The 56,822-nt window shown below is 64.6% G+C and carries 50 protein-coding genes (2 of these 50 only partly in view); 28 read left to right on the top strand and 22 right to left on the bottom strand.

Going from position 1 to position 56,822, the window contains the following annotated elements; all coding sequences use genetic code 11:
- From lysM to THIMADRAFT_RS15575, 10 genes are all read left to right on the top strand, one after another.
- On the top strand, positions 1-246 hold the 3' portion of the coding sequence (lysM, locus tag THIMADRAFT_RS15615; RefSeq protein ID WP_007194040.1) for a peptidoglycan-binding protein LysM. 192 nt of this gene lie to the left of the window's left edge; only the last 246 of its 438 coding nucleotides appear in the window; its start codon lies off the left edge, out of view; the stop codon is at positions 244-246.
- Between the two features lie 101 nt (positions 247-347).
- Positions 348-3,920 (top strand): choice-of-anchor Q domain-containing protein, encoded by a 3,573-nt coding sequence (locus THIMADRAFT_RS15610; protein ID WP_007194039.1) that lies wholly within the window; start codon positions 348-350, stop codon positions 3,918-3,920.
- Between the two features lie 461 nt (positions 3,921-4,381).
- Complete coding sequence (locus THIMADRAFT_RS15605) at positions 4,382-4,624, top strand: hypothetical protein (protein WP_007194038.1); 243 nt, start codon at positions 4,382-4,384, stop codon at positions 4,622-4,624.
- Between the two features lie 247 nt (positions 4,625-4,871).
- Complete coding sequence (locus THIMADRAFT_RS15600; protein WP_007194037.1) at positions 4,872-5,180, top strand: hypothetical protein; 309 nt, start codon at positions 4,872-4,874, stop codon at positions 5,178-5,180.
- A gap of 244 nt (positions 5,181-5,424) precedes the next feature.
- A complete protein-coding gene (locus THIMADRAFT_RS15595) occupies positions 5,425-5,748 on the top strand; it encodes a hypothetical protein (protein ID WP_040731737.1) in 324 nt (107 codons plus the stop codon).
- 346 nt (positions 5,749-6,094) lie between these two features.
- Complete coding sequence (locus THIMADRAFT_RS15590; RefSeq protein WP_139052857.1) at positions 6,095-6,466, top strand: SH3 domain-containing protein; 372 nt, start codon at positions 6,095-6,097, stop codon at positions 6,464-6,466.
- Between the two features lie 242 nt (positions 6,467-6,708).
- Entirely contained in the window at positions 6,709-6,963 is a 255-nt protein-coding gene (locus THIMADRAFT_RS15585; RefSeq protein ID WP_007194034.1) for a GlsB/YeaQ/YmgE family stress response membrane protein, read from the top strand.
- A gap of 110 nt (positions 6,964-7,073) precedes the next feature.
- Positions 7,074-7,403, top strand: coding sequence for a lysozyme inhibitor LprI family protein (locus THIMADRAFT_RS15580; protein ID WP_007194033.1), 330 nt, complete (start codon positions 7,074-7,076; stop codon positions 7,401-7,403).
- Between the two features lie 143 nt (positions 7,404-7,546).
- Positions 7,547-7,669 (top strand): hypothetical protein, encoded by a 123-nt coding sequence (locus THIMADRAFT_RS28255; RefSeq protein WP_007194032.1) that lies wholly within the window; start codon positions 7,547-7,549, stop codon positions 7,667-7,669.
- Positions 7,670-7,882: 213 nt separating this feature from the next.
- Positions 7,883-8,965, top strand: coding sequence for a L,D-transpeptidase (locus THIMADRAFT_RS15575; RefSeq protein WP_139052856.1), 1,083 nt, complete (start codon positions 7,883-7,885; stop codon positions 8,963-8,965).
- Between the two features lie 194 nt (positions 8,966-9,159).
- On the opposite strand, the gene THIMADRAFT_RS15570 is transcribed toward THIMADRAFT_RS15575, so the two are convergent.
- The 9 genes from THIMADRAFT_RS15570 to THIMADRAFT_RS15530 all read right to left on the bottom strand — a co-directional run bounded on the left by THIMADRAFT_RS15570 (position 9,160) and on the right by THIMADRAFT_RS15530 (position 21,904).
- Positions 9,160-11,163, bottom strand: a complete 2,004-nt coding sequence (locus tag THIMADRAFT_RS15570; RefSeq protein ID WP_007194029.1) for a BCCT family transporter — start codon at positions 11,161-11,163, stop codon at positions 9,160-9,162.
- 100 nt (positions 11,164-11,263) lie between these two features.
- Complete coding sequence (locus THIMADRAFT_RS15565; RefSeq protein WP_007194028.1) at positions 11,264-12,106, bottom strand: SAM-dependent methyltransferase; 843 nt, start codon at positions 12,104-12,106, stop codon at positions 11,264-11,266.
- Positions 12,103-12,921 carry a glycine/sarcosine N-methyltransferase gene (locus tag THIMADRAFT_RS15560; protein ID WP_007194027.1) on the bottom strand — a complete coding sequence of 273 codons (819 nt, stop codon included), beginning with the start codon at positions 12,919-12,921 and terminating at the stop codon, positions 12,103-12,105. Before THIMADRAFT_RS15560 ends, THIMADRAFT_RS15565 begins: the two co-directional genes overlap by 4 nt.
- A 129-nt stretch (positions 12,922-13,050) precedes the next feature.
- Entirely contained in the window at positions 13,051-14,556 is a 1,506-nt protein-coding gene (locus THIMADRAFT_RS15555) for a hypothetical protein (protein ID WP_139052855.1), read from the bottom strand.
- 13 nt (positions 14,557-14,569) lie between these two features.
- Complete coding sequence (locus THIMADRAFT_RS15550) at positions 14,570-15,430, bottom strand: glycine betaine ABC transporter substrate-binding protein (protein WP_007194025.1); 861 nt, start codon at positions 15,428-15,430, stop codon at positions 14,570-14,572.
- Positions 15,431-15,462: 32 nt separating this feature from the next.
- Positions 15,463-16,311, bottom strand: coding sequence for an ABC transporter permease (locus tag THIMADRAFT_RS15545; RefSeq protein WP_007194024.1), 849 nt, complete (start codon positions 16,309-16,311; stop codon positions 15,463-15,465).
- On the bottom strand, positions 16,308-17,564 hold the full coding sequence (locus tag THIMADRAFT_RS15540; RefSeq protein ID WP_007194023.1) for a quaternary amine ABC transporter ATP-binding protein: 1,257 nt from the start codon (positions 17,562-17,564) through the stop codon (positions 16,308-16,310). Before THIMADRAFT_RS15540 ends, THIMADRAFT_RS15545 begins: the two co-directional genes overlap by 4 nt.
- Positions 17,565-17,864: 300 nt before the next feature.
- A complete protein-coding gene (locus THIMADRAFT_RS24860; RefSeq protein WP_007194022.1) occupies positions 17,865-21,035 on the bottom strand; it encodes a bifunctional diguanylate cyclase/phosphodiesterase in 3,171 nt (1,056 codons plus the stop codon).
- Positions 21,032-21,904, bottom strand: a complete 873-nt coding sequence (locus THIMADRAFT_RS15530) for a phosphate/phosphite/phosphonate ABC transporter substrate-binding protein (RefSeq protein ID WP_007194021.1) — start codon at positions 21,902-21,904, stop codon at positions 21,032-21,034. The genes THIMADRAFT_RS24860 and THIMADRAFT_RS15530 overlap by 4 nt, the downstream gene beginning before the upstream one ends.
- A 213-nt stretch (positions 21,905-22,117) precedes the next feature.
- Between THIMADRAFT_RS15530 and THIMADRAFT_RS15525 the strand changes: the two genes are divergently transcribed.
- The 3 genes from THIMADRAFT_RS15525 (at position 22,118) to THIMADRAFT_RS15515 (ending at position 28,097) form a co-directional block, all read left to right on the top strand.
- Positions 22,118-26,728, top strand: a complete 4,611-nt coding sequence (locus tag THIMADRAFT_RS15525) for a DNA glycosylase AlkZ-like family protein (RefSeq protein WP_007194020.1) — start codon at positions 22,118-22,120, stop codon at positions 26,726-26,728.
- A 543-nt stretch (positions 26,729-27,271) separates the two neighbouring features.
- Positions 27,272-27,658, top strand: a complete 387-nt coding sequence (locus THIMADRAFT_RS15520; RefSeq protein ID WP_007194019.1) for a VOC family protein — start codon at positions 27,272-27,274, stop codon at positions 27,656-27,658.
- 58 nt (positions 27,659-27,716) lie between these two features.
- The gene (locus THIMADRAFT_RS15515) at positions 27,717-28,097 is read left to right on the top strand and encodes a VOC family protein (RefSeq protein ID WP_007194018.1); all 381 of its coding nucleotides are present in this window, start codon (positions 27,717-27,719) and stop codon (positions 28,095-28,097) included.
- Between the two features lie 1,113 nt (positions 28,098-29,210).
- On the opposite strand, the gene THIMADRAFT_RS25790 is transcribed toward THIMADRAFT_RS15515, so the two are convergent.
- Together THIMADRAFT_RS25790 and THIMADRAFT_RS15510 are read right to left on the bottom strand one after the other, a co-directional pair.
- Entirely contained in the window at positions 29,211-29,960 is a 750-nt protein-coding gene (locus THIMADRAFT_RS25790) for a sulfurtransferase TusA family protein (RefSeq protein ID WP_007194017.1), read from the bottom strand.
- A gap of 263 nt (positions 29,961-30,223) precedes the next feature.
- The gene (locus THIMADRAFT_RS15510) at positions 30,224-30,544 is read right to left on the bottom strand and encodes a YdhR family protein (protein ID WP_007194016.1); all 321 of its coding nucleotides are present in this window, start codon (positions 30,542-30,544) and stop codon (positions 30,224-30,226) included.
- 87 nt (positions 30,545-30,631) lie between these two features.
- On the opposite strand from THIMADRAFT_RS15510, the gene THIMADRAFT_RS15505 reads away from it, so the two are divergent.
- The 3 genes from THIMADRAFT_RS15505 to THIMADRAFT_RS15495 all read left to right on the top strand — a co-directional run bounded on the left by THIMADRAFT_RS15505 (position 30,632) and on the right by THIMADRAFT_RS15495 (position 32,560).
- Positions 30,632-30,994: a winged helix-turn-helix transcriptional regulator gene (locus THIMADRAFT_RS15505; RefSeq protein ID WP_007194015.1), complete on the top strand. Its 363-nt coding sequence runs from the start codon at positions 30,632-30,634 to the stop codon at positions 30,992-30,994.
- 871 nt (positions 30,995-31,865) lie between these two features.
- The gene (locus tag THIMADRAFT_RS15500; RefSeq protein ID WP_040731734.1) at positions 31,866-32,075 is read left to right on the top strand and encodes a wHTH domain-containing protein; all 210 of its coding nucleotides are present in this window, start codon (positions 31,866-31,868) and stop codon (positions 32,073-32,075) included.
- Between the two features lie 8 nt (positions 32,076-32,083).
- The gene (locus THIMADRAFT_RS15495) at positions 32,084-32,560 is read left to right on the top strand and encodes a hypothetical protein (RefSeq protein ID WP_007194013.1); all 477 of its coding nucleotides are present in this window, start codon (positions 32,084-32,086) and stop codon (positions 32,558-32,560) included.
- 95 nt (positions 32,561-32,655) lie between these two features.
- Here THIMADRAFT_RS15495 and nifA read toward each other — a convergent pair whose 3' ends face one another.
- Positions 32,656-34,236 (bottom strand): nif-specific transcriptional activator NifA, encoded by a 1,581-nt coding sequence (nifA, locus tag THIMADRAFT_RS15490; protein ID WP_007194012.1) that lies wholly within the window; start codon positions 34,234-34,236, stop codon positions 32,656-32,658.
- A gap of 16 nt (positions 34,237-34,252) precedes the next feature.
- A complete protein-coding gene (gene nifL / locus THIMADRAFT_RS15485) occupies positions 34,253-35,893 on the bottom strand; it encodes a nitrogen fixation negative regulator NifL (RefSeq protein WP_007194011.1) in 1,641 nt (546 codons plus the stop codon).
- Positions 35,894-36,479: 586 nt separating this feature from the next.
- Between nifL and rsxA the strand changes: the two genes are divergently transcribed.
- The 8 genes from rsxA (at position 36,480) to THIMADRAFT_RS15440 (ending at position 43,233) form a co-directional block, all read left to right on the top strand.
- Positions 36,480-37,055 (top strand): electron transport complex subunit RsxA, encoded by a 576-nt coding sequence (gene rsxA, locus THIMADRAFT_RS15480; RefSeq protein WP_040731729.1) that lies wholly within the window; start codon positions 36,480-36,482, stop codon positions 37,053-37,055.
- A 256-nt stretch (positions 37,056-37,311) separates the two neighbouring features.
- A complete protein-coding gene (rsxB, locus tag THIMADRAFT_RS15470) occupies positions 37,312-37,845 on the top strand; it encodes an electron transport complex subunit RsxB (RefSeq protein WP_007194008.1) in 534 nt (177 codons plus the stop codon).
- A gap of 225 nt (positions 37,846-38,070) precedes the next feature.
- Positions 38,071-39,597 carry an electron transport complex subunit RsxC gene (rsxC, locus tag THIMADRAFT_RS15465; RefSeq protein ID WP_007194007.1) on the top strand — a complete coding sequence of 509 codons (1,527 nt, stop codon included), beginning with the start codon at positions 38,071-38,073 and terminating at the stop codon, positions 39,595-39,597.
- A gap of 1 nt (position 39,598) precedes the next feature.
- Positions 39,599-40,690: an RnfABCDGE type electron transport complex subunit D gene (locus tag THIMADRAFT_RS15460; RefSeq protein ID WP_007194006.1), complete on the top strand. Its 1,092-nt coding sequence runs from the start codon at positions 39,599-39,601 to the stop codon at positions 40,688-40,690.
- Positions 40,687-41,367 carry an RnfABCDGE type electron transport complex subunit G gene (locus THIMADRAFT_RS15455; protein ID WP_007194005.1) on the top strand — a complete coding sequence of 227 codons (681 nt, stop codon included), beginning with the start codon at positions 40,687-40,689 and terminating at the stop codon, positions 41,365-41,367. Before THIMADRAFT_RS15460 ends, THIMADRAFT_RS15455 begins: the two co-directional genes overlap by 4 nt.
- Positions 41,368-41,418: 51 nt before the next feature.
- The gene (locus tag THIMADRAFT_RS15450) at positions 41,419-42,144 is read left to right on the top strand and encodes an electron transport complex subunit E (RefSeq protein ID WP_007194004.1); all 726 of its coding nucleotides are present in this window, start codon (positions 41,419-41,421) and stop codon (positions 42,142-42,144) included.
- A 42-nt stretch (positions 42,145-42,186) separates the two neighbouring features.
- A complete protein-coding gene (locus THIMADRAFT_RS15445) occupies positions 42,187-42,471 on the top strand; it encodes an RnfH family protein (RefSeq protein ID WP_007194003.1) in 285 nt (94 codons plus the stop codon).
- Between the two features lie 138 nt (positions 42,472-42,609).
- The gene (locus tag THIMADRAFT_RS15440) at positions 42,610-43,233 is read left to right on the top strand and encodes an NUDIX hydrolase (RefSeq protein WP_007194002.1); all 624 of its coding nucleotides are present in this window, start codon (positions 42,610-42,612) and stop codon (positions 43,231-43,233) included.
- A gap of 51 nt (positions 43,234-43,284) precedes the next feature.
- Here the strand turns inward: THIMADRAFT_RS15440 and THIMADRAFT_RS15435 are convergent, their stop codons facing one another.
- From THIMADRAFT_RS15435 to THIMADRAFT_RS27970, 4 genes are all read right to left on the bottom strand, one after another.
- Positions 43,285-44,358 carry a glycosyltransferase gene (locus tag THIMADRAFT_RS15435; RefSeq protein WP_007194001.1) on the bottom strand — a complete coding sequence of 358 codons (1,074 nt, stop codon included), beginning with the start codon at positions 44,356-44,358 and terminating at the stop codon, positions 43,285-43,287.
- Positions 44,359-44,541: 183 nt separating this feature from the next.
- Positions 44,542-45,645: a glycosyltransferase gene (locus THIMADRAFT_RS15430; protein WP_007194000.1), complete on the bottom strand. Its 1,104-nt coding sequence runs from the start codon at positions 45,643-45,645 to the stop codon at positions 44,542-44,544.
- Complete coding sequence (locus tag THIMADRAFT_RS15425; RefSeq protein WP_007193999.1) at positions 45,642-46,679, bottom strand: glycosyltransferase family 9 protein; 1,038 nt, start codon at positions 46,677-46,679, stop codon at positions 45,642-45,644. The genes THIMADRAFT_RS15430 and THIMADRAFT_RS15425 overlap by 4 nt, the downstream gene beginning before the upstream one ends.
- Positions 46,676-48,022 (bottom strand): O-antigen ligase family protein, encoded by a 1,347-nt coding sequence (locus THIMADRAFT_RS27970; RefSeq protein WP_007193998.1) that lies wholly within the window; start codon positions 48,020-48,022, stop codon positions 46,676-46,678. The genes THIMADRAFT_RS15425 and THIMADRAFT_RS27970 overlap by 4 nt, the downstream gene beginning before the upstream one ends.
- Positions 48,023-48,176: 154 nt before the next feature.
- Between THIMADRAFT_RS27970 and THIMADRAFT_RS15415 the strand changes: the two genes are divergently transcribed.
- Positions 48,177-49,337: a glycosyltransferase gene (locus THIMADRAFT_RS15415; RefSeq protein ID WP_007193997.1), complete on the top strand. Its 1,161-nt coding sequence runs from the start codon at positions 48,177-48,179 to the stop codon at positions 49,335-49,337.
- A 232-nt stretch (positions 49,338-49,569) separates the two neighbouring features.
- On the opposite strand, the gene THIMADRAFT_RS15405 is transcribed toward THIMADRAFT_RS15415, so the two are convergent.
- Both THIMADRAFT_RS15405 and THIMADRAFT_RS15400 read right to left on the bottom strand, forming a co-directional pair.
- Complete coding sequence (locus tag THIMADRAFT_RS15405; protein ID WP_007193995.1) at positions 49,570-49,944, bottom strand: type II toxin-antitoxin system VapC family toxin; 375 nt, start codon at positions 49,942-49,944, stop codon at positions 49,570-49,572.
- Complete coding sequence (locus THIMADRAFT_RS15400; protein WP_007193994.1) at positions 49,941-50,177, bottom strand: type II toxin-antitoxin system Phd/YefM family antitoxin; 237 nt, start codon at positions 50,175-50,177, stop codon at positions 49,941-49,943. Before THIMADRAFT_RS15400 ends, THIMADRAFT_RS15405 begins: the two co-directional genes overlap by 4 nt.
- A gap of 285 nt (positions 50,178-50,462) precedes the next feature.
- Here THIMADRAFT_RS15400 and THIMADRAFT_RS15395 point away from each other — a divergent pair, with 285 nt between their 5' ends.
- Positions 50,463-51,032, top strand: coding sequence for a DUF29 domain-containing protein (locus THIMADRAFT_RS15395; protein WP_007193993.1), 570 nt, complete (start codon positions 50,463-50,465; stop codon positions 51,030-51,032).
- 52 nt (positions 51,033-51,084) lie between these two features.
- On the opposite strand, the gene THIMADRAFT_RS15390 is transcribed toward THIMADRAFT_RS15395, so the two are convergent.
- On the bottom strand, positions 51,085-52,206 hold the full coding sequence (locus tag THIMADRAFT_RS15390; RefSeq protein WP_040731726.1) for a glycosyltransferase: 1,122 nt from the start codon (positions 52,204-52,206) through the stop codon (positions 51,085-51,087).
- A 2-nt stretch (positions 52,207-52,208) separates the two neighbouring features.
- Positions 52,209-54,038: an asparagine synthase (glutamine-hydrolyzing) gene (gene asnB / locus THIMADRAFT_RS15385; protein ID WP_007193991.1), complete on the bottom strand. Its 1,830-nt coding sequence runs from the start codon at positions 54,036-54,038 to the stop codon at positions 52,209-52,211.
- A 253-nt stretch (positions 54,039-54,291) separates the two neighbouring features.
- On the opposite strand from asnB, the gene THIMADRAFT_RS15380 reads away from it, so the two are divergent.
- The gene (locus tag THIMADRAFT_RS15380; protein WP_007193990.1) at positions 54,292-55,167 is read left to right on the top strand and encodes a CPBP family intramembrane glutamic endopeptidase; all 876 of its coding nucleotides are present in this window, start codon (positions 54,292-54,294) and stop codon (positions 55,165-55,167) included.
- A 43-nt stretch (positions 55,168-55,210) separates the two neighbouring features.
- On the opposite strand, the gene THIMADRAFT_RS15375 is transcribed toward THIMADRAFT_RS15380, so the two are convergent.
- Entirely contained in the window at positions 55,211-55,621 is a 411-nt protein-coding gene (locus tag THIMADRAFT_RS15375) for a LytR/AlgR family response regulator transcription factor (protein WP_007193989.1), read from the bottom strand.
- A 282-nt stretch (positions 55,622-55,903) separates the two neighbouring features.
- On the opposite strand from THIMADRAFT_RS15375, the gene argH reads away from it, so the two are divergent.
- Positions 55,904-56,822, top strand: partial view of an argininosuccinate lyase gene (gene argH / locus THIMADRAFT_RS15370; protein ID WP_007193988.1) — the 5' portion only. It continues 497 nt past the right edge of the window; 919 of the gene's 1,416 nt are visible here — the first part of the coding sequence; its start codon is at positions 55,904-55,906; its stop codon lies beyond the right edge, outside the window.

Genomic DNA, 56,822 nt, shown 5'->3' with positions numbered 1-56,822 from the left:
CTGATGGCCGGCAACGTCAAGGGCGTCGGGGAGGTCAAGGCCGATCAGCTCGAGGCCCCGGCACAGACCGCCAAGGTCGAGTTCTACGTCATCGAGAAGGGCGACACGCTCTCGGCCATCGCCAAACGGTTCTATGACGATGCCAACGCTTATCCACGCATCTTCGAAGCGAACCGCGAGGTGATCAAGGATGCCAATCTGATCTTCCCGGGCCAGAAGATTCGCATCCCCCTGTCGGGCGACTAGCGTCGGCAAGGCAGCAGACCGGCTCGGAGCGGTTTGCCTGTGGCCGACCAGCCAACGCAGCGTCCACGACAGCAACAACAAGCCACAACGAGAACGAACACATGATGCAGTCCCCAACGTGTCCTGCCCAGAGGGTTCAAGCGCCAGAGGTCGCGCCAGCGGCCACACCAAACCGACGCTTTCAGCTCGCCGGCCACGCGCTCGCGCTAGGCTCGCTCCTGCTGCTGGCCTCGGGCGCGTCGCCAGCCTTCGCGGCCTGCGGCGGTGTCACGACGGTTGAGACTGAGACAGAGCTCAACGCCGCCATCGAAACCTTCAACGCGGATACGACGGCGGAGTCCTGCGTCTACACCATCCAGTTGGATTCGGACATCGTCCTTAACGAAAGTACAACGCCCATCCAGAACGTCATCAGCGGCAAGAGCCTGATCATCGAGGGTGGCGGCTTCCAGGTGGACGGGCAGGATGGTGTCAACGTGCAGGGCTTTGACGGCATGCAGCCCTTCGCCATCGAGTCCGGCACGGTCGTGACCATGAACGACCTGACCGTCACCGGCGGCAAGCCGGTCGGCGGTGGTGCGCTCAAGCGCGGCGGTGGCATCCGCAACGAAGGCACCCTGACGCTGAACAGATGCACGGTTGCCGGGAACACCGTGGATCGCAGCGGCGGCGGCATCGCCAACCGAGGCACCCTGGTGATCGATTCGAGCACCATCTCCGGCAACGTTGCCGGAACGACGACCGATGTGTCTGCCCAGGGCGGCGGCATCTATAGCGAAGGCGGCTCGGTGACGATCACCAACAGCACCATCTCGGGCAACGACGCCGACAGCGGGGGGCTCCAAGACTGGGGTGGCGGCATCTTCGCCTCCGGCAGTCTGACGCTGAACAGCGTCACCATCACCGACAATTCCGCGACTGAGGGCAGCGGTATCTACGTCGATACGGTCAACGGCAACCTGACCATCGGCAACACCATCCTCTCCGACAACTTTATTGCTCAGAAGGATTGTTACTTCGATGCCTCCGGCAGCGGTTCGGTGGTGGACCAGGGCTACAACCTCTTCGTCGGCTCGGATGGCTGCGGCTTTGTCAACGGTGACAACAACAATATCCTGTCGGGCGCGAATCTCGAACCCCTCGCCGATAACGGCGGCCCGACCCAGACCCATGCACCTCAGCTGCTGGTCAGCCCCGTCATCGACGCCGGCAGCACCAGCCTGACGGTCGATCAGCGCGGTGCCGCGCGGCCGTCCGGCGCGGCCGACGATATCGGCGCCTACGAAAGCCAGGAGGGATGCGGCGACTCACCCTGGTCCGTGACCAACCAAGTCGAGCTGAGCGCGGCCATCGCCTGCTTCAACACCAAGACCACAGCGGGTACCTACACCATCTCCATCGACCACGGCATCCCGGCGAACCAGAGCACCACGGCCATCAACAACACCACCCCCGGGGTGGAGCTGGTGATCGAAGGCAACGGCAACAGCGGCGATTGGAACGGCAATCTGTACCCCGGCGTGCGGCCCTTCCTGATCGAGGCCGACACCACGGTGACCATCAACGACTTCTTGATCACCGGCGGTAATGTGCTGGGCACGGAGCGCGGCGGCGGTATCCGCAATCTCGGCAACCTGACCATCAACCGATGCAGCATCAGCGGCAACAACAGCGAGCAGGGCGGGGGCGGCATCAATAATGGACCGGGGGCGGTGATGGTGATCAACGACAGCACCATCGCGGGCAATGAGCTCGTCGGCGCCGGTAGTGGCGAGTCGGGCGGCGGCATCCAGAGCGAAGGCAGCCTGACGATCAGCAACAGCACCGTCTCGGGGAATACGAGCAGCTCCAATGGCGGCGGCATCGGCAGCTCAAGCTCGCTCATCCTCGACAGCGTGACCGTCACCGGCAATACCGTGCCCTTCGGCGTCGGCAGCGGCAGCGGCCTGTTGTTGGGAGGGTCTGGCGGCGCCTCGCTCAAGAACAGCATTCTGGCGGGAAACTCGGGTGCTGAAGATTGCGCAGCCTTCCTCTTCGCCCCTTCGGATGCCGGCAACAACCTGGTCCAGACCCAGGCTGGCTGCGACTTCGTCGGAGGCGCCAACGGCAACATCGTCGGCCAGGACCCGCTGCTCGGCGTCCTGCGCAACAACGGCGGCCCAACCCGGACCCACGCCCTGTTGGCTGGCAGTCCCGCCATCGACGCTGGCGACACCGACCTGAACACCGACCAGCGCGGCTATGCGCGCCCGTCCGGCGCGGCCGATGACATTGGTGCCTTCGAAGAGGCTCAGGTTGGCACCATCACCGTCGTCAAGGAGACCCCGGTTCCGTCAACCACCAACTACTTCTTTACGCTGGAAGGCGGCCAGCTCGGGGAGGCCATCGCGTTCTCGGTGGACACGAGCCTGGAGGATCTGGACAGTGATGGCCCCAATGACTATACGGACAGGGCGACATTCGAACTGGAGGCTGGCAACTACACGGTAACCGAGGAAGTGCTCCCAGCACAGGAATTGGGACCGGTCGCTATCGCCTGCGAGGACAACACTGGCCTGCTCGGAAACTTCACTGGCCCGACCGCGGACATTTCACTGGGCGTTTCTCAGGACATCCGCTGTACCTTCACCAATGACAGCATCTATTGGATCAGCGCCACCGCAGAGGGCAGCGGCACAGTGAGCTGCTCGCCGGCCTTCGTCGGACAGGGCGGGAGCAGCACCTGCACCGCCTTGCCGGCTTCGGGCTTCCAGATCAAGGAATGGTCCGGTGCGTGCGCCGGCGCGGGCAGCAGCACCGAGTGTAATCTAAGCAAGATTACTGAAGACCAGGTCTCGGGGGTCGTCTTCGGGCCGAGTTGCAAGGGCTCGATCGACATCGAGAAGACGGTGAAATCCGGCGGCTGTCCGGGCTGCAACGTGACCTTCGAGATCAAGGTCACCAATACCGGGACGTGCGAGCTGACAGACGTGAAAGTCGAAGATCCGCAGGCTCCTGCCTGCAACAAGACCATCGGCTCCCTCCCGGCCGCGGGCAGAAAAACCTACACCTGCACGACGAAGCGCCCGGCAAACAGCGTCAGCGTCATGACCTTCAAAGACACCTTCACCAAACGGCGCTATGACAACAACGACGGGAACGCCAAATGGAAAGGCTCTTGGTACGAGTTCGACAAGGCTAACCCGGCCGGCGCAGGCACCCAGGATCCCCTGAGGGGTAATCTGCTGGTAAGTCACACGGGCGAGCTGTGGCTTGACGACAAGCCGAACACGGGGACCCAACCTTTCGCCGCGCGGGGGGCAGATCTCCGCGGGGCGACGTCCGCCACGCTGACCTTCAACTGGAGGACTTGGTGCGGCATCGATCCCGCCGACAAGGTGGTGGTTGAGGTGCGCCGCGCTGGAGGACGCTTCCGGGTGTTGAAGGCATTCACCGGCTTTGCGGGTTGTAAGAACGGCACCGAGAGCTTCAACATCAGCCGCGAGATCTCCCCGAAAACCCAGGTGCGCTTCCGGGTGGCGAGTGGATTCGGTGAGGAGAACGAGATGTTCAAGGTCGACGACGTGACCGTCATCGCCAGAAAGCCATCCAGCTTCGAGAATACCGCGTGCGTCTCCGGCAACTATGCGGGTGGAACAGCCGACGACTGCAGCACGGTGAAGGTAGGCGAGTAAGCCGCCGATGCCGCGCTGAACGTACCGCCCCAGCACCTTGTGCTGGGCCGTGCGTCGGCCCTCAAGGGGAAGCCCGCAAGGGCTTCCGACGCTTTTTCTTGGGGCACGATCCCCGTCACCGGGCCGTCCATCCAGCCAGCCACGAAGGGAAGATCGTGGCCGGCGACAAAGCGTCGGACCACCCGATGTTGCTCAAGGCGCTGCGGTGGGATCCCGTTCAATGGGCGCAACCTCCAATCAGGATGCCCTGTCGAGCACGTAACAGGCTTCGAATCGCTGGAGCAGCTTGTTGTCGGGAATTTCCTGACGGACTTTACCTGACAGGCAGCGCGGTGTGCTTGTGTTTATCCTTCGCGCCAATTTGGGTTAGCCGAGTTTTTCATTCAGGCGCCGGGCGCCGGTTCGGGTTTTCACCAATCCGGGTCGATCAATCCCGGCCTACCACATACCGGAGAAGAGCCATGTACAGCATGAAAACCACGGCAATGACCTTGGCCGCCCTGACCATCACCCTGACCCTCGGCTGCTCCGAGGAGCCGGCACCCGGCCCGGCGGAGCAGGCCGGTGCAAAGATCGATCAAGCGGTCGAAACGGCGGGCCAGAAGACGGAGGCGGCCCTGGACAAGGCCGGGAACTACACCGGCGAGAAGCTGGACGAGGCCGGCAAAGCCATGGAACACGCCGGCGAGCAGTTGAAGCAGTAGGGTCACGGAACCGATCCAGGGCCGATGGGGTTATCCCGCATGTCGCCCAACGATCATGGCGAGCGCCGACGCCCCGGAGTCTGCAACCAGCGTGCGAACGGTCCGCGGGTCTGCCCCTCTCCCCGGGGAGAGGGGGAATAGGAGCGCGCTCCCGGCGCGCGTTTCAGGGTCAACACATCGGAACACTCGCCGGCCGAATGACATCATCGCCAAGGGCCGTCCCGCAATGCGGGCCGAGCCCCCTTCCATGGACTACGACTGGATCACCATGACGAAACGCCTGACCGCCCTTTCCCTGCTCCTACTCGCCGGCGCCGCACAAGCGGGCCTGCCGACGCTCAACTACAGTTGCCCCGGCAACATCCATCTGCACACCGACGAGGGCGGGCCGGCCTACATCAACGGCGACGAGGCCAAGCTCAAGAAGATCAGCGATACCACATACGATGTCGTCGGTGGCGGCGTCACCGTCTCCATCGGCATCAACCCGGACGGCACCGCCTCCGTCATGTACACCGGCAAGCACGGCGCCAACGGCATCTGTCAGGAGGAGTAAATCCAAGGCTGTAGGGCGGATTCCCGATAGCGCCCCAATGGGTCTTGCAATCATGCATTGCGCGATTGCAGGGCTTGATAAGCGACGATTCAGAAACAGGGAAAACAAGTTGTTTCACCGTTGTTTTTGAATCGCTCCTAAAGCAGTGGAACGGCTCGGCTCGGCTCGCCTCGTCTCCTGACGACCAGCCAACGCAGCGCCCGGGACACTGGACACAAACCACAACGAGGACGACCACGTGCCGATGATGAAAAAGATTCCAACCGCGCTTGTGACCGCCGCTACGCTGCTGCTGAGCGCCTGTGCCACCTCCGACTATGATTCCGGCCAGGGCAGCAGCACGCTGCGCCAAGCAACCGGCGCCGCGGAAAGCGCGTGCATGGCGGCGGTCAACGGCAACTACGGCGGGAACGTCCGCTCGGTGCAGGTGGCCAGCTCCGAGTATTCGGAAGCCAATTCGGTGGTCATGGTGGACGCGGCCGGGGTGCGCGGTGGCTCCACGACCGAGCGCTGGCGCTGCCTCGTCTCCAATGACGGCGCTGTCCAGGAGCTGACCGTCGTCCAATGATGCCCCGCTCCGCTTGATGGGCGTCCGGGGGGCCAGCATCCGGACGCGTCAGCGCCCGGATGCGGACGGATCCCGGACCGGGTCGACGTCGATTCTTAGTGACGATTCGGTTGTTTTCGAATCGTTCCTTAGCGTCTCGCCAGGTCCACTTCCGGACGTTGCCCTTGGCGAGCTTGGTGCTGAAATCGATCGCGCTGCCGGCAGGCTGCCTTCCGGCAAGCATTCTGCCAACAACCTGAAGGTTTTCAGTATGGCATCGATGCGAACCTTCGTCTCGGCTCTGCGAATGCCGAGGGCGGCCGGGTTGACCCTGGCCCCGGGCCGATCGGATCGGAGATCCGGCTTGTTGTCGTGTCGACCCGGTCACGCCGCCCTTGCCCTCGGGCTTGCGACGAGCCTCGCGGCCGGGGCCCTCAGGGCCGAAGCGGACGGGCCGGATTTCTACGCCGTTCGGGACGTTGCCCGAAACGACGTGCTGAATATTCGGGTAGAGCCGAGCGCGAGCGCACGGAAGATCGGCGAGATCCCGCCGGATGGCTCCTGCATCCGCAATCTGGGCTGCAAAGGCGGACTCACCTTCGAGGAGTTCACCAACCTGTCCCCCGAGGAGAAGGTGCTTCGCGCAAGTGAGAATCCGCGTTGGTGCAAGGTCGAGTACCGGGGCGTCACCGGTTGGGTTGCAGGGCGCTACCTCAGCGAAGGCGACTGCCGCCGTTGAATCCCGTGCGCCCGCGGAACCTGGCATCTTGCTGCGACCGCAATCCTTAACCGACGCTACGGTGAGGTCAGCGCCGCGAAAGGAACGATCTTCACCTCATCCGGGGCGGCGACGAACGTTACGAGATCCCGGACGCCATCCCGCTCGGAGGATCGCGACAGAGGCGGCGGGACGCCGCGCCCCGGGATCGACAGGATCCCGAAACAAGCACGACCATTAACCCACACTCGAGGACATTGATTATGGATCTGATTAGCCTAGGAATCTTCTTGCTCATCGGCGCCGTGGCCGGCTGGCTGGCCGGACTGCTCATGCGGGGCGGCGGCTTCGGCCTGCTCGGCAACATCCTCGTCGGCATCGTCGGTGCCGTCATCGGCGGATTCCTCTTCGGCTTGGCCGGCATCTCCTTGGGGGGCGGGATGATCGGCTCCTTGATCACGGCCGTCATCGGCGCCGCCGTCCTGCTCTTGGTCGTCGGCTTGATCAAGAAGGCCTGATACACCGCCACACGGAGACCGGGCCAAGGCCCGGGTTCCCGTTCCATCCGCTGCCCGTGAACAGATCATCGGGCTGCACTCGATCACCTCATCCACCGGAGACGCTCTCGATGACCAAGATCGCCCTCACCCTCCTCGCCGCCGGCTGCCTGACCGCTCCCTTGGTGCAGGCGTCGAACCCCAGCTTCGATTGCAGCAAGGCCACCCACGAGGCCGAGCTTCTGATCTGCAAAGACGCGGACCTCGCCGCGCTGGACCGCAGCCTCGCAGAGCTCTATGCGACCGTGCTCAAGAATCTGCCGGCCAGCGAGCAGAAGACGCTCAAAGCCGAGCAGCGCGGCTGGGTGAAGGGGCGCGACGACTGCTGGAAGTCCGCCGACCAGCACGGTTGCATCAAGGCCGAATACCAAGCTCGGATCAACGAGCTCAAGGATCGCTAAACCGCGCCCGTTGCGGTATGCGTTTTTTGTTGGATTGACTTGGCCGGGCTAGCTCCCAGAGCCGGCGGAGCTGGCGCGGTTGAGAGCGAAAGGCCGCGCGCCGAACGATTTTCTCGGTGAAGATGAAGGATGCGGAGCCATTCATGTTCGCTGGTGTTCGCGGGCAGACCAATTGGATGCATGGCCCCGACGAGGTCCAGTTCACCGATCTAACCAATTGCGGTATTTTTCGCTGGTCGACATTCGCGCTCGCAATCGCCGAGTAGGCGCGATCGGTCAAAGCCCTTGCCATTGCACTGCAATCGCATTCCCCAGTCTATCGAGAGCCGCACAGATCCCTCGGGCGGAGACGGCGAACGGCGAGGGTGACCGCGCCCTCGTCGATTCGCTCTTCTGCCCGACATCGGCCGATCGAATCGATCGAAGCTGTGGACGGCGGCATGATTGGCTTCCAAAACGATTCGAATGGTAGATTCAAAATGCGCCTTGTAAATCTCCTTGCCGCCCTTCCTCTGATGGCGGCCCTCGACTGCGCGGCCACCCCCTTTTGGGGCGCCAAGCACTCCGTACCGGCCGACACACCCATCGAGGCTCTCCAGCCCGGGGAGTTCATCTGGGAGGGGCAGTTGGAGCCCCAAGGGCCCGTGGTGGTCGTCGTGAGCCTCCCCGAGCAGATGGCCTATGTGTATCGCAACGGTGTGCGCATCGGCGTGGCCACCGCAAGCACCGGAAAACCGGGCCACGGCACACCGACGGGCGTGTTCACGATCCTGAACAAGGACAAGGACCACCACTCAAAGACTTACGGCAATGCGCCCATGCCCTATTCCGAGCGGCTGACGGTGGATGGCGTGGCCCTGCATGCCGGCGGGCTTCCGGGCTACCCCTCGTCCCACGGCTGTGTCCATTTGCCCTCGGCGTTCGCCCGCTTGCTGTTCGGAATCACCCACCGGGGGACGACCGTCGTCATCGCCGGGGAGTCGACCGCACCGCGCTCCGTGGTCCACCCGCCTGTACTGACGCCGGTGGATGCCGCGACCGGGGCGCCTGAGTCGGACAATGCGCTGGGACTGTTCGAGGACTTCCGCTGGGAGCCCGAGGCATCGCCCGAGGGCCCGCTGACACTGGTCGCCAGCGCCGCGGACCGGCGCCTCATCGTGCTGCGCGACGGGGTGGAGATCGGTCGCGCCCGCATCGAGGTCGACAATGTGAACGTGCCCTTGGGCACACATGCCTACACGGTGCTCGCGGGCTCGAGCAGCGGGCATCCGCGCTGGAGTGCCGTGGGACTCCCGGGCCACGCCGCCGAGAGCCAAGACGGCCACGACGAGAACGCAGTGGAGCGCCTTCACATGCCGAAGGACATGAGCCGCCGTCTCTACCCCTTGCTGGAGCCGGGTACGACCCTGCTCCTCACGGATGCGCCCGTCCTGGAGCACAGCACGGGGCCCTCTCTGGCAGTCATGCGCTCGGGTCTGCCTGAGGGTCAGACGGGCGGGGCGGCGGTGCATACAGGCATTCGCCGGGTTCCCGCCCCGATCGAGTCGGTGCGAATCAACTGAGACGGGTCGACGGGGCCGGGAGGCAGATCATCGCCTCCCCGTCCTCGGGCCGAAGATCCGTAGGTCGTTGATCGCGTTCATCGACGCCCTCCATGGCGGTCCGGAACCTGTCGCGGGGGACGTTTGGTCGTACGGGTTGGGCGCAGGGCGGGTCGAGCTTACAGACGGCCACCTGGCCGGAGACGGTCGGGACATCACCGCACCGTCTGGAGGAAGTGCATGTGGCGCTCGTACTGGTCGAGGACGTCGCCGATGATGTCCTGCGAGTTCCAGCCCATGAGGTCGTAGTCTTGACCGCCTTCGCGCAGATGGACCTCCGCGCGGAAATATTCGAGCGCCTTCGCCCGACTGGCGCGGGTGTCGCGCAGTACGAAGCTGGGTGCTTCGTAGGGGCGCGGTCGGACCGAGTAGAAGAAATCGATCTCGGTGCCATGGCGGACCTCGACCCAGACGCGGCCATCCTCGCCTTCCACGAGCCCGGCATCCAGGCTCATCTTGCCCAACTCATCGACGACCTCGCTCAAGGCCGGTTTGACGGTGTCGCGAATGAAGCGCAACACCTCGGCTTGGGTCGGCTGGTGCACGAGTGCGCGCAGCCGCCGCCTCCAGTTGACCGGACTCTGCGGGCCGCCCGGTGTCACCCGTGCCGCGCGCAGGCTGAGATGCTTGATCGCGTCGAGACGCAGCGCCCGCAGCAAGCCCCAGCACATGAGGATCATGACGATCGTAAAGGGCAATGCGCTGGCGATGGTAGCGGTCTGGAGTGCGGCCAACCCGCCTGCGACCAACAAGGCAGCGGCGACCACGCCCTCGACGACCGCCCAGAAGATGCGTTGCCAGAGCGGGGATTCCTCTTTCCCGCCCGAGGTCAGGATATCCACCACCAGGGAACCGGAGTCCGACGAGGTGACGAAGAAGGTGACGACGAGGACGGTGGCGAGCAACGCGGTCACGTTCGCAAACGGCAGCTGCTCGAAGAACTGAAAGAGTGCGACCGAGGTATCGGCCGCCACCGCGTCGGCGAGCGAGGTGATTCCTTGGACCATGATCATGTGGATGGCGGTGTCTCCGAAGAAGGTCATCCACATGAATGTAAAGCCCATCGGGACCAGGAGCACGCCGGTGACGAATTCACGGATGGTGCGTCCGCGCGAGACCCGCGCGATAAACATGCCGACGAAGGGCGCCCAGGCGATCCACCATCCCCAATAGAAGAGCGTCCAGCCGCCGATCCAATCCGTCGGCTCGTAGGCGTAGAGATTGAAGGTCATCTCGAACAGGTTGGACAGATACATCCCGGTGTTCTGAACAAAGGTCTGCAGCAGAAAGACGGTCGGCCCGGCGATCAGGACAAAGGTCATCAAGGCCACGGCCAGGATCATGTTCAACTCCGAGACACGTCGTATCCCCGAGTCGAGTCCGAGACCCACCGACAGGGTTGCAATCGCCGTGATGCCGGCGATCAACATCACCTGGACACCGAGCGACGTCGGCACGTCGAAGAGATAGTTGAGCCCCGAGTTGATCTGGATAACCCCGAATCCCAGCGAAGTGGCCACGCCGAAGATGGTTCCCAAGACCGCGAAGATATCCACCGTATGGCCGATCGGGCCATAGATACGATCGCCGATGAGCGGGTACAGCGAGGAGCGGATGGTCAGGGGAAGGTTGTGCCTGAAGGCGAAATAGGCCAGGGAGAGCGCGACGACGGCATAGATGGCCCAGGCATGGATGCCCCAATGGAAAAAGGTGATGCGCATCGCCTGGCGTGCTGCCTCGGCGACCTCCGGATCGCCGACCGGAGGGGTGACGAAATGCATGACCGGCTCCGCCACGCCGAAAAACATCAGCCCGATCCCCATGCCCGCCGAAAACAGCATCGCGAACCAGGACAGATAGCTATAGTCCGGCTCGGAGTGCTCGGGTCCGAGCTTGATGCGCCCGAGACTCGAGACGGCGAGCGCGATCACGAAGACCAGAAACCCGGCGACGGCCATCACGTAAAACCAGCCGGCCGAGTCGATCACCCAGTCCTGAATGGATTTGAACAGGGGTTCGGCGGTCTCCGTGGCGAGGGCGGCGAAGAGCACGAACGCCAAGGTCAGAACCGCCGAGACAATGAAGACAGGCGGATTCCACTGAATCCATGGTCTGGATTCGGCCCCCGCTGCGGGGTCCGATGTGTTCGTATCGTTCATGGTCGTGATCCTTCGGTATTAAACCGCACCCGGAGCGACATGCGTCATTTTCACTCTGCGTTTGGCTTTGGAGATCTCCTCGATCTCGGTGAGCCGCGGTTTAGTCGGAAGCCTTCTTGAAGTGTAGGATTCCCCACCGCAGATAGCCGGAGGCCCCGGCGTCGACCCAATGCCCGAGGCCGGTGATCATGCGATCGACGTAGGCATCGGAGACCTTGCCGGCGAGCGACTCGCGCTTCCGAATCAGATCCTCGCGCACGCGTTTGTAGTGCGTCACGAGATTCTCGGTCATCTCGAGCACCTCGACCGGCGCGAGCCCATGACCGGCGGCCGCTGCACGGTAGGCACCGATGGATCCCAGGCTGTCCAGATGGATCCGTGCGAGCACCGGCTCGAGCACGCCCGACGGGCAGTTGTCCGCCTGCATCGGGTCCGTGAACACCAAGCGCCCTCCCGGTCGCAGCACGCGCGCGGCCTCCGCAATGACCTGCTCGCGCCGCCCGCTGTGCAGAATGGCGTCCTGCGACCAGACCAAATCGTAGTTCCCGTCGGGTGATGGGACGTTCTCGAAGCTCCCGTCCACCACCTCGATCAGGTGATCGAGACCCTGCGTCCGATTCATCTCGCGGTGGCGCGCGTTCTCGCGCTCGCTCAGGTTCAGGGCCGTGATGCGACAGCCGAGTTTCCCGGCGAGCCAGCGCGCCGCCCCGCCGTAACCTGCGCCCATGTCGAGTACCCGTGTCTCGGGTCCGAGTCCGGGAACCAGCGCAGCCATCCGCTCGACGGTGCGGCGGCTCGCATCGGCAATCGCCTCGTCAGCCGTGTCGTAGATCCCGATATGGATGTCTTCTCCGCCCCAGACATGGAAGTAGAAGTTGTCGGCATCCTCGCTGTTGTAATAGGTGCGCGCGGTTTCGACCACCGCGGTATAAGTTTCGCTCATACCTCGTCACCCCCCTCCACGTAGCTTTTCTCGGCAACGTGAATGAAGAAGTCCGGCTCCTCGTCGCGATAGGTCTCCTTGAAGTCACCGTAGGTCGTGACGCGCTGGAAGCCGACCTCGTGCAGCAAGCGGCGCGTGTATTCTTTGCGCAAGGGAAACATGTTGAGATGGAAGACGTGGTCGCCGGGAAATTCGTAGCGAAAGCGTGCGAGCGTGTCGTCGACATGCTCGGGCTGCGCACGGACGTTCTCGCCGCAGTAATAGTAGTTGTGGGTCGGGGCGATCTGATGATCCAGGATGGCGTCGTAGTTGCGCTGATCGAGGATCAAGATGCCGTCGTGGCGCAGCGTGGCATAGAATTCAGCCAATGCCTTGCGGCGATCGTTCTCGTCGTGGAGATGGGTGAATGAATTACCCAGGCAGATGACGGCGTCGTAGTAGTCGTGGACGTCGCGATTGAGCCACCGCCAATCCGCTTGCACGGTCCGCAGGATCTTCTCGTTGCGCCGTGCGTTCTCGAACGCCTTCGCCAACATGACCGGATTACCGTCGGCACTGGTCACCTCGAAGCCGGCCCGCAGCAGTTGTACCGAATGAAAGCCGGTTCCGGTGGCCACATCGAGCACCTTGCGCGCGCCATGCTCCTCGAGGAGTTGCATGAAGAAATCGCCTTCGCTCTGGGCACGTCCGTCCCAGTCGATCAGCTCGTCCCATTTCTCTACGAACGATTGGATATATTCGGCTTGATAATGATTGGTGTCGCGGACCTTCAAGGGATTGGTCCCGTAGTCTTGCTTGGTGCGTTCGAGCTTCATGTCACCTCCTGTCTCCCGGAGCGGGAGTGATGTTGGTGGTTGAAGACCTAAACCGCGTCACTCCAAAGGTCGGAAGAATCCTTGAGCCCGACACAACATGAAAATGACGCATTTCACTCTGGACATGGTTTAGAAGTAGTACCCGAGATTGATGTTGAAGCGATAGTTCCACTTATCGTTTCCGTTCACGCCGAAGTCCCCGACGCCGTCGATGCGTCCGTAATCATCCATGCCCCCGCCGGCGGCCTCGTTCCCGACGAAGTAATTGCCGTTGGAGTAGGCGAGATCGCTGTAGATGTACCAGCCGCCGCTCGCCCATGCCGCGCCGGCGACCCACATCTGGCTGTCGTTGAAGTCGCTCTCGTCCTTCACGATGCTGCTGTACTCGATGTAGGGCAGCACGGAGTCGAGCCAGGAGATCTGAGGCGTTTCCACCAAGTAGCTGACGGAGACCGCCGGAATCCACGCCTTTGTCGCGACCGGCCACGCAAAATCGTACGCGCCCATCGGGATCAACGTATCCGTACCCCAGGGATTGTCGCTGTCGATATCGTATTCGTAGCGGGTCAGTTGCGAGGCGACGGTGAGCGGACCCATCCGGTTGACCATGTGTGCGGAGGCGGCCCAATGACTGCCGTCGTCGGTCCGCTGCCCCTTGAGCTGACCGTATTGGAGCGAGACGCCGAGATCGGTCGGGATCGCGGTGTCGGCGAGGCTGTAGATGGCGCGCAGGTTGAGCTGATTGCGCTCGTCGAAGCCGTTGTGCTCGCCGCCGAACGACACATTGCCGTCGGCATCGACCGATTCCTCCCACCGCACCGCGTCGTAGCTGTAGCGGGTACTGTTTAGACTACGACCGAAATAGCTGCCCTCGCTCGACGGATAGTAAGCCGCGTCCAGTTTCCATTGATCGATGGTGGTGCTGTACTTGATGCCCAGATCCATGTCGTCGGACAGCCCGACATAGTAGTGCTGATCGAAGAACCAGCTTTGCGAGACGCCGTAGGGGCCGGGGCCGAACGGCACGCGATTGACACCGACCTGGACCTCGCTGTCGTCCGCAAACCGATAGCCGAGCCAGCCGGTATGGAGGAAGTTGTAGCTTTTGCCGGTCCCCGCCGCATACCAGCGGTACTCGAGCCGACCGATGATGTTCTCGTAGTCGAGCGCGAGATTGAGCCGAAAGGTATCCAGCTCGATATTGCCGCCGTTGCCGCCGCGGTTCGGTCCGGCGACGGCCTCCTGGACCTTGTAGCTGCCCAGGACGTAGTTGACTCGCATGGCGCCGCCGACGGTGACGGGTCCGATCTTGAGCACCGTGCTTTCCGGGGCGGATTCGTCCAGGGCTTCGTCCGTCTCGGCGACGACGCCCGGGGCAATCATCTTCTGAGAGACAACCGCCGCGTCGTCTGCTCCGGCATCGAGCGCGCCCGTGCCGATGGGTTCGCCCTTCGCTGCGGCGAGCGTGCGCCGAGCCTCTTCGAGCTGGCGTGTGAGCTCCGCGACGCGCTGCTCGAGCGCTTGGACATCGGCCGAGGCCGCCGCCGGGAGTGCGCACAGCATCCCGAGGAGCAGCGCCCCGATCGCCTGATGCCGAGCGGTCTCGGCGCGAGCGTGCAATTCGTTCCGTCTCATCGCCATCACTCGCTCACTCGCTCTCGGCGGCCGGCATCCAGGATGCGACGACATCCGGATGTTCCGCGATCCAGAGCTTCGCGTTCTTCAACGGGTCGGCACGCCGCTCTTGATTCATGACCATCAGCTCGGCCATCTGATCCGGCGTCCAGCTGAAGTTGTCCAGGACCGCGTAGACCTCCGGCATATCCTCCTTCAAACCGGCGCGGACGATGGTGTGGATCTCCTCTTCGCCGCCGTAGACGCCTTTCGGGTCGTCGAGATACTTCAGATCGTATTGCGCGAACTTCCAATGGGGCGTCCAGCCGGTTACTACGACCCATTCTTCCTTGTCGATGGCGTCGCCCAGCACGGCGGTCATAATGGGACCGGTGCCCTCGACCAATGTCAGATCGGTGATGTCGTAGTCCTCGAGCACCTTCTCGGTCTTGCTCATCAGACCGGCGCCCGGATCGATCCCGATGATCTTGCCGTCGAAACGCTCGGCGGCACCGTTGAGCTCCTCGATCGAGTCGATCTCGACATAGGCCGGCACGACCAATCCGATCCGGGTCCCGACGAGATTGGGCCCTAGGTCCACGACCTTGTCGGAGACCTGCTCGAGGTAGTGGTTATGGGTGGTGGGCAGCCAGGCGGCGACGAGACCGTCGACATCGCCGCTGCCCACGGCCTGCCACATGGCCGCGGCGGAAACCGGGGTGATCTTCACGTCGTATCCCATGTCCTCGAGCACGGCCTTCACGAGGTTGGTGCTGGCTACCTCGCTCGACCACTCGACATAGGCCAACTCGACCTCGCCTTTGTCCGCGGCGAGCGCCGAGGTCCCGAGGGCGGCCATCGCCGCAAGCGCGGCCACTGCGTACCTGTTGATCATGATGTCTTACCTTTACTTGATGGGTGGTGGGGTCAGGTGCTCGGCTGATCCTTGCCGCGTCTCCCGATCCCCTGGGTGATTCGATCTAGGAGCATGGCCAGAATGACCACGGCGATCCCGGCCTCGAATCCCATGCCGGCCTCGTTGCGTTGGATGGCCCGCCAGACCTCCCCGCCCAAGCCTTGGGCGCCGATCATGGCCGCAATGACCACCATCGAGAGGGCGAGCATGATGGTCTGGTTGATCCCCGCCATGATGGTCGGGACGGCCAAGGGGAGCTGGACCTTCCAGAGTTTCTGACGCCGGGTGGCCCCGAAGGCATCGGCCGCCTCGACTAGATCGGCCGGAACCTGCCGGATCCCGAGTGTCGTGAGCCGAATGGCCGGCGGCATCGCGAAGATCACGGTCGAGAAGATCGCCGCGACCGGTCCGAGACCGAAGAAGGGGATCGCCGGGATGAGATAGACGAAGGCCGGCATGGTCTGCATGAAGTCCAAGACCGGGAAGATGATCCGGTAGGCGCTCGGCGAGAGGGCGGCGAGGATGCCGAGCGGTCCGCCGACGGACACGGCGATCAGGGTCGCGATCAGGACCATCACCAGGGTCTGCAGGGTCGCCTCCCAGAGTCCGAGGTTCCACAGCAACGCCAAGCCAGCCAACGCGAAGAGCGCGGTGCGGATTCCGGTCAGGCGCCACACGAGCAGACCCGCCAGAACAATCGTCACACCCGGCGGGAGCCACATGAGTGCATCCACGGTGCCCTCGATTCCGGTCTCCATCAGGTCGGAGACGACCTTGGTCGCGCCGGCGAACTGTCCGGTCAGGACATCCAGCCCGTCGTCGATCCATTCCGCCAGGGGAAGTCGCGGGATTTCGATCATGCTGCCGTCTCCACGATCTCGGTTGCGCTGTCGGACGTGCTTGCGTTGCCGTTGCTGCCGATGGATTCCGCCAACCCCTGCAGCAGCGACGCCCGCACGACAACGCCGAGCAGGCGGCCTGCGTCATCGACGACGGGTGCCGGCATGGTGGTCTCCGCCAGCAGGCCGAACAGGTCGCGCACCGGGGTGTCCGGCCCGACCGGTTGAACGCCCGGCTCCATGATCGAGGTAATCGATTTCTCGCCGCGCTTGACTGCATCCAACGCGGCATCGTCGCGGACGATGCCGCGCAGCCTGAAGTCGGTCTCCACGACGCAGAGAAAACTCAGGTCCTCGTCTTCCATCTTGCGCAAGACGGTGCGCGGGCCGTCGTTGACGAAGGCGACGCTGCGCGCGCGTCGCATGACGGCGCTCGCGGTCAGAACCTTGGTCTTGTCGACCTCCGCGACGAATCGCTCCACGTACGGCGTGGCGGGGTTGGAGAGGATCTCCTCGGCCGTGCCGACCTGCTCGATCCGGGCGTCCTTCATCAAGACGATCCGGTTGCCGAGAAACAGCGCCTCGTCCAGGTCATGCGTGATGAACACGATGGTCTTGCGCACACGGCTCTGCAGGGCGACGAGCTCTTGCTGCATGTCGCGGCGAATCAAGGGGTCGAGGGCCGAGAATGCCTCGTCCATCAGCAGGACGTCCGGGTCGACCGCGAGGGCGCGGGCCAAGCCGACACGCTGCTGCATCCCGCCCGAGAGTTGCCCGGGAGTGGCGTCCTCCCAGCCTTCCAAACCGACCTGCTTCAGAGCGATCAGCGCCTTCTCGGCCCGCTCGTCGACGGCACAGCCTTGGATCTCCAGACCAAACTCGACGTTTTCGCGGATGCTGCGATGCGGGAAGAGTGCGAAATGCTGGAAGACCATTCCGTACTTGCTCCGACGCACCTCGAGGAGCTCCCGGTGCCCGAGCGGGACGATGTCTCGGCCGTCGAGCAGGATCTGTCCGGCGGTCGGCTCGTTGAGTCGGTTCAAGCAACGAATGAGGCTGGATTTGCCGCTCCCCGACAGGCCCATGACGACCAGGATCTCGCCTTCGATGACATCGAAGTCGGCATCGGCCACGCCGACGGCCAGCCCCGTCTTCTCGAAGATGGCCTGTTTGGTTTCGCCTTGGCGCAAAAGGGCCAGGGCATCCTTCGGCTCGTCGCCGAAGACCTTGGTGAGACCGCGCACGGCGATCTTGACGGATTGTTCTGCGGGCATGGCCCTGATGATCCTTACGGAGCTTGATGTGCGACGCTCGGGAGTCGGCATCGCAACTTGATTTGCGGCGAGAGATGCCGCGTGTCCCGATCGACCGGCAGGGCAAGCCTGAGCATCCGGCGGGCATGGGGACGATGAATCGCGCCGGATCATCCGGGTGAAGACCCGGACGCCGACGACAGCTTTTTTACCCTACAGGGCTCCGGGTCTGAGTTCAACCCGTGACATCGGGTCCTTCGGTGTTGCCGATACCGCGTCGTATCGATGTTGAATCCGGCCGATAGCGCCCGGTTCGGCGGATCAGAGAGAGGCTTTCGGCGTGTCCAACGACAGGCTGTCCAAGGGCTCCGGGCGCCCGAAGAAATAGCCCTGATAGGCATGGCAGCCATGGGCGGCAAGCCAGTCGCGCTGCTCCTCGGTCTCCACGCCTTCGGCGATGACCGCGAGCTCCAGCGTGCGGCCAAGCGCGATGATGGTTCGGGCGATCGCGGCGGCGTTGGTGTCGGTCAGGACGTCCAAGACGAAGGAACGATCGATCTTGAGCTGATCGAAGGGAAGCCGTTTCAGGTACGACAGGGACGAGTAACCGGTGCCGAAGTCGTCCAGCGCAAAACCGACGCCGCGGGCCTTCAAGGCGATCATCTTGGCGACGGTGTCCTCGACATCGTCCAGCAAGAGGCTCTCGGTGATCTCGAGCTTGAGGCGGGACGGATCCGCACCCGTGTCTCGAATGCAGGTCAAGACCTGGTCGACGAAGTCCGTCCGGCGAAACTGGCGTGCACTGATGTTGACCGCGAGTGTCAGCTGCGCGGTCTCGGTCTGTGCAGACCACGCGGCCAACTGCCCGCATGCGGTCTGCAGGACCCAATGTCCGATGGGCAGGATCAGGCCGCTCTGCTCCGCGAGGGGGATGAACGCCACCGGGGGCACCAGACGGCCCTGCGGATCCCGCCAGCGCAGCAGGCATTCGGCACCGATGACGGCCCCCTCGCGATCGACCTGGATCTGGTAGTGGAGGAGGAAGCGCTCGTCGCGCAGGCCGCAGCGCAGCTGAGCCTCGAGGGTCGCTCGGGCGCTGACCTCCGACTGCATGCTCGGGTCGAAGAAACGTATGGTGTTGCGTCCGGCTGCCTTGGCTCGGTACATCGCCAAATCGCCCTGTTTCATCAACTCTTCGACACGCATCGGGTGCGGCTCGAAGAGCGTGACCCCGATGCTGGCGGCGCTGTAGTGGGTCTGCCCACCCAGGTCGTAAGGCTGACGAAGGACGCCGAGGAGCGCGTTGCCGAGCGCCTCTGCTTGGCTCGCCGCGTCCACCGGGTTTGGACTCAGGTGTTCCGCCATGACCACGAACTCGTCGCCGCCCAGACGCGCCAAGGTGTCGGATTCGCGGATGCGGGTCGAAAGTCGCCGTGCCACCAGTTGGAGCAGGCGATCGCCTTGATCGTGGCCCAGCGTGTCGTTGAGTGTCTTGAAGTCGTCCAAGTCGATATAGAAGAGCGCCCCGCAATGGCCTTCTCGGCGACCGCTCGACAGGGCCTGTTGCAAACGATCCAACAACAGGCGGCGGTTGGGCAGACGCGTGAGGGGATCGAAAAAGGCGAGCTCGCGGATCTCCTCTTCGTCCGCCTTGCGCTGCGTAATGTCGGTCATCGTGCCGACATAATGGGTGATCTGGCCACCGGGGCCGGGCACGGCCGATATCGTCAGCCACTGTGGATAGATCTCGCCGCTCTTGCGCCGATTCCAGATCTCCCCTTGCCAGGATCCTGTTTCCAGGATGCTCGCCCACATGGCGACGTAGAACTCGGGTTCGTGGCGTCCGGATTTGAGCAGTCGCGTCGTCTGACCGATCGCTTCCACGGCGCTGTAGCCTGTGATCCGAGTGAAGGTGCCGTTGACCTGCAGGATGACCCCGTCGGCGTCGGTGACCACCATGCCCTCCTGGGCTTCGAATGCGATCGCGGCGATGCGCAGTTGCTCGCGGGTCTCCTTCTGCTCGGTGAAGTCGCGCGCGATCCCCTGGAAGCCGACGATGACGCCGTTCTCGTCGCGAAACGGCATGGCGCTCGAGCTATGCCAGCGCCAAGTGCCGTCACCGTGCCGAACGCGATACTCGATATCCCGACGCATCTCTCCGGTCTCGACGACGGCGCTGAAGGCCGCGTTGCAGATGTGCAGGTCCTCGGGATGGACATAGACCGAGAAATGGGTCGCCAAGGTCTCGTCGATCGAATAGCCCATCAGGCGCGACCAGCTCGGCGAGACGAAGATGAAGCTGCCGTCGGTCGAGAAGAGATAGATGATGTCGTAGCTGTATTCGAGCAGGAAACGGTACTTTTCTTCGGAGCGCTTGAGCGCCGCCTCGGCCCCTTTGCGTGCGCCGATATCGCGCGCCACCATCTGCAGAAGCGTCGCACCGTCGAGCTGAACCGAGGTGAGCAGCACCTCGACCTCCACCGGATCGCCGGTATCGCGGCGGCGCAAACACCACTCGAAGCCCCTGTTCTCCGCCGGCTGACCTGCTTGCGAAGCAAACGCGAGTGCATCGGTGCCGAGGGGCAAGGGCGACGTCGACAGGTCGCTCGGCTGTGTGCCGAGAAGCGCGTCGCGATCGCAGCCGAGCAGGCGCAGCGCGGCGGGATTGCAGTCGAACAGCCCGCGCTCCCGATCGAACAGCATGACCGCATCCGTGGTCGACTCGAACAAGATCCGATACTTCGAGGACGCGATGCGCTCGAGGTCCGCCTTCGCATCCCGTAAGGCGGACTCGCGTTGCCCGAGCGCGTCGGCCATGCGGTTGAAGGAGACCGCCAAGCGGCCGATCTCGTCCTGGCCGGTGTCGTCGAGACGGCGACCGAGATCCCCCGCGGCGATCGCCCGCGCGGCGGCATCCAGCCGAGCGAGCCGATGGCCGGCGTGGATGGCGAGCGGGACAATGACGAGCAGTAGCCCGAGCAACCCGATCATGCCGTTGCGCAGGCTCTGCTCGATCAGCCCCTGGCGCGTTTCGGCAAAGATGTCGGTGGAGAGACCGACATGGAGGGTGCCGTAGGTTTGGCCGACGAGTTGCAGCGGGATGGCCGTTTCCCACAGGAATGGATCCTCGGAAGCCGGATGACGCTCGTCATCTGCGACGGCGGGAGACCGCGGGTCGTGTGAGTGCGTGTGCTCGGCGAGGCGCTGTCCACGTGCGTCGTCGACCTCGAGATAACGCACCTCCGGTAGATGGCCGAACCGATGCAGGGACTCCTGCAGGGCCGCGATGTCGCGCTGCGCCAGCAAAGGGGTCAAGGACTCGCTCAGGAGCGCGCTCAGGACGGTCAGTCGCGCCTCGTGCAGTTGGGTCAGGGCGGTGTTGCTCAGACGCTGGTTGTCGTGGACAACCCAGGCGATCAGGGCAGCCTGAGTCACCAGGATCACCAAGCCGAAGCGCAAGCCGAGCGGGATACGCGCAAGAAGTCTCCTCATGGCGCAGCCAAGACCTCTCGTGTTGCCGGCAGGAAGGGGTCGATCCTCTTGCGGTCCGCTTCGGCGACCTCGCGCAATCCCCCGTGCCCGAGGGTGAGCATCATGGCACGACCTGCCGAGGTCTCGTTGGCGAAGTGAAGGATCTCGCGTGTGAGAAGGGCGCGGTCTGCACCCTCGTGGCCGGGCCCGGTCTGGTAGACGAGCGAGGGAATGCCGGTGAGACCTGCGCTGTCGGCGAGAACCCGCAGGCGTGCGCGCGCATCCGCGCTGAGTGTCTTGTAGGCCCGATTGGAGACGATGGCTGCACGGATCGAATCGTCGCCGAGAAGGAGCGTCAAGGCGTTGTTGTGGGTGTCGGCCGTCGGTATCTCGACATCCGTCCCCGGGGTCAGGCCCGCCTCTGCGAGCATCCGATGGCCCATCAGGGTAATGAGCGCCAGAGGATCCGGTGTCAGGATCCTGGTGCCCCGTAGATCCGCGACCTCGTTGACGGAATCCTCCGCACGGACAACCACCAGAGCATAGAGCGGGTTGGTGGTCTGCAGGATCGACCGGTACCCGGAATCCACCTCCGCAAGCCTCGCCATATGGGCTGCGTTGATGACGAGCAGATTGTCGTCTTGCGCCACGTCGGCGATGAAGCTCCGATAGTCGGGGGAGGTGACCAGCCTAACCGGGCGCGCGAGGGTCTCTTGGAGATGTCGGCGCAGCGGCTCGTAAAGGGTCAGCAGGCGCTCGGTACTGAGGTAGGGGAGCACCGGAATCTCGACGTGGTCCGAGCCGGGGGCGGCGCCGAGCGCTGCGGCACAGGCGCAGAGCCACAAGCCGATCGACTGAATCGATGCTTTCGTCGGGTTCTTCCGTGCCATTGTCTTCGACCTGGATCTCAATCTCCTCACCGCTTCCTTGTTCCGAGCGGAATCCGCAGCGCCCCCTCCGGAAGCCGGCAGGATGTCGGCGGGGCGTTGCACGCTCCGTGGGTATTCTAGTCCGACTCCACGCCGATCGGGCATTGCGGATGGCCTTGGTTCGACCATGGTCTTCGACTCGAAGACCGGATTCATCTCCCCCATGTGCCTTCCATGGACGCCTTCAGCCTTTCCACCCGCCGCTGGTTTACCCAAAACTTCGATGTACCGACCGAGGTCCAGGTCCGAGGTTGGGCCGTCATCGCGTCGGGTCGGCACGCCCTGATCACGGCCCCGACCGGCAGCGGCAAGACGCTTGCGGCCTTTCTCTGGGCGATCGATCGGCTGATGCAGGGCGGGCCGACCGCCGACACCGGTCCCGCCTGCATCCAGGTGCTCTACGTCTCACCGCTGAAGGCCCTGGTCTACGACATCGAGCGCAACCTGCGTGCCCCGCTCGCCGGAATCGCGCGCGCCGCAGAGATACTGGGCGTGCCCGCTCGCCTGCCGCGGGTCGGCATCCGTACCGGCGATACCCCGGCGAAGGAGCGGCAGCGGCAGCTCAAGGAGCCGCCCGAGATCCTGGTGACCACGCCCGAGTCTCTGTATCTGCTGCTCGGCTCAAAGGCGGCGGCCAACCTCGCCGGGGTGCACACACTCATCATCGACGAGGTGCACGCGCTCGCGCCGACCAAGCGGGGCGCTCATCTGGCCCTCTCGCTGGAGCGTCTGGCCGAGCGCTGTGCGAGCGACCCGCAACGTATCGGGCTCTCGGCCACCGTGCGCCCGCTGGCGGAGGCTGCGCTCTATCTCGGAGGCGATCGTGCGGTCGAGATCGTCGATGCCGCCGCCCCGCCGAAGCTGGATCTGCGCGTTCAAGTGCCGGTGCCCGACATGGAGCGCCCGCCCGAGGGCGTCGCGTCTCGGTTCGAAGGCGGCTCCATCCTCGGCGAGCTCTATCGCCAAGCAACGCCCCGAGCGCCCGCCGAGAAAGGCCTGTGGTCGGCCATCCATCCGGCCATCCTCGCCGAGATCCGCGCGCATCGCTCGACCATCGTCTTCGTCAACAGCCGCGGGCTCTGCGAGCGGCTCTGTCAGCGGTTGAACGCGCTGGCCGAGGCGGACCTAGACCCGGGCTCGGACTCGGGCCCGGACCTCCCGGCCGAAGCGGATCGTCCCGAGCTGGTGCGTGCACACCACGGCAGCGTCAGTCTCGAGCAGCGCACCCGGATCGAGGAAGGACTCAAGCGCGGCGATCTGAAGGCCATTGTGGCCACCAGCTCGCTCGAGATGGGCATCGATATGGGCGGCGTGGATCAAGTGCTGCTGGTCGAGTCGCCCGGCTCGGTGGCGCGCGGGCTGCAACGCGTCGGACGCGCTGGGCACGGGGTCGGGCAGGTCAGCACCGGGCGCATCTTCCCGAAGTTCCGGGGCGATCTGCTGGAATGCGCGGTGATCGGGGCGCGGATGCTCGCCGGGGAGCTGGAGCCCTTCCGGATGCCGCGCAACGCACTCGACGTGCTGGCTCAGCAGATCGCCGCCCACTGTGTCGAGACCGAGCGCTCGGTCGCGGATCTTCATCGTCTGGCGAGCCGTGCCGGCCCCTATCGCGAGCTGTCGCGCTCGGCGCTGGAGGCGGTGCTGGATATGCTCTCGGGACGCTATCCCTCGAGCGATTTCGCCGAGCTCAAGCCCCTCCTGGTATGGGACCGTACCGCGGATACACTCGGCGTCCGTAAAGGCACGGCCATGATCACCCGTCTGAACGCAGGCACCATCCCGGATCGCGGCAACTATGCCGTGCATCTCGGCGAGGACGGGCCGCGCATCGGCGAGCTGGACGAGGAGATGGTCTTCGAGACCAAGGCGGGCGATTGCGTCCTGCTCGGTGCCTCCACCTGGCGTGTCGAGGCGATCACGCGCGACCGCGTCCTGGTCTCGCCGGCGCCCGGCGAGCCCGGCAAGCTCCCCTTCTGGCGCGGCGACGGTCCGGGGCGGCCGGTCGAGCTGGGTCGAGCGGTCGGCGCCTTCACGCGCGCGGTCGCGGCCATCCCGGCGGAGCGTGCCGCCGATTGGATTCGTGAGCAGACCCCGTCGGATGCGCTCGCGGCGGCGAACCTGGCCGCCTACATCCAGGATCAGCGCACCGCGACCGGTCAGGTGCCGAGCGATCGCACCATTGTCGTGGAGCGCTTCCGCGACGAGCTGGGCGACTGGCGCATCTGCATCCTCACACCCTTCGGCGCACGCATCCATGCCCCCTGGGCGATGGCCCTGCAATGGCATCTGGGGCGCCGCGAGGGTTTCGAGATCCAGGTGATGTACACCGACGACGGGATCGTGCTGCGTTTCGCCGACGGCGAGGCGCTGCCCGAGCTGACGGATCTCTTGCCGGCACCGGAGGACCTCGACGAGCGGGTCACCGAGCAGCTCGCCGACACCGCGCTCTTCGCTTCGCTCTTTCGTGAAAACGCAGCCCGAGCGCTGCTCCTGCCGCGCCGCTCGGCCAAGGGCAGACAGCCGCTCTGGGCGCAGCGCCTGAAGGCGCACAACCTGCTCGCGGTGGTCCGTCGTTATCCGGCCTTTCCGATCGTGCTCGAGACCTATCGACAGGCGCTCGGCGATGTCTTCGACCTCGCCGGTCTCAAGGATGTCTTGAGCGGCATCCGCAACCGCTCGATCCGCGTCCACGAGGTCGAGACCCGCAGCGCCTCGCCCTTCGCGCGCTCGCTGGTCTTCGCCTATGTGGCCGCCTACATCTACGAGCAGGACGCCCCGCTTGCCGAGCGCCGCGCCCAGGCGCTCACGCTGGATCGCGGTCTTCTGGCCGAGCTGCTGGGTCAGGCGGAGCTGCGCGAGCTGATCGATCCGGCGGTGCTCGATGACCTGGAGCGCGAGCTTCAACACACCGTCGAGGGACGCAAGGCGCGCGATGCCGACGAGCTGCATGACCTGCTGCGACGGCTCGGCGATCTCTCCTCCGCCGAGCTGGCTGAGCGCGCCGAGGGCGATCCCTCGCCCTGGCTCGCGACCTTGGTCGAGCAGCGCCGGGCGGTCGCACTGCGATTCATCGACGGACCGCGTTGGATCGCGGCCGAGGATGTCGGTCTCTATCGCGACGCCTTGGGTCTGGTCCCGCCGCCCGGTCTGCCGGACGCCTTCCTGATGTCCGCGGATGCCCCGCTGGAACATCTGCTGCACCGCTACGCCCGCACGCACGGTCCCTTTCCGACGCGCGACCCGGCCGCGCGTTACGGTCTGAGGGCGACGCAGCTCGAACCCGTCCTGCGTCTCCTGGAGACGCGCGACGAGCTGATCCGCGGCGAGATCCGACCGCTCGGCACCGAGCCCGAATGGTGCGACCCGGAGGTCCTGCGCCGCCTGCGTCGCCGCACCCTGGCCAAGGCGCGCGATGCGGTCGCCCCGGTCGATGCGGCGACCCTCGGGCGATTCCTGCCCGCGTGGCACGGGATCGGCGAGGACATCAAGGGACCGGATCGGCTGCTGGAGGCGCTGCTTCAACTGGAAGGCCTGACGGTGACCTGGTCCCAGCTCGACCGCGTGCTCCTGCCGGCCCGGGTGCCGGGCTACCGCTCGGAGGATCTGGACATGCTCGCTGCCACCGGACAGATCGTCTGGGTCGGCCGCGGCGCGGCGGGCCCGAAGGACGGGCGGATCGCGCTCTATCGACGGGGAAGTCCCGAGCTGGGTGTCGCCGACGAGGAGTCGAGTCGGGCGGAACAGCCGAACGTGTCCGCCGGCGTATCCTCGAATGGTGTAGCGGAAAGGGCACCGCGCGACGCCGCCGCGAACGACTCCGACGTCGCCCGGATCCTGCTCGATCACCTGCGCACCCGCGGGGCATCCTTCCTGATGGAGTTGATGCAGGCCCTAGAGCGCGCCGGGCTGAAGCTCGGCAGAGACGCCTTCGAGTCCGCACTCTGGGATTTGGTCTGGGCCGGGGAGATCACCAACGATACCTTCGCGCCCCTGCGCGCGCTCGGCGGGACGCGTGCACCCAAGCGCGGTCGCGGCACCGCACTGGCCGGCGGGCGCTGGTCGCGCGTGGCCGATCTGCGCATCGAGGCAAGCGACACCGAGCGCCTGCTCGCACGCGCCCGCATCCTACTCGAGCGCTACGGCGTGGTCAGTCGCGAGGCGGTGCAGGCCGAGGGCATCCCGGGCGGCTTCGGTCCGCTCTGCCGGGTCTTCAAACAGATGGAAGAGGGCGGACAGGTCCGCCGAGGCTATTTCGTCGAGGGGCTCTCCGGTGCCCAGTTCGCCCTGAACGGCGCGATCGATCGGCTGCGCAGCGCACGCATCGAGGAGACCCCGATCGAGGGTTTCGGCGCGGACGCGGTCCGGATCCTCGCCGCGATCGACCCGGCCAATCCCTACGGCGCGCTCCTGCCTTGGCCGGACCTCGGCGGCGGTCCGCCACCCAAACGCATCAGCGGCGCCTATCTGATCCTGGTCGCCGGCAAGCCGGTGCTCTATCTCGGCTCGGCCGGGCGACAATTGACGCGGTTCCCGAGCTCGATCAGCGAAGAAGGCGGCGAGTTGCCGCTTGCGCTCGCCGCCCTGCATCGCCTCCCGCAGCGCGGGCGCAAGCGCCTTGCCATCCAACAGATCGACGGACTCCCGGCGCTCGAGTCACCGCTGCGCGAGGCCCTGCTGCACGCGGGCTTTGAATCCGATTACGACGCACTCGTCCCCGCGCGTGGTTACACCACCGGCATCGGCCGGGATCCGAATGCCGTTGCCTGCGCGGGACCGCGGCGCTGAAGCACGGGCGTCATTATCAGCGAGCGACAACCAATGGCGCGCCGTCGCACCCTTGCTGGAGCGCTTGCCAAACAGTCTGCCTGGAACCCGAGAGGCGGCGGAAGGAAGGTTCGTTCTCGCCCCGGAACGTCCTCTCGGCGCGTCGTCCTGAGCGACCGCTCCGGACGCGCAGCGGACTGTGCCGGTCAACCCTCTCGGCCGCCAGTTCCGCACCTGTGCGCGGCGGCCGCGACCCAAGCCCGCCGCTTATGGGAACGCAACGAGCCCGAGGAAACTCGCTCCATCACGTTGATCCGACGGCGGCTTGGGCATAATGTTGGCGCTCCTCGTTGCCGGTTTAGGCGGCCAGGCTGCGCCATTAGCGGTTTAGGCGGCGATACGGCCGCCTAAACCACTAACGATGCCGTTCCAGCGACCGCCTCCCATCTGCAGGCGAATGGGATGTTTGGGATACGGACCTGTCGCGCCCAAAATATCGGGACCGTTCGTCCAGTGAATCCTAGTTAGGCCTTATCAGAATTGATCCACAAAAGGAGAAACACCATGAAAAGCAATCCGGTTGGTTGGTTTGAAATCTATGTTCAGGATATGCCCCGAGCGAAGGCGTTTTACGAAGCTGTGTTCCAAGGCGCATTAGAAGAGTTGAAGAATCCTGACCCCAGCGGCTTCCCTGATATGGAGATGTGGGCGTTTCCGATGTCAATGGAAGAATCTGGCGCTGCGGGTGCATTGGTAAAGATGGCCGGATGTCCATCTGGCGGCAGTACATTGGTCTATTTTTCATGTGAGGATTGCTCAGTTGAGGCTGCCCGTGCAGCAGCACACGGAGGAGAGATCTTCAAGGGCAAGATGTCGATTGGAGGATACGGCTTCATTGCAATGGTTGTGGATACCGAAGGCAATATGATTGGCCTTCATTCAATGCAATGACTCCACGGCCTAACACTGCGCCCTGAGCCACGACGTTGGCCCTCATCAAGGAGCACTGATGACATACAAACCAAGTGGATACACCTCCGTGGCTCCGTACCTCACCGTGAATGACGCTCAGGGCACGATCGATTTCCTCGTTCGAGTGTTTGGCGCGCAGGCGCTGCGAATGGTCCCGGGGAGCGAAGGGACCGTCGCCCACGGAGAGGTGCGTATCGACGACACGGTGATCATGTTCACAGATGCAGTAGAGGGCTGGCCATCTACTCCAAGCCAGGTGCATATCTATGTCGCGGACGTGGACGCGATCTTCGAGCGAGCCCTCGCTGCAGGGGCCACGATCGTGAAGCGACCCATTCAGGACGGCGATGCTGACAAGCGCGGTGGTTTCACCGATGCGGGCGGGACTACTTGGTGGGTCAGCACGCAAGTCGACTGAGGCCTAACCGGACCGTTACGCCCGTTACCTCAACTGTAATCTTAGCTCCAAGCGAAAATGGACAAGAAGACTAGGGGCTCTTGGCTCGTTCATCAAACGGCCAAGTTACAAAACGTTACGAATCAAGGAAGTTATGAGAATAGCTATTTCGCAGGAAAGGCCGGCATTCTACTCTCAGCTATTTCAGCAGATCGCCAAGCAACGTTGGACAATGCCAAATTGGAAGCGCTTGCTAAAGCCTCCAACATAAATGTGCGGTGCCGACCCCGTTAGGAAAGGAGGAAGGCCGGTGCCCTGTGGGAAGAAACGAGCACGTGGATCATAGGGGCGACCGGGGTAAGGGTCCAGGCACCTGGGGAAAGATTCGCGGAGATAACGCAGGGAACGGCCTCGTTCCAGCAGGGGCACGCAGCAACCTGCAAAGACTCAGGGTACAAGGGTAGAACCGAGGCCGTGAGAGGATTGAGGTCGGGCGCATGAGCCCGTAGGAGCGAGAAAGCCGGGGTAATGCCTGGTGACACGGGTGTCAGTCCCGTGCCGAGCGGCGGTCACACCGACCCTCGGGCGAAGGGGCTCTCGGTACAGTGAGCGCCCGGAGGTTGGCAGCGCCATGGGACACTGAGCCCAAGTAATGGCGGTTCACGGCACCTCGGGCTAGTCGTCGGGTAAACCGCTCGGGTGAGGGGTGTATGTGTGCGTGCACTTGAGCTTCCGTCCGTTCGGGAAGGCGCGGCGATGAATAAACCCGTGCTCACTGATCGCCAACCGGACTCGGGAAATCCGACCGTCCGGGATGAGAGGGGGGCTTGCGGAAACGTGAGCGATGGTGAGGGCTGAACGGGCACGTACCGCGGAAACGCCGAAACAGCCAAGCCCGCACCTAAAGTTGCGCGCGCCGTATTTCTACCCGACTCCGTCTGAGACTATTGCAAGCACGGGCGACGCTCAGACTCGGCGGAGACGCGCGGAGCTCGACGCGCAGACGCTCGGCCCCAGGGAAGAGGATTCGGGATGAAGTCTACGGAGGGAGGGGTTTTACCTGCCGAGATTTTGAAGGGCACTTCTGGAGTTTCTGAACGTATGCTCCACGGCAGAGCCCAACATGCGGTGGGCTTACTGGTTGTCCGCAATCTTTCTCTCGCTATCAAGCTTTTCGTCCGAACCACGCTCGATGTAATATGAATACCCGTATTCCCCTTCGGCCAAAGCCAGATGCTTTGCACCCGTGCATCTACACAAATATTCAATATCGTTGACAGAGCCTGGATCGATCGTAACGATTTCAAGGATTTCTCCGACCGCTAATCGACGAAGTGAACGGGCAGTGTGAACTAGCGGAAGCGGGCATCCCATGCGTCTAGCATCAAGAGAGTCTGCTATCTGTGGATGCTTTGGTGCTGTGGGCAGATCTTTACCGAAACGATGATTCTGGAGTTTCGACGAGGTCTTTCGACTCGCGGAAAGTTGTTGCGGATTCATTGTGGAGATGACCCAGCTTGGCGCTGGTGTATTACCATAGATGTTGCATATTGACGTGAGGGATTTCGGGTCAAAAATCCGCATTAGTGTCGGATCTTTTAACGAGTCTGCGAATACGAGCCCGCAATAGTGGCGTGGATGTGACTGACGAAGGTATGCTTGAAGTGCATTTAGCGAGGAGGCGAGGTCGCCGATGGTATCGACTTCACTGGGTCGGTTATCACCTAGCATACGTGCATCATTTCTGTAAAGCCACCACCCTGAGCCCTCTGACTGGCGGATGACACTAAAGATCCGGTCGAGGATATGCCAGTCGATAATGCCTGCTAGCGTACCAGGCAGTAACGCGACAGACTGTCTCGACGCATCGTGATTGTCTAACATGACAGAAGCCAGTTATGTTTCGCTCGATTGTGGGAGCATCTCGTACTGCCGGAATCGCCAAATCGCGCGGATGCGCCGTGCGGTAGATGTGCAACATCGATCCATTTCAACCGCCATCAAGATCCCTTGAGCTGCCCAACGCTTAAGTTACGCGGTAGCGCAAGTAATACCGTTGGAGGCCAGGAGCGAACGCGTGGACGATAGCGCCGAGAGCGGCCATGTGAAAGGTGGGAACGGTACACCGCTTCAGGCCGAGGCAGCAGTCAAATTGCGAAGAACGGCGAATTCATGCCCTTACTCGCCTCGGCCACAACGTCGCCATCGAATTGCTTGACGGTGAGGCTGGCGCCGGCAGCTTTGGCAAACTCGGCCAGCATGCCTTCGGCATAGTTTCTGGCGTTCTGCTCAGAGTCGAACTCGTAGAACCCCCCGACGGAGTGGGTGTTGATACCGCTTAACCAGGTCTTGCTGCGCAGTCCGGGCACGGACTGCATGGTGGCATTTGCCTCCCGCCAAACGCCTTCGTTGAAAGGCACGGAGGCTTGAAATTCGGCATAAAGAAAAACACGACCTAGTTGCGTCATGGCTGGCTCCTTAGGTTACTTGTCGAGCATCGTAGGTTCAACTGTATACTCTTGGCAAGTACGCACCTTTTGGTAATATTTGAGTCCATGTTTGAAGCTGCCAACCCGTACAACCTGAATTGTCCCTCCCGCGACCTGCTCGACCTGATCGGGGGCAAGTGGACGATCCTGATTCTGTGCTGCCTCCAGCAGGGCCCGGTTCGAGCGGGCGCGTTGATGCGTTCGGTGGGGGGTATCTCGCAAAAGATGCTCACACAAACCCTGCGCGATCTTGAGCGCGACGGGTTCGTTGAGCGCATCAGCTATCCGGAGGTGCCGCCTCGCGTCGAGTACCAGCTTACGGAGCTCGGTCGGTCCTTGAGCGAATTGGCGCGTGCGATGGAGCAGTGGGTCGTCGCGAACTATCCAGCCATCATGGCAAAACGAGGTAAAGGGGTTAGCTCCCGTTAATAGAGGAACCGCCCCACGAGCAGGTAAGCGCGACCTGTTGTCCCTCAGGCTATTCCGCCAGGTCTTCTCAGAATAATCCGGAGCGGCTCTACCGGATTCCGCCAACGCTGTCGCTGAGGCTCACGAGTCGTGACCACGACTTCCGACGTTCGGACTTCGTCGCGGCGGCAATCGACGACAAGAGACCTTCCACCCTGCCTAGCCCAGGGGCCGCAATATCCTCTTATGCAAAGGTCGCGATTATGCAAAGGGAGCCGCCGCAGGGCGCACCGATCGCCGTTGGATGGCGGCCAGGCAGCGCTAAAGGCTTGTCATAATCAGAGCGTCGTCAGGAAGAGAATCAGGCGGTCAGGTGTCCGGTACCGTTGGAGCGCCGTGTCCGATTCGTGGATTCTGGCCAGGGCCTGCCGCTTCCCCAGCAAATCGCCTTCGCGCTACTGGTGCGTCGTCACAGGGCTTTCGTGGCCGAGCCTGAGTGCAATGGGTCAGGGTGTCCACGGTGGAGGCTTTAAGGTGTGTGTCGCTGCTCTTGCTGGCGTCCTGCCAGGCGGAGACGCCACTTCAGGAGATGGAAGCGATTATGTCGAGCATTTGGCGGGGGCGACGCGCACTTGGCCGCTTCCCGCGCCACCTTGCGCGGGCTCCAGGAGGGAAGCTTTCCATAATCACGAACTTTGCATAAGGACGCTTATGTAAAGCTTTCCATAAGCGTCCGAACCTGCCGCTCGGTCCCCGGACCTCAGCGGCAGGTCTGGGTAGTATCCGGTCTATGCGGATCGTCAGCGTCAGCGTCTGCAAAGCGTTGAAGAGTCGCTCAAACTAGTTTTCCGTTGAAATAGCATGAGCGACAACATCCGCCCGTTGCGCCGCAGTGCTTGCTCTCGCCGACACCTGCGCAGACGGGATCGGCCGTAAGCTGCTTTCGCAAGACATTGACGCATTGAATCCCCGGCTTGAGCCCAAATCGCCGATAGCCGACGACCGGATCGCCAAAGCAGCAAATCAGCTCAAACGTCCGCCACAAGCGATTCGCGAGCGCTACGAGCGATTGGCGAAGCAGTTCGATCGCAAGCTGGAGTGACCGGGCTCGTGGATCGAGAAGCTGTTGATCTGGGTAGCGCCGCCTATCACGAGATTGCCCCGCATCTGGTACTCATGGCGTTCCTGCATCGGGTGGCCAACGGCGAGGGCACGCCGGAGCGCGAATACGCAATCGGCTCGGGCCGGATGGATCTATGTCTGCGCTACGGGGCGGTCACGCTCGGAATCGAGTTGAAGGTCTGGCGCGACGGTGCGGCCGATCCGTTGGAAGATGGGTTGGCGCAATTGGATGGGTCTCTCGCCGGTCTTGGGCTCGACGGTGGCTGGCTCGTGATCTTCGATCCCGCACCGGCTAGCCGCCGATCGCCGAGCGCACGAGCAGCGTGGAGACGCGCAGCCCGCAGGGCCGACAGATCCGTGTGGTGCGGGCTTAAACCGCGCTCGGCGCGGTATGCGATGCTTTTGGATGGGATCGGGCTCGGCAGACATGACAGCCGTTGGAGTCTGCGCGGTTTAAGAGATTAAAAACTATATCGTTTTAAACCGCGTCTCCGCCAAGGATTGTGGATGCAGCAAACGTCGATCTCACTCGAAGATGAGCATCTCGCTCCGGACGCGGTTTAAAACTGCCGCATCTTGATGTTCAGCGTCTGGATCCGGTAGGCGATCTGGCGGGGTGTCATGTTGAGCAGCCGCGCGGCCTTGGCCTGGACCCAGCCGGCCTCTTCCAGCGCGGCGATGACGCGCTCGCGCTCGTCGATGTCGGGGTCGTTGAAGTCGATCGTGGATGTCTTCGCGGGCGTGCTCGTCAGCGGCTCGCTCGCGAGCGCGGCCACGTTCAGGCCGGTCAGCTCGATGACGTCGCGATCGATGATTCCCTGCTCGCTCATGACGGCGGCGCGCTCCATGCAGTTCTCGAGCTCGCGGACATTGCCGGGCCAGTCGTGTCGCATCAGGATGCGCAGGGCGCTGTCGGTGATCGAGAGGTCGCGTCCCTGCATGCGCGAGACCTTCTCCACGAGAAAGCGGGCGAGGTCGGGGATGTCCTCGATGCGCTCGCGCAGCGCGGGCATGCGGATGGGCATGACGTTCAAGCGGTAGTAGAGATCCTCGCGGAAGTCGCCTGCGCGCACCTCGGCCTCGAGGTCGCGATTGGTGGCCGCGATGACGCGCACGTCGACCTTGAGGGTGCGACCGCCGCCGACCCGCTCGAACTCGCCCTCCTGCAGGACGCGCAGCAGCTTGGCCTGGAAGGCCGGGGTGATCTCGCCGATCTCGTCGAGAAAGAGGGTGCCGCCGTCGGCCTGCTCGAAACGGCCTTTGCGTTGGCTGATGGCCCCGGTGAAGGCGCCCTTTTCGTGGCCGAAGAGTTCGGATTCCAGCAGATTGTCGGGCAGGGCCGCGCAGTTGAGCTTGACGAAGGCGGCGCGGGCGCGCGGCGAGTTGTAATGGATGGCGTTGGCGATCAACTCCTTGCCGGTGCCTGATTCGCCCCGAATCAGGACCGTGGTGTTCCATTTCGCCACTTGGCGAACCTGATCGAAGACCAGACGCATGGCGTCCGTGTGCCCGATGATGCTGTCGAATCCATGGGTGCCCTTGACCTCGCGACGGAGCTTGTCGCGCTCCTCGCGCAAGGCTTGCTGCTCGGCCTCGACGGTGCGGGCAAGACGGACCGCTTGGCCGATCAGATTGGCGACCATCTCCAGAAAACGTGCACGCTCTTCGAGCAGCCCGTCGGCCACGGGAGGCTGGGCGGCAAAGACGCCGATCGCACCGCCTTCGCCGAGTCGGATCGGGACACCGATAAAGGGTAGGTTCGGATCGTAGAGACTGAGTCGATCGAGGAAGCGCGGCTCGTCGCCGATGCGCGGCACGATCCAAGGCCGATTCCGGGAGAGGATGCTGCCGATCACGCCCTCGCCGGGCTGATAGGCGATGCGGTCGGTCGCGTGGGGGTCGTCGCTGTGCAGCGCGCGGATCAAGAGCTCGCCGCGATCCTCGCTCAGGAGACTGACCATTCCGTGTCGAAGGCGGCCGCGCTCGTGCAGGACGCCGAGCACCTCGCTCAGGGTCTGGCGCAGATCGAGCGAACGGCTGAGCACGGAGCTCACCTCGAAGAGTGCGCTCAGTTGGGATTCGAGCAGATCCAACCGGCAGGCCTGCTCGGCGCTGCCGGGGACGGGGAAGTCGGCATTCATGAGGGTTGGTGCAAGCTCAGTCGTCGTCGGGGACTGCCGTCAGTGACAGGCGAATTCGGCAGCCATCGGTCATTGTCGGGTCGACCTCGATAGTGCCTCCATGGGCGTTGACGATCTCTTGACTGAGGGCAAGACCCATACCGGCCTTGCCGCGGCGGTTGCGCCAGCCGATGTAGAAGGGTTCGAACACCCGATAGCGGTCTTCGGCCGGGATCCCCGGGCCGTTGTCTTCGATCTCGACCTCGACGGCCTCGTCGACACGGCGGGTGGTCAGGCGCAGCTCGCGGTGCGCGCGGTTGGTCTCGCAGAGCGCCTGAATGGCATTGTCGATCAGGTGCTTGAATAAGGCGCGCAACTGGTTCTTGTGGCCCGCCAGCTCGGGCAGGACATGTGCCGGGCGCCAATCGACCACGATCCCCGTGGCCAACAGCCGATCGGTCTCCAGCTCCAGGACCTGGCGAAGGAGCTCGTTGACGTTGACCATGACCCCGGCCTCGCGCGGCTCCTCGGGCAGTGCCGAGGTCAGGGTCGCGAGCGCTTTGGCGCCGGACACGCTGATCTGGTCGAGCATCCCGGCGAGCGTGTCGACGTTGCCGGCCCCGCCGCGCACCATGGCCGCGGCGGCATTGATGACGTTGAGCGGGACCTGGATCTGATAGATGGCCGCGGCGAGTGCCTCGCGCATTCCATGCATCAGCTGTTGCTCGGCGAGTCTGGCGCGCAGGTTTTCCAGATGGGCCCGCTCGATCTCGCGCCGCCGCGCCGTGACCTCGTTGGCGAGGAGAAGCAGACGCCGGTCACCGGGGGCCTGGCGACCGAAATAGGTCCGAGCACTGGCGTCGCTCTCCTCGACCGGTGTTCCCGAGCAGGCGAACCAGCGTGGCCCCATCGACCCCGGGATCTCGATGGCGACCTCGACATCCTTGAAGCCGCGCCCCTCCAAACAGGCGGCGAAGGCGTCCAGGCCGAGCTGCTCGCTCACCGCCGCGCGCAGCACATCGGCAGGCTCCTTGCCGCGAAGGTCTCCGAACAGCTTCTTGTACTCCTGGTTGTCCAGGATGATCTGGCCCTTGCTGTCGAGCAGGGCGACGATCACCGGGGCTGCGTCCAGCACGGTTTCGATGCGGGCCTTCTGTTGACGCAGCGCCCCCTCGAGCTCGTGGACCTTGGTCGCGTCGCGATGCATCCCGAGGAAGTACTGGAGATCCCCGTCGCGATCCAGCACCGGGGAGATGATCAGCTCGGCCAGATAATCCAGGCCCGCTTTCGTGCGGTTGACCAGCGTGCCGGTCCAGGTCTCTTTGCGCTGGATGGTCCGCCAAAGCTGTTGGTAGACGCTGGGCGGGGTCGCGTTGCTCGAGAGGATCGACTCGTTTTGGCCGAGGACCTCTTCGCGGCTATATCCGGTCAAGGTTTCGAAGGCACGATTCGCGTAGAGGATCGCCGCTCTGTGGTCCGTGATGGAGATGGCCACGGGCGACTGCTCGACCGCTTCGAAGAAGAGGCGCGGAGGCAGCGGATCCAACACATTGCCGCCCATCAGCGTCAGCGCCTCGACAACCTCGATCGGGGTCCCGTCGGGCGGCGAGGCCAGAAACTCGCCGAGTGCGTTGATGACGACCTGCTGGACGGTGTCCGGGGCTTCTCGGACCGGCACGGCACTCTCCTGATTGCTGTTCGTGGCGGAGTTAAAAGGCAATTTTAATGCCATCGGCCATGGGTAACGACCCGGAAATGAGGCGAATACCTTGGTCGGCGGGTAGGCTGGGGTGAGCTTGCGAACCCCGGCATCCCCGACGTCGGCTTCAAGAGCTGGTGCGCAAGCACAAGCCGGCCTTCATGTTTCGCTCGTTGTCGGATGTTACCGGGTGCGGGGCGACCGAGGGGCGCCCTGTCCGCTCGGACGGCACAGCGGCCTCGTCCGGATCCGATCAGACGATGTCCATGTCAGTTTTACGACATTTCTACGCGACTGCAACCTGGATTTCTGTTGTCACCGCGACAGCCCGGCTCCTGCGGTATCACGCCTAAGTCGAAGCCCCAAACGCCTGCCGGCTGCCGACTGCTCCGTATCGTCCTCTTCCGGATCGCGCTCAATCTATTGACGACGCACCGACATTTCGGTCTCCGGCCCCTCTTCTGACGACACCCGGTCGGCCTGGTGCGAGCCTCGCACTCGGCGGCTGGCACCGCATTTGCTGTGGTCATGACATCAAGGTCGCGAGGCAAGGGCGTTCATCCGTATGGGCGAGTATGTGATGCTGATTCTCGGCACGGCGTTAGTCAACAACGTCGTGCTGGTCAAGTTCCTGGGGCTGTGTCCCTTCATGGGGGTGTCGAACAAGCTCGACTCGGCCCTCGGAATGGGGCTGGCCACCACCTTCGTGCTGACCTTGGCCGCAGTCGCGAGCTGGCTGCTCGAATGGTTCGTGCTCCAGCCGCTGGATATCGGCTTCCTGCGCATCCTGACCTTCATCCTGGTGATCGCTGCAGTCGTGCAGTTTACCGAGATGGCCGTACGCAAGCTCTCGCCGGCGCTCTATCAGGTCTTGGGGATCTTCCTCCCCCTCATCACGACCAACTGCGCGGTGCTCGGCGTGGCCCTGTTGAATGTTCAAGAGGAGCACGGGTTTCTCGAAAGCGTGCTTTACGGGTTCGGCTCGGCGCTCGGGTTCACATTGGTGATGTTGCTGTTCGCCGGTATGCGCGAGCGACTGGCGCTGGCGCAGGTACCGGCAGCCTTTACCGGGACGCCGATCGCCTTTATCGCGGCCGGTCTCTTGTCGTTGGCCTTCATGGGCTTCGCCGGGTTGGCGTGAAACTCCGGAACGCGGTCGGCGCGACAGGCAAGCAGTGGTGAAGCGCTCAAACTCTTGTCCGGTCAGCGGCCATGGCGGGACGCGTTCCGGAGGGCGAGAGATCGCTGAAGGGGGGGCGCTGCACGGGTGTGACGATTTTCGAGACGGATGCCGACGGCGTTCGGGTCGGGTTTCGGAAGGCAGCGGACCAGCAGTTCCTTGGCCGCCTGGAAGGGCACAACCAACATGACGGATTCTTAAACGAGATCGGAACACGATGATAGCCGCGATCTTTAGCCTCACGACACTCGGTCTGATTTTGGGTTGGCTCCTGGGCCTCGCCGCACGCTATCTGAAGGTCGAGGGCAATCCACTCGCCGAGCGGGTCGTCGAGCTGCTGCCCGGCTCGCAGTGCGGTCAATGCGGTTATCCGGGATGTACGCCGGCGGCGGAAGCGATCGCCTCGGGCGCCGCCTCGGTGACCATCTGTCCGCCGGGCGGACGTGCCTTGGCGGAGGAGCTTGCGGGTGTGCTCGGCGTCAATGTCGACCTCTCCGGCGTCGCCGACAAAGCGCCGGCGATCGCGCACATCCACGAGAACCTCTGCATCGGCTGCTGTAAATGCTTCAAGCGCTGCCCGACCGACGCGATTATGGGGGCCAACAACATGATCCACAGCGTCTTCGCCGACGCCTGCACCGGCTGCGAGCTCTGCTTCGACGTCTGTCCGACCGAATGCATCGAAATGCGCCCGGTCACGCCGACCCTACAGACCTGGTATTGGGCGAAGCCGAGCGTGCCGGCGCCGTGAGGCTAGCCACCGGCCGCCAGCCGCCAGCCGCCAGCCTCGGTTTGGATGATGGCAGGCGGCAGGCGGCAGGCGGCAGGCGGCAGGCGGCAGGCGGCAGGAGGCAGGAGGCAGGCGGCAGGCGGCAGGCGGCAGGCGGCAGGCGGCAGGCGGCAGGAGGCAGGCGGCAGGAGGCACCCCCGCGCAACGCCCGAAACATCGAGACGCAGAGACGAGAAACCCCCGACGATGAAACTCTTCAAGATCCGCGGCGGCGTGCATCCGCACGACAACAAGCACCTCGCGGCCGGTCAGGCGATCGAGGACCTGCCGATGCCGGCGTTGCTGCACATCCCGTTGCAGCAGCACATCGGCGCGCCGGCCAAACCCGCCGTGCGACGTGGTCAGCAGGTGGCCAAGGGCGATCTGCTCGCCTTCAGCCAGGGCGTCATCTCGGCGCCCGTGCATGCGCCGACATCGGGACGGGTGATGGGCGTCGGCAGCTATCCTGCGCATCACGCCTCCGGGCTCTCGGTACGGACCGTGACGCTGAAGCCCGACGGCGAAGATCGGTGGTCGGACGAGATCCAAGGTGTCTCCGATCCCTTTGCTCTGACGCCCGAAGAGATTGCAACGCGGGTCGCCGCGGCCGGCATTGTCGGGATGGGCGGTGCGACCTTCCCGTCCGCGGTGAAGCTCAATCTGCGCACCCGCTACCGTCTGCACACCCTGGTGATCAACGGGGCTGAATGCGAGCCCTATCTGACCTGCGACGACCGGCTCATGCGCGAGCATGCCGAGGAGGTCATCGACGGGGTCCGAATCATGGCGCACGCGCTGGGGGTGGAGCGGATCATCGTCGCCATCGAGAACAACAAGCCCGAGGCACAGGCGGCGGTGGCGCTGGCCGCCTCGGTGGATCCGCGGATCCGCGTCGCCCGCCTGCCGACGCGTTATCCGATGGGGTCTGAAAAGCATCTGGTGCAGGCCCTGACCGGCCGCGAGACCCCGGCGCGCGGGTTGACTGCGGACATCGGCGTGGTCGTGCACAACGGCGCGACGGCCTTCGCGGTTCACGAGGCGCTGCGTTTTGGTCGGCCGCTGGTCTCGCGCATCGTGACCGTCAGCGGCGGCGCCGTCTCGCGCCCGCGCAACCTGCGCGTGCCGATCGGAGCGCGGGTCCAGGATCTGCTCGAATACTGCGGTGGTTTCACCGAACAGCCCGCGCAGCTCATCAGCGGCGGTCCCATGATGGGCCAACCTCTGCCGAGCACACGCGTCCCCATGGTCAAGGGCAGTAACGGTGTCTTGGCGCTCACCGGGGCCGAGGCCGCGGGGCATGAGCCCATGCCCTGTATCCGCTGCGCGACCTGCGTGCAGGCCTGTCCATGCGGGCTGGTTCCGCTCGACATGGCTGCTCACACGCGCGCCGGCGATCTGGATGGTGCCGTAAGCCTCGGCCTGATGGATTGCATCGGTTGCGGTTCCTGCGCCTATGTCTGCCCGGCCCATATCCCCTTGGTGCAGTACTTCAACTATGCCAAAGGCGAGATGGCCGCGCGCGGACGGGCCAAGCAGAAGATGACCGAGACCAAACGCCTGGCCGAGCAGCGCACCGCCCGGATGGAGGCGATCAAGCAGGCCAAGCGCGAGGCGATGGCCAAGCGCAAGCGCGAGGCCGCGGCGAAGAAGGCCGCCGAGACGGCGGCGGCCGATGCCGCGACCATGACGTCCGGGGCGGCAGCCGAGCCCACGGCGACGACGGCGGAGGCCTGAGATGCAGATCGAGACAGCGCCCTCGAGCGCAGGCCCCTTCGCCCACGCCCGCACCAGCATTCAACGCACCATGAGTCTGGTGATGCTGGCGCTCTTGCCGGCGACCCTCTTCGGCTTCTGGCAGTTCGGCTGGCCGGCGATCTTTCTCTTCTTCGCCACCCTGAGCACCGCGGTTCTTGCCGAGGCGGTCTGCTTGCGGATCGCGGGCAAACCGCAACGTCAGTACCTACTCGACGGCTCGGCCCTGCTGGCCGGGTGGATCCTGGCGGTGAGTCTGCCGCCGTGGGCGCCCTGGTGGATCGGCGCGATCGGCGCCCTGCTGGCCGTCGTGGTCGCCAAGCAGGTCTTCGGCGGCCTCGGTCAAAACCTGTTCAACCCGGCGATGGTGGCGCGGGTGGCCCTCTTGATCTCCTTTCCCTTGGAGATGACCAACTATGTCCAGCCCATGCCGCTGTTTTCCGCCGATGCGCCGGGATTCCTGCAGAGCGTGGGGATCAGTCTCGGTCAGCCGGGTTTCGATGCCGTCAGCGGGGCCACCCTGTTGAGCCATGTGCGCACCGAGCTCAGCCAGGGCCTCACCCTGACCGAGATTCTCCCCGACATGGGTTACCTCTTCTCCGGCGCCGTCGGTACCATCGCCGGCAGCATGGGCGAGACCTCGGCGCTTCTTATCCTGCTCGGTGGACTCTTCCTGCTCGTCAAACGCGTGATCACCTGGCATACGCCGGTGGCCATGATCGGCAGCCTCGCGATCCTCGCCACCCTGATGAATCTCTACGACCCCGAGCACTATGCTGGCGCCCTCTATCACGTCGTCTCGGGTGCGACGCTGCTGGTGGCCTTCTTCATCGCCACGGACCCGGTGACTTCGCCCGTCTCCAAGACGGGGCAGATCATCTTCGGGGCCGGCTGCGGGGTCTTGGTCTACGTCATCCGGACCTGGGCCGGTTACCCGGAAGGTGTCGCCTTCGCCATCCTGCTCATGAACGCCTGCACCCCGATGATCGATCACTACGTCCGGCCGCGCGTCTACGGCCGTGATCGCCGCGGCACGCCGATCGAATATGCCGACAACGCCGAGATGCGCAAATGACCACCGTTGCCCAACCCAGCTATCGAAAACGCATCGGCTACCAGGCGGGCCTGCTCGGGGGCTTCACCCTGATCGCCGCGGCCCTCCTGGTGATGGGCGACATCGCCACGCGCGACACCATCGCACTGCGCAAGGCCGAGGATCTCAAGGCGTCGCTCGCGGAGGTCATTCCGCCGTCGATCCACGACAATGATCTGTTGGCCGATCCGCTCACGCTGGAAGGTCCGGACGGCGCACCGCTGATCGTCTACCGCGCGCGTGAAGGACTCCAGGTCACCGGTGTTGCCTACCGGATCGCCGGCGTCGGTTATGCCGGTACGATCGAGCTGCTGCTCGGGCTCGACACGTCCGGGACGGTCCTGGGGGCACGCGTCCTCTCGCATGCGGAGACGCCCGGGCTCGGCGACAAGATGGAGGTCTCCAAGAGCGACTGGATCCTGGGTTTCGACGGCTTGAGCCTCGGCAATCCACCCGCGGAGCGCTGGATGGTGAAGAAGGACGGCGGCGATTTCGATCAGTTCACGGGGGCCACCATCACGCCGCGCGGGATCCTCGGGGCATTGCGCGGCGGACTGGAGTTCTTCGCCGAGCACCGCGACACCCTGACCGCTTCCGCGGTCGTTCAGGTCGACACGCCGGACGCCGCCCGCGCGGGAGCCCCCGCGCGGAAGCCCTGAGTCGAGCGTCGGGCGGCAGAGTTCTTTCGGGATAGATTGCATCGAGGCGATATGAGTACAGCGACAGCTACGGCGAAAGCCATCCCTTCAGGCGAAAAGAACGAGACCCGATGGGGCCGGATCGCACGCGACGGCTTCTGGGACAACAACGTGGTCTTCGCCCAGTCGCTTGCCCTGTGCCCGCTGCTCGCCGTGACGGGCACGGCGACCAACGGGCTCGGGATGGGGCTCGCGACCACCGCGGTGATGGTGGCCTCCGGGCTGATCATCTCCACCTTGCGCGGCCTGATTACGCCCGAGGTGAGGATTCCGGTCTTCGTCCTGATCATCGCCGTCCTGGTGACCCTGGTGGACCTGGGGCTCAACGCCTGGTTGCACGATCTGCACAAGGTCCTGGGTCTCTTTATCCCCCTGATCGTGACCAACTGCGCCATCCTGGGCCGGGCCGAGTCATTCGCGTCGCGCAATCCGACCATGCCGGCTGCCTTCGACGGGCTGATGATGGGCGTAGGCTTTACCGTCGTCCTGGTCGCGCTGGGCGCGATCCGCGAGATCATCGGCAGCGGAACCCTGTTTGCCGACGCCGAGCTGCTGCTCGGAGAAGGAATGGCTTTTCTGGAGCTGACGCTGATCCCGGAATACCGCGGTTTCCTGCTTGCGGTCTTGCCGCCCGGTGGATTCCTGGCCCTCGGTTTCATGCTCGCCGGCAAGCGTCTGATCGACGCCCGAATCGCGGCGTCCAAGCAGCCTGCATCGCCCGCCGGCGCGGTCGCCTGAGCCGTTCCCGAACCCCTGTCTGAGCTTTCGAGGATCAGATCCATGCATGTCGGTGTCGCATACGCGGATAAGTTCAAGCAAACCTGGCTGAAGCTCGATGTTCCGGACGGGAGCACCGCCCGCGACGCGATCGAGCGCTCGGGTCTGCTCGAGCAGTTTCCGGAGATCGATCTGACCGAGAACAAGGTCGGCATCTTCGGGCGGCTGATCAAGCTCGAGACGCGTCTGAGCGACGGCGATCGGGTGGAGATCTACCGTCCGATTACCGCAGACCCGGAGACCGTCGAGCGACGCGACCAAGTCGGCGGCGAGGACGACGCCGATTGAGCATCGGGCGGGCAGCTCAAGGCGGCGCTTCGGCCCGGTTTGATTCGGTGTCCGCCATCTCGTAGCATCACCCCCATATCCTTGCGCCGTCGGCCCCAACCTTGAACCGGCGGTTTTCTCTCAAAGCAGAGACGCGCGATGTTGTCTGGGTTGACACATTGGATCGAACGACGACCTGCGTTGCACCGGGTCGCACTGCGTCTTTGGCGTCTCTTCCCGCCGAGACTGGCCGGCCTGCTCAAACGTTTCATGGCCCGCGACTGGATCGTCGGTGCCGTGGGCGTTTTGATCGATATGAGCCGGTCGCCCCCCGAGGTTCTCCTGATCGAGCACAGTTACCGCCGACGGGGCGCGTGGGGCCTGCCGGGAGGGTCCTTGGAATCCATGCCGCAGCGTCCCCGAGTCGCCACGGACGCCGGGCTGCCGGACGATGTGCTCGAGCGCACTATGGAGCGCGAGATTCTCGAGGAGCTCGGCATCGGGGTGACTGGAATTCGCTTGCTGCGGGTCGATGCGATGCCTTTCGTGGAAGAAGAGCCGGGCTCGAATCGGCTCGATTTCTATTTCGTCTGCCAGCCCGCGATGGGCTACGAGGCGCTGCGCCGGCAGATCGATTCCGGGGCCTTTGTTGCCCGCTCTCCCGAGGTGACGAGCGCCCGACTGGTGCCCCTGACGGAGCTCGAGCGCTACGATCTTTATTCCCCGCACGCCCGGCTCCTACAGATCGATCTGCCGCGTTTGCGCCCCCAGCTTGCCGTGTGAGACGGCCGAATTCCGGCCGGGGTTCAGGGGGCTGCCGCGGCGAGGATGCCGTCAGCGGGCAAGCTCCCGATAGAGGGCCAGATACTGATCCAGGATGACATCGCGACTGAAATCGCGCTGCACCCGCGCATGGCCGCGCTCGGCAAGGCCCGACATGAGCGTCGGGTCGGACAGGACCTCACGAATCCCCTCGGCGAGCCCGCCCGCATCCGCGCAGGGCACGGCCCACCCGTCTTCGCCATGCCGCACGATCTCCCTTGCCCCGCGAAAATTGGCCGTCACCAAGGGCTTGCGCCAGGCCCATGCCTCCAAGATGACGTTGCCCATCGGCTCCTCGTCCAAGGACGGGAAGACGACGAGATCCGCCATCTGCAGATAGGCCGAGGGATCCTTCTGCCATCCGGTCCAGACGATGCGCTTGTCTTGTCCGACCTCGATCGCCTGACGATGCAGATTTGGCCCCAAGGGTCCGTCGCCGACGACGACCAGGCGCAGCGGTCGTCCCGCGATCGTCTCCGGGAGCCGGGCCATCGCATCCACAAGATGCCGATGCCCCTTGAAGCCGACCAGCCTCCCCAAGGTGACCATCACCCACGCCGCGTCCGGAACGCCGTGCCGGGCACGCAGCTCGGCCACCCGCTCCGGGGCCACCGGATGCACCGGCTCGGCGAAGTTGTAGATGTGATGGACGCGATCCGCCGGCAGACCGTTCTGGACCATCCAGTCGCAGAGCTGCTTGGTGTTGCCGATCCAGCCGTGGGCGTGGCGAAAGGGGCCGAGTGCGTAATAGCCGCCGAGCCGGGCAAGATGGACCGGCCCTTTCGACGGGCTCAGGTGTGTCAACCGGGTGGCACGTCCCATATAGGTCTGGACGATGTCCGGGCGGACCCGGGCGATGGTCCGCGAGACGGCATCGTGCGAGAGCGGATCCCAGGTGGTGAGAAAGGGTAGGCGATGGACCTGGAGTGCCCCGTAGTCGAGATCGTCGAGACCGCTGCCGCGGCGGATCGCCAAGTCGACGGGGGCTCCGCGTTCGGCAAGCGCAAGGCTAAACCTGATCGCCCAGCGCTCGGCACCGCCGAGGGCCTTGCTGGCGACTATTTGGATGCTGGATGGATCGGACATAACGTGCTGGATTCGTCGTCGGTCTGTCGTTCCTGTCGGGTTGGATCGGCGTCATACGAAGCCGGCCGTCGTGCCGGGCGACTGTGTATGGCGTGTCTTCTGCGCTCGCCCGCGTCGGCCCGACGAGCGAAGACGATGCGGGAAGCCTGCGCACCGAGGCTACAAAGGTCAAGTCGCAATCCGTCACTCCGGCTTGGCGCGTGCACCTTCGGCCGGCAGCTCGCGATAGACCGCGAGGTTGCCTTCCACCATGGCATCGATGGAGAACTCCCGCGCCATCAGGGTCTGTCCGCCTGCGCCGAGTGCTCGACGCCGCGCGGGGTCGGTCAGGAGGGTCTCGATCGCCGCCCCCAGCGCGGTGATGTCGCCGGGGGGAACCAAGAGCCCGTTCTCGCCGTCTCGCACCGCTTCGGGGATACCGCCGACGCGGCTCGCGACGATCGGCACGCCCGCGCTCGCGGCTTGGAGCAAGGAGACGCCGAGCCCCTCCATGTGCGCCGGGTGAACGAGCAGATCCAGGCAGGGCATGAGCTCGGCGAGATCGTCGCGGAATCCGACGAGTCGGATACGCCCGGTCAAACCCTTTTGATCGATCTGTGCCGCGAGCGTGTCCGCGAGCGGCCCCTTCCCGAAGAAGAGCACTTGAAGACCGGGATAGCGATCCAGCAACGGGGGCAGGGCCTCGATTAGGTCGGCGTGCCCCTTGCGCTGAATCAGTTGGGCGACGACGCCGATCAGGAGCGCATCCTCGGGCGCCCCGAGCCGGTCGGCGATCGAGGCGCGTGCGCAGGGTCGGGCGTAGGCGGCATAGTCGACCGCGCTGCGCACGACCCGCAGCGTCTCGGCGGGCAGTCCCTCGGCAAGCAGCACATCGCGAATCCCCTCGGAGATGGCCACGACCCGATCGAAGAGTCGGTACTTGAGCGCGACCATCCAACGCGGTTCGGGGTTGTCGACCCGGCGGGTGTGGACGACGGGTACACCGGTGAGGCGTGCGGCGATGCCGCCCATGACGTCGGCACCGATACGGCTGTGCAGGTGGATCAGATCCGGTCGGCTCGCACGGATGAGGCGTCTCAGGCGTACGACCATCGCCAGGTCCAGATCGCCCCCCATCGGCAGGCCGTAGACCCGCGCGACGGGCGCCGCGGCCTCGGCCAGCGCGCATCCGGCGGGGCAGGCGAGCAGATTCTCGTGACCGCGTGCGGCGAGCCCGCGCAGCAGGTGCAGGACCTGATAGGCCCCGCCGTAGAGGTGACGCCCGCCCTCGACATGGAGGATCCTCACGGCGCGGCCCCGAGCACGTCGCGGGCCGCGTCCAGGACCTCGTCGATCGTGATCAGACGCATGCAGGTGAAGGCCCCGTCGCAGGTCGGGCGACGTTTGCAGGGCGAGCAGTCGAGCTTGTGATACAGCACCCGGGCGTTGGCGCGGGTGGTGTCGAGATAGGGACAAGTCGAGCCGAAGAGGAGCAGGCTCGGGGTACCGAAGGCGATGCCCATGTGACCCAGGCCCGTATCCACGCCGATCAGGAGCGATGCGCGCTCGATCAGGGCTGCGGCCTCCATGAGGCTGGTGCGGCCGGCGAGGTCGAGCAAGGGGACGTCGGCCGCATCGCGGATCCGTGTCGCGGCCTCCCGGTCCGCCGGACCGCCGAGCACGACCGGCGTCAAGCCGAGATCCGTCTGGATGCGCGCCGCAAGCGGTGCCCAACGCTCCTCGAGCCAGTGTTTTTGGGGCCGCGTCGTAAAGGGGCAGAGCACCGCGAAGCCGGCGCTCGGGGCATGCTCGGCGATGATCCGATCGGCGAAGTCCACCTCGGCCTCGCCGTAGTGTACGGCCATCGCAAAGTCATCCGCCGGCAGGCCCAAGGTCTGCGCCAGATAGAGATACTCCGAGCCGATCCGCCGCGGATCCCCGCCGCGATCAATCGTCCGGGTCATCAGCCATCGGCTGCCCTCGCGCGAGCCCAAACCGATCCGCTCGCGGGCACCCGAGAGTCGCGTCAAGGCGCCGCTCTTCAGCAATCCCTGCAGGTCGATGGCGAGGTCGAAGCGCCGCTCGCGCAGAGTCGTTCGCAGCGCCGCGATCTCCGATATCAGCTCGCGCAGCCGCCGCTCGCGCCACAGGCGCCGCCAGTGGCCGAGCGGGCAGACGACGACCTCGTCCAGATCCGGGTGTCGGTCCAGCAGGGCGCGATACTCGGGCTGCGCCAGCCAGGCGATGTGCGCCTGCGGATAGGCACGCCGCAAGGCCGCGATCAGGGGCGAGGCGAAGACGATGTCGCCGATCGCCGAGAGCCTGACGACAAGGATCTTCACCCGCGGTCGTGCCCCGAGGGCTCCGTCAGCCTTGCGAGACGGAAGCTGTAAGCGGACCCTGCGAGCAGGATCCAGAAGACCATCCAGTCGCTGCGCACCACGCGATAGTTGAACAGATTCCAGATCAGGACGAACACGAGCGTGACCAGAAAGAGACGGCAGAGATCCGCCGGGAGCCGCCCGGCGCGACATTCGTTGCCGGTCGAGCGCGCCAGCGCCCAGACGAGCGCGACTGCCAACAGGAGACCGACGGCACCGAACTGAAACAGGGTCTCGGCATAGGCGTTGTGCAGATGCGGCAGCCAATTGACGTTGTCCAGGAGGGTGTCCGTGCGCCCGCTGGTCGCGATCCACTCGCGACTGGTGCCCGCTCCCCAGCCGAACCAAGGGCGTTCGCGCCATTTCTCGTAGGTGAAGAGCAGTGCATTCACGCGCAGGCCGACCGGATCGGAGGTCACCTCGGTCACCTCGCCGCTCATCACCTGTTGCAGGGTATCGGTTTGGTCGGTGAGGCGCATCTCGATCGTCCGATACTGACTCGACAGGATGACCCCGAGCGCGATGGCGCCCAACAGGATCGCCGGCCAACGTCGGCGCCTCGGTGCTGCCGTCGTCGCCCGTCGCGCCCGCCACTCGAGAAGCACCAAGACCGCCAGAGCGCCGAGAAAACCGAGCCAAGACCCGCGCGACTGCGACAGGAGCAGACCCTCGAGCATGATCAGCAGCCATACGGCCCAGAGCGACGTCGCGAGCCAACGCTGCCAAGGGCGGTCGCGCTCGGCCCAGAAGGCGCGGCGTGTCGCGATGAGCCCGAGTGCGCCGAGTCCGGCGAACATGCCGAAGGCGATCGACGGAAGGTAAGCATCGAACCGCGTCGAGAAAAAGGCGGCGTCGAAGGTCGCCCAGTCGATCTTGCGAAAGGTCGCGAGGGTGAAGCCCGCGAGCCCCAGCATCAAAACCAACCGCACCCGATCCGGACGTCCGGCGACCCAGTAGGCGAGCGGGATGAAGAGCAACAGCTTCACCCAATCCGTCCCGTTGTCCGCGACCGCTTGCGCGAGCGTGGGGGTCGGCTCCAGGAAATAGGCGATCAGACTGTGCACCGCGACATAGACGCCGAAGGTCAGGGCTATCAGGGCAACCGGGTCCCGTGCAAGCACGCGCCAAGCGTCGAATCGGATCAGGAAGACAAGCGTCAGCAGAATCAGGCCGACGGTGGCCGGCGTGATCCCCAGCAGCCCGAAGAATGTGAAGACATAGAGTCCGACGAGGCCGGCGCGCGACCAACCGTCGGTGACGGGGACGCGCGGCGTCGGACGATGCGGCTGGGACACGATCGGCATCTCGAAAGGTTGTCTGGGTGAGGGTGTCGTCTCGGGACAGGTATGATACGCGGGATCGCTTCACCTGGCGCACCGGCGCGCTGCCCCGGATTCGGGCCTCAACAACGCCTCGACCCCGCCGATCGGCTGTGTCGAGACATGATGGATACCTGCCATGTCCCCGTCGGATCAACCCACCGCCGAGCCGTTGCCACAGCCAGTGCTGCGCCCGGTCTGCCTCTTTATCCCGAGCTTCGGCGACGGCGGGGTGGAGCGCATGATGGTCAACATTGCTCGCGGGATCGCCGATCAGGGCGTCCCGGTCGACTTCATGGTCGGCCGGCGCGAGGCGCCCTTTCTGGACAGTCTGCCTCCAACCGTGACCATCCATGCGCTCGGCCGCGTACCGCCGAGGGAGCGGCAGCGCTTCCTCGCCGAGTATGTCGCGCGCAGCCGACCCGCGGTTGTCCTCTCGGCCAAGACCGAGGACGATCGCATCGCGCTCGCGGTGAAGGCGACCGCGTCGACCGACACTCGGTATTTCCTGCGTCCCGGAACCACCATGTCCGAGCGCTGGCGTGCGCGCGGGAAGAATCGGCTCAAACGCTGGTGGGAGCAGCGCGAGCTGCGTCATCTCTTCCAACGGGCGGACGGGGTCGTCGCCGTGTCTGAAGGCGTCGCGGCCGACATCGCCGAGGTCACGGGTATCCCGCCGAGTCGCATCCGGGTGGTGCGCAACCCCAACATCACGCCCGAGTTCTATGCCCAAGCCCGGGAGCCGCTGGATCACCACTGGTTCGGCCCCGACCAGCCGCCCGTCATCATGGGTGTCGGCGGCCTGCGCACCCAGAAGGACTTCTCGACCCTGATCAAGGCGTTCGCCCTGCTGCGTGCAAGCCGGCCCTGTCGGCTGATGATCCTCGGACAGGGCCGCCAGCAGGGGCGCCTCGTGCGCCTCGCGCGGGATCTGGGCGTTGCCGAGGATGTCGCCCTGCCCGGTTTCGAGCCCAATCCCTACCGTTTCCTTGCGCGCGCCAAGCTCTTTGCCCTCTCCTCGCTTTGGGAAGGCTCACCCAATGTCCTGACCGAGGCGCTCGCGTTGGGCACGCCCGTGGTCTCGACCGATTGCCGCAGTGGACCGAGGGAGATCACCCGCGACGGTGCCTTCGGCGCACTGGTGCCCGTCGGCGATGTCGATGCACTGGCGGCCGCCATGGAAGAGACCCTGCGCAACCCCCGGCAGCCCGATGTCTTGAAGGAAGCGGTGCAGGAGTATCGGATGGATATCAGCGCACGGCGCTATCTCGCGGCCTTCGGGCTGATCGGCGAGGGTTGATTCGATAGCAGTCCGGACCCGCCGCGGGATTGGTCATGGTGTGGATTCGAGACGCACGCCGGGGCTGTCCCTTCGGTCGGTGGTTCGAAGATCTCGACGCCTTTCTGAATGCCGATCTCGACACCGGCGAGGTCCTCCTGCGTGACTACGTCGACGCGACCGGCGAATTCCGCAAGCAGCTCGGGGCGCAGCTCCACAAGATAAAAACATCACATATCGCGTTCAAAGCGGTTCAAGGTCGCCTGAGGGCGACGCTGTATTCGCTCCAGACGGCATCGGCGGAGACCGCCATCAATCCCTCGGTGCGTGCCTGGGCAATGATCAATCGGTCGAAGGGGTCTTCGTGAAAGCCGGGGAGGCACTCCGTCTCGATGACATGCGCATCGTTGATCATCAACAACGAAGCACCGGCGTCAAGACTTTGATCGCGGAAGGTGACGGGGTCAACCGAGAGCTTTCCCAAGCGGTGTTTGATCGCCACTTCCCAAACGCTGGCGACGGAAACCATGCAAGCCGTTGTCGTCATGAGCTCTCGCGTCTGCTGCCCCAACCGCGCATCGCCCAGCAACCACCACAGCATGATCTGGGTGTCGAGCAGCAGTCTCATGCGCCGTCGAAGAGCTTGCCGACGTCGGCATCCGCCTGCTCGCCAAAGGCTGCATCCACGTCCAGGAAATGTCCGGATAAGGCCCCCCAATGGCGCAAACCGGGCGAGGCCGCGCATGGAACCAGCCGAACCTGGGCTTGGCCATGGCTGGCGATGATGACTTCTTCGCCGGAAACCGCTGCCTTCACCAGCTTCGAAAGTTGATTTTTTGCTTCCAACATATTGACTTGCATGGCCGCCTCTCCGCTTTTCCGAGATCATCATAGCCAAAATGGCCAAGTTAGCCAAGCCCGGAAAGGGCAGTTTATTCTCGCTCACGGCTTTGGATCGCGCGAAACAAGGTGTCACCAAACCGTGCCCAGACGTGGGATCGGGGTCAAGGACCGCAGGCTGGGGTGAGGAACGACCCCGGCATCTTCGGCGCCGCGGTCACGCCGGGGTTCGCTCGCCACATCCCAGCCTTCGGACTCACCATTCGGTTATCATCACTCCATGGTTGGCTATCGTAGGCACCGCTTATGAGTCACGCGTATGAGCAAGATTTCTTCTCTTGGACCCGGGAGCAGGCCGCGGCGGTACCCGAAGGGAATCTCGGGCGTATGGATCGCGAGCATCTGGCTGGAGAGATCGAAGAGATGGGACGCTCCGAGCAACGCGCACTGGCTGAGCGCATGGCGGTCATCGTCGCGCACCTCCTGAAGTTGGAGGTGCAAACCGAGCGAACGCCGACTAACGAGAAAGGTTGGCGCAACTCCGTTGCAACCCAACGTCGCCAAATCGAACGTCTCCTCGCAAAGAATCCGGGGCTTCGCAATCCGGCCATCCTGGCCGATGCACTGGAATCGGCATGGGACGATGGCCGCGATTGGGCAATTCGCGAGACCGGGCTGGATCCGGAACAGTTCCCAAGCGAGCCGATCTATACCGAGCGCGCGTGGGTTTTTCGGAAAGCAGGGTGCGTCCCGCGCGCGTCGGGGCAAGGCGCGCCGACGAGGCGTAGCGGCCCCTACGGCGAGGAGGCGCAACGCCGGCCCGGCGTGCGCGGGGCCTGCAATGCGGCGAAAAATCCACGTGCGCTCGGTATATGATCTATCCGGGATTCTCGGCGAGTCTTGCTGACTCGCGAAGAACCCATCGCCCCTACCCCGCCCACCGCGGCAGCCGCATGGCATCCAGATAGGCATCGGTGCTCGCCTCGATCTCGTAGGGTCGGGCGGCGTCGCGAAGGATCGTCTGCGGCGGCGGAGCGTCCAGTGTCTGCATCATGGCCGCCGCCAAGGCGTCGGCGTCGCCGACCGGCACCAAGGGGCCGATGCGTCCGTCCTGCAGGATCTCGCGCGGGCCGCTCGGGCAATCGGTCGCCACCACGGGCGTGCCGACCGCGAGTGCCTCGATGATGACGAAGCCGAGGCCCTCCCAGCGCGATGTGAAGGCGAAGAGATCCGCATGGGCCATGAAGGCATAGGGCTCGTGGACGAAGCCGGGGAGGGCGACATTCTCGGCCACGCCCAGCTCGGCGGCGAGCGCGAGCAGGCGTTCGCGGGCGCGGCCTTGACCGAGGATCATGAGTCTGCACGGACGCTCGGCCCGCACGCGTGCGAAGGCACGCAGCAAGGTCTCGAAGTCCTTGCGTCCGCATAGCTCGCCCGCGCCCAAGATCAGAGGCAGGTCGGATCGGCCGAACCAGGGGTGATCCGGACGCGCCAAGTCATCCGTGAAGAGCGACGCCGGCACCACGGGCGAGGGCACGACGCGGATGCGCTCGCGCCGCAAGCCGGTGTAGCGCGCCATGTCGTCGGCCACGCCGGCGCTGGTCACGATCACCTGATCGGCGAAGGGATAGAGTCGGCCCATGGAGGTGCGCTGGACCCAGCGCTCGAGCGCGCCGCGGGTCGCCAGATCGATCGAGATGGTCGTGCCCGAGCTGAAGACCAGGCGCGTCGGAACCCCGGCGAGCCAGCGGGCAAGGAGTGCGGTGCGATTCACGCGATCCTTGTCCGAGAGCATCACCGCCGGGCGCTCGCGGCGCAGATACCGCACCAGCGCCGGCAGGCAGGCGTAGGTGTGCCGCGAGCCCAGATCGACCACCGAGACCCCGTCCGTGATGGTATCCAGATGCGGCCCATGCCGACGGACCTTGAGCAGATCGACTCGATAGCCCCGATGCGCCAAGGCGGGGATTAAATGCTTGGCCGCGCGGTCGACCCCGCTGTGACCGGAGGTCGAGAAGAAGCAGGCAATCCGTGGGACGCGCGTCGCCATGGTCAGGTGCCGCTCGCGATCCAATCCAAGGGGTCCTCGTCGGGCGAGGGTGTGAGTCCGGGCTGCTCGATGAAGAGCCGATGCCAGATCGCGAACTGCATCAGGCCGAACAGCTCGCGACTGCCGCCCTTTCCGGCCTGACGTGCGGCGACCAGAGCAGGAATGGCATCGACGCGAAACCACTCGCGGATGCCCCGGTTCTGGGCCAGACGCTCGCCGACACGGGCCGCGACATCGCCGGTCAGCCAGTCGCCGACCGGGACATGGAAACCGCGCTTGGGACGCGTCAGGTGTCCCGGCGGCAGCATGGGCTCGGCCCAGTGCTTGAGCAGCCATTTGCCCTGATGGCCCTTGATCTTGAGCCCATCGGGCAGCGACAGGCCGAATTCGACGATGCGATGGTCGAGAAAGGGCACACGCCCCTCCAGCCCGAAACCCATCATCATGCGATCGGTCTTCACCAGCAGGTTGTCCGGGAGGGCCGTGACCAGGTCGGTGTACTGGCGACGCTGCAGGTCGGACCAGCCCTTCGGCGTCGACCGCCAGGCATGAAGAAAGGGCGCGCGATCCGGTGTCCCGACCGACCCGAGCGCCGGCCCGAGCAGCTGTCGCGACCAGTGTCCCGACCACTGACCGCGGGTGCGGAAACCGCCGCTGCCCGGGCTCAGCAGACCCTTGATCCAGCGCTCGGCCGGCGGCGGGCGATACCGGCCGTATCCGGCGAAGACCTCGTCGCCGCCCTCGCCCGAGAAGACCACCTTCAGATCTGCCGCGGCGGTTTGGGCCAGGATCGAGGTCGGCAGGTTGGCATAGTCGCGCATCAGCTCGTCGGCCGCCCAGACCGTATGCGGGATGCGTGCGAAGACCTGATCGAGCTCGAGCTCAAGCGGGCGGTGATCCAGTCCGAAGTGCGCCGCGACCCGCGCCGCCTCGTCCAGCTCGTGCGCCATCGCCGTGCCGCGATAGCCGACCGAGTAACTCTTGATGCGACCGGCCCCGTGGGTGTGCAGCAGCGCGGCCAGCACGGCCGAATCCACGCCGCCCGAGAGAAAGAGCCCGAAGGGGACGTCCGAGCGCATGTGCTCGCGCATGGCCGCGTGCATCAGGCCGTCCAGCTCGGCTTGCGCCTCGTCGAGGCCGATCGCGCGGGGCGCGCTATCGAGCGCCGACCAGAAGCGTCGGTGCTCGATGCGCAGATCTCGATCGACGATCAGGATCTCGCCGGGCGGCACCCGCCGGATGCCCTCCAAGATGGTCTCCTCGCCGCTCGCGAACTGATTCTGCAGGAATTGCCGCAAGGCGACCGGGTTCACGCGGGGCTGCCCCGGCAGGATCGGCAAGAGCGCCTTGATCTCGGAGGCGAAGGCGATGCGGTCGGGCAGGCGCACGTAGAAGAGCGGCTTGATCCCGAGCCGATCGCGCCCGAGGATCAGCCGCCCCTCCCGGGCATCGTGGAGCGCGAAGGCGAACATACCGCGCAGCTCGACGGGGAAATCCAGCCCGTGCACCGCGTACGCGTGCAGGATGGTCTCGGAGTCCGAATCGGTCCGCGGCTCGCGCCCCTGCGCACGCAGCGCCGCATTCAGCTCGATGTAGTTGTAGACCTCGCCGTTGGCCGCCAGCGCGAGCTGCCCGTCTGCCGAGACCATCGGCTGATGCCCGGTGGCGAGCCCGATGATCGACAGCCGTGTCTGCGCCAATCCGACCGGACCGCTGCAATGGATGCCGTGATCGTCCGGACCGCGGTGGGCCAGGGTCGCGGCCATCCCGGCCAGCTCGTCCGGGTTCGGGCGAGCCCCGCCGCGCAGCATGAAGCCGGCGATCCCGCACATCAGCGGGTCGCCTTCGGATCGGATGGTCGGGTCGAGACCTGCGGCATCGGATGGCTCGGTGGGCCCGGGCAGGAGCCTGCGGGCGCGGAGCGGGTGCAAGACCCCGCTGGATGTGCCCTCATTGTCGAACGACGGGCCGGACGCTGACAAGCTGCGTGCGGGATTCGATCGGCTGTATCGCCGGTCGGGATCTGTCGGGGCTTGTTCGTGGCGGGATCCTGTCAGTAGACTGGCGGAATTTCCGATCCCGCCGATGCGCCCGACCGCACTCTTTTTCGCCTATCTCTTCGTCTGCCTCCTCCTGGGGGCGCTCCTGACCTATCCCGTGATGTCGACCGGCTGGCTCGACGAAGACCCGCAGCGGATCATGGGGCGCTTGGCGCAGCTCTTTATCCTTCTCGGGCTATGGCCCTTGCTCAAGCGCCTGCAGTTGGCGGATCGGACCGCGTTGGGTTACGGCATTCCAAAGCCGGACTTCCGACGGGCGCTCGCGCTCGGCTGGGTCGAAGGGGTGGCGATCCTCGCGGTGCTCGCGTTGGTGCTCGTCGCGCTGGAGATCCGCGTGCCCGACGCGGAGCTGGAGCTCTGGCCCTATCTGGCGAAAAAGGCACTCCAAGCCCTGATCGGCGGGCTGTTGATCGGCGTTCTGGAGGAGACCTTCTTCCGCGGTGCGCTCTACACGGCGATCCGTCGTCGCGACGGCGTGAACTCGGCCGTGATATGGAGCGCATTTCTCTACATGCTGGTCCACTTCATGAAGCCGAGCGCCTTGCCCGAGGGTATGCTCTTCGATTGGGCGGGTGCATGGCAGATGTTCGGCGCCGTCTTCATCGACGTCTTCCAATGGAAACATCTAAGCTCGATGGCTGCGCTTTTTATGGTCGGGGTCTTTCTCGCCCTGGTGCGCGAGCGCACCGGGCATATTGCATGGGGAATCGGGCTGCACGCCGGTTGGGTCTTCGTGATTCAGGTCACGCGACGGGTGACCGACGGCAACCCCGATGCCCCGGCCGCCTTTTTGGTCGGCAGCTACGACGGCGTCATCGGCTGGTTGGCTGCGGTTTGGATCGGCTTGCTGGCGGCTCTCTATTGGGGGTGGACGCGGCGCTCCCAGCCCGATGGGGTCTGAGTCGAGCGACCGGAAGTGGCCGTCATTCGAGCATTCACGGAATTCAGTCGTCTCCCCGCATCCAGCGCCGAACCTCGGGCAGATGCCTGCGGCTGATCGGGAGCTGCTCCGCACAATCGCGTAGCTGTATGACGGAGCCTCCGTCCGAGCGCTTCTCCAGGCCGCAGACCCGATCACGCGCGACCAGTGCGTTGCGATGAATGCGCAGGAAGAGCTCCGCGAACTCCTGCTCCAATGCGCGCAGCGATTCGTCGATCAAGAGCTCGCCATCGATATGACGTACCGTCACGTATTTGTGCTCGGCGCGCAGATAGATGACATCCTCGATCTCTACCGTCCGCAGCCCGCCTCGGTAATGGGCGCTGATCCGGCGCCGCGGGGCAGTTCGAGACGGATCTTGATCGAGCGGCTGTTCGCCTGCCTGTGCTGCATCGTCGACGACCGGGATGTTCATAACCTTTTCCATGGATTAGGTCAGGACCAGCTTGACAATGGTGCTTCTTCGGTCGAACAGAAAGCGCTCGGGACCGGCGAGACGCATCTTCAGGCCGACTTTCCACCAAAGCGGATGTTCGGCTTAAAGATAGCCTACGACCATTTTACTCGGGATTGATCGGGTACCGACATCGCGTGTTCGGTGTCGGCTGTCTGCTTGACGCGAGAGGCCGGCGCACGATCCATGCACAGCATCGCCAGCGTGTAGAATCTTCGGATCGCTCCCATTCGGATCCCGCAGATGCACCAGCCAAGCTCTTCCGCCAAACCCTGGGCCGGACGCTTCAATGCGCCCACCGACGCCTTCGTCGAGGCCTTCACTGCCTCGGTCGACTTCGATCGGCGGCTCTATCGCTACGACATTCAGGGCTCGATTGCCCATGCCACGATGCTCGCCCGTCGGGGCATCCTCAGCGACACGGAGCGCGATTCCATCGTCGCCGGGCTGGAATCGGTACGCGAGCGTATCGATGCCGGGACATTCGAGTGGTCGATCCCGCTCGAGGACGTCCACATGAACGTGGAGTCCGCCCTGACCGAGCTGATCGGCGATGCGGGCAAGAAGCTGCACACCGGGCGCTCACGCAACGATCAGGTGGCGACCGACGTTCGTCTGTGGCTGCGCGAGGAGATCGATCGAATCCGCACGGCCATAGCACGGCTTCAGTCGGCCTTGGTGGATCTGGCCGAGCGCGAGGCCGAGACCATCATGCCCGGCTTCACCCATCTACAGGTCGCACAACCCGTGACCTTCGGCCATCACATGCTGGCCTGGTTCGAGATGCTGGAGCGCGATCGCGGGCGCCTCGCCGATTGTCGGCGGCGCATGAACGTCATGCCGCTCGGAGCCGCGGCGCTGGCCGGCACCACCTATCCGATCGATCGGGCCTACACCGCCGAGCTGCTCGGCTTCGATCGGCCGGCGGAGAACTCGCTCGATGCCGTGTCGGATCGGGATTTCGCGATCGAATTCACCGCCGCCGCGGCCATCCTCATGATGCACCTGTCGCGCTTCTCCGAGGAGCTGATCCTCTGGTCGTCGAGTCAGTTCGGCTTCGTCGAGCTGTCGGACAGCTTCTGTACCGGCTCATCCATCATGCCGCAGAAGAAGAACCCGGACGTGCCCGAGCTGGTCCGCGGCAAGAGCGGGCGCATCTTCG

The organism is Thiocapsa marina 5811, from assembly GCF_000223985.1.
Lineage (GTDB): Bacteria > Pseudomonadota > Gammaproteobacteria > Chromatiales > Chromatiaceae > Thiocapsa > Thiocapsa marina.
Note: the sequence above shows the minus strand (reverse complement) of the source record. Positions and strands in the feature narration are given on the sequence as shown.

Excerpts from the sequence above, each read along its gene's own strand:
- THIMADRAFT_RS15520 (WP_007194019.1), top strand. The coding sequence starts at position 27,272 with ATGAAAAGCAATCCGGTTGGTTGGTTTGAAATCTATGTTCAGGATATG.
- THIMADRAFT_RS15435 (WP_007194001.1), bottom strand. The coding sequence starts at position 44,358 with ATGTCCGATCCATCCAGCATCCAAATAGTCGCCAGCAAGGCCCTCGGC.
- THIMADRAFT_RS15375 (WP_007193989.1), bottom strand. The coding sequence starts at position 55,621 with ATGAACATCCCGGTCGTCGACGATGCAGCACAGGCAGGCGAACAGCCG.
- rsxA (WP_040731729.1), top strand. The coding sequence starts at position 36,480 with ATGGGCGAGTATGTGATGCTGATTCTCGGCACGGCGTTAGTCAACAAC.
- THIMADRAFT_RS15575 (WP_139052856.1), top strand. The coding sequence starts at position 7,883 with ATGCGCCTTGTAAATCTCCTTGCCGCCCTTCCTCTGATGGCGGCCCTC.
- THIMADRAFT_RS15555 (WP_139052855.1), bottom strand. The coding sequence starts at position 14,556 with ATGAGACGGAACGAATTGCACGCTCGCGCCGAGACCGCTCGGCATCAG.
- asnB (WP_007193991.1), bottom strand. The coding sequence starts at position 54,038 with ATGTGCGGGATCGCCGGCTTCATGCTGCGCGGCGGGGCTCGCCCGAAC.
- THIMADRAFT_RS15515 (WP_007194018.1), top strand. The coding sequence starts at position 27,717 with ATGACATACAAACCAAGTGGATACACCTCCGTGGCTCCGTACCTCACC.
- THIMADRAFT_RS15585 (WP_007194034.1), top strand. The coding sequence starts at position 6,709 with ATGGATCTGATTAGCCTAGGAATCTTCTTGCTCATCGGCGCCGTGGCC.
- THIMADRAFT_RS27970 (WP_007193998.1), bottom strand. The coding sequence starts at position 48,022 with ATGCCGATCGTGTCCCAGCCGCATCGTCCGACGCCGCGCGTCCCCGTC.
- THIMADRAFT_RS15460 (WP_007194006.1), top strand. The coding sequence starts at position 39,599 with ATGCAGATCGAGACAGCGCCCTCGAGCGCAGGCCCCTTCGCCCACGCC.
- THIMADRAFT_RS15405 (WP_007193995.1), bottom strand. The coding sequence starts at position 49,944 with ATGAGACTGCTGCTCGACACCCAGATCATGCTGTGGTGGTTGCTGGGC.
- THIMADRAFT_RS15450 (WP_007194004.1), top strand. The coding sequence starts at position 41,419 with ATGAGTACAGCGACAGCTACGGCGAAAGCCATCCCTTCAGGCGAAAAG.
- THIMADRAFT_RS15580 (WP_007194033.1), top strand. The coding sequence starts at position 7,074 with ATGACCAAGATCGCCCTCACCCTCCTCGCCGCCGGCTGCCTGACCGCT.
- THIMADRAFT_RS25790 (WP_007194017.1), bottom strand. The coding sequence starts at position 29,960 with ATGTTAGACAATCACGATGCGTCGAGACAGTCTGTCGCGTTACTGCCT.
- THIMADRAFT_RS15605 (WP_007194038.1), top strand. The coding sequence starts at position 4,382 with ATGTACAGCATGAAAACCACGGCAATGACCTTGGCCGCCCTGACCATC.
- THIMADRAFT_RS15595 (WP_040731737.1), top strand. The coding sequence starts at position 5,425 with ATGATGAAAAAGATTCCAACCGCGCTTGTGACCGCCGCTACGCTGCTG.
- THIMADRAFT_RS15550 (WP_007194025.1), bottom strand. The coding sequence starts at position 15,430 with ATGATCAACAGGTACGCAGTGGCCGCGCTTGCGGCGATGGCCGCCCTC.
- THIMADRAFT_RS15380 (WP_007193990.1), top strand. The coding sequence starts at position 54,292 with ATGCGCCCGACCGCACTCTTTTTCGCCTATCTCTTCGTCTGCCTCCTC.
- THIMADRAFT_RS15530 (WP_007194021.1), bottom strand. The coding sequence starts at position 21,904 with ATGGCACGGAAGAACCCGACGAAAGCATCGATTCAGTCGATCGGCTTG.
- THIMADRAFT_RS15565 (WP_007194028.1), bottom strand. The coding sequence starts at position 12,106 with ATGAGCGAAACTTATACCGCGGTGGTCGAAACCGCGCGCACCTATTAC.
- THIMADRAFT_RS24860 (WP_007194022.1), bottom strand. The coding sequence starts at position 21,035 with ATGAGGAGACTTCTTGCGCGTATCCCGCTCGGCTTGCGCTTCGGCTTG.
- THIMADRAFT_RS15600 (WP_007194037.1), top strand. The coding sequence starts at position 4,872 with ATGGACTACGACTGGATCACCATGACGAAACGCCTGACCGCCCTTTCC.
- THIMADRAFT_RS15415 (WP_007193997.1), top strand. The coding sequence starts at position 48,177 with ATGTCCCCGTCGGATCAACCCACCGCCGAGCCGTTGCCACAGCCAGTG.
- nifA (WP_007194012.1), bottom strand. The coding sequence starts at position 34,236 with ATGAATGCCGACTTCCCCGTCCCCGGCAGCGCCGAGCAGGCCTGCCGG.
- THIMADRAFT_RS15440 (WP_007194002.1), top strand. The coding sequence starts at position 42,610 with ATGTTGTCTGGGTTGACACATTGGATCGAACGACGACCTGCGTTGCAC.
- THIMADRAFT_RS15455 (WP_007194005.1), top strand. The coding sequence starts at position 40,687 with ATGACCACCGTTGCCCAACCCAGCTATCGAAAACGCATCGGCTACCAG.
- rsxC (WP_007194007.1), top strand. The coding sequence starts at position 38,071 with ATGAAACTCTTCAAGATCCGCGGCGGCGTGCATCCGCACGACAACAAG.
- THIMADRAFT_RS15510 (WP_007194016.1), bottom strand. The coding sequence starts at position 30,544 with ATGACGCAACTAGGTCGTGTTTTTCTTTATGCCGAATTTCAAGCCTCC.
- THIMADRAFT_RS15570 (WP_007194029.1), bottom strand. The coding sequence starts at position 11,163 with ATGAACGATACGAACACATCGGACCCCGCAGCGGGGGCCGAATCCAGA.
- THIMADRAFT_RS15560 (WP_007194027.1), bottom strand. The coding sequence starts at position 12,921 with ATGAAGCTCGAACGCACCAAGCAAGACTACGGGACCAATCCCTTGAAG.
- THIMADRAFT_RS15445 (WP_007194003.1), top strand. The coding sequence starts at position 42,187 with ATGCATGTCGGTGTCGCATACGCGGATAAGTTCAAGCAAACCTGGCTG.
- rsxB (WP_007194008.1), top strand. The coding sequence starts at position 37,312 with ATGATAGCCGCGATCTTTAGCCTCACGACACTCGGTCTGATTTTGGGT.
- THIMADRAFT_RS15395 (WP_007193993.1), top strand. The coding sequence starts at position 50,463 with ATGAGTCACGCGTATGAGCAAGATTTCTTCTCTTGGACCCGGGAGCAG.
- THIMADRAFT_RS15525 (WP_007194020.1), top strand. The coding sequence starts at position 22,118 with ATGGACGCCTTCAGCCTTTCCACCCGCCGCTGGTTTACCCAAAACTTC.
- THIMADRAFT_RS15390 (WP_040731726.1), bottom strand. The coding sequence starts at position 52,206 with ATGGCGACGCGCGTCCCACGGATTGCCTGCTTCTTCTCGACCTCCGGT.
- THIMADRAFT_RS15400 (WP_007193994.1), bottom strand. The coding sequence starts at position 50,177 with ATGCAAGTCAATATGTTGGAAGCAAAAAATCAACTTTCGAAGCTGGTG.
- THIMADRAFT_RS15505 (WP_007194015.1), top strand. The coding sequence starts at position 30,632 with ATGTTTGAAGCTGCCAACCCGTACAACCTGAATTGTCCCTCCCGCGAC.
- THIMADRAFT_RS15545 (WP_007194024.1), bottom strand. The coding sequence starts at position 16,311 with ATGATCGAAATCCCGCGACTTCCCCTGGCGGAATGGATCGACGACGGG.
- THIMADRAFT_RS15540 (WP_007194023.1), bottom strand. The coding sequence starts at position 17,564 with ATGCCCGCAGAACAATCCGTCAAGATCGCCGTGCGCGGTCTCACCAAG.
- THIMADRAFT_RS15610 (WP_007194039.1), top strand. The coding sequence starts at position 348 with ATGATGCAGTCCCCAACGTGTCCTGCCCAGAGGGTTCAAGCGCCAGAG.
- THIMADRAFT_RS28255 (WP_007194032.1), top strand. The coding sequence starts at position 7,547 with ATGTTCGCTGGTGTTCGCGGGCAGACCAATTGGATGCATGGCCCCGAC.